Source organism: Actinomycetes bacterium (assembly GCA_036000965.1).
GTDB lineage: Bacteria > Actinomycetota > CALGFH01 > CALGFH01 > CALGFH01 > DASYUT01.
The window spans coordinates 1-57,671 of the sequence record DASYUT010000078.1; the positions used below are offsets into that span (position 1 = coordinate 1).

Consider the following 57,671-nt stretch of genomic DNA (forward strand, 5'->3'; position numbering starts at 1 on the left):
GACCATCGAGCTGTTCTTCGACCTGGTCTTCGTCTTCGCCATCACGCAGCTGACGAGCCTGCTGGCCGGCGACCCGACCGCGGTGGGCCTGGGTCGCGTCGCGCTGATCTTCGGCAACCTGTGGTGGATGTACGGCGGCTACGCGTGGCTCACCAACGCCGTGCCGCCGCGAGCGCTGATGCTGCGGCTGCTGGTGCTGGTGGGCATGGCCGGGTTCCTGGTCGTCGCCCTGGCGATCCCCGACGCCTTCGGCGGCGGCGGCGTCGCCTTCGGACTCGGGTACCTGCTGGTGACGCTGGTGCACACCGGGATGGTCCTGCTGTCCGCACAGGAGCGCGCGGTGCGGGCCATGCGCCGGCCCGGGCCGGCCAACGCCATCACCGCGCTGCTGCTGCTGTTGGCCGGCGTCACCGACGGTGCCGTCCAGTGGGCCCTGTGGACGGCGGCCTTCGGGTTGCACTGGGTCTCGCCGTTCTTCACGGCGGTGTCGGGCTTCCCCATTCGGGCCGCCCATTTCGTGGAGCGCCACGGGCTCATCGTGCTGATCGCGCTCGGCGAGTCGATCGTCGCCGTCGGCATCGGCGTGGCAGGACGCGACCTGCGGGCCGGCACCGTCGTCACGGCGGTACTGGGCCTGGCGCTGGCCGCGGCGCTGTGGTGGCTGTACTTCGACGGCGAGGACGAGCAAGCCGAGCGAGCCTTGGACGCCGCGGCGGTCGACCGCTCCTCGTGGCTGGCGCTGTACGGGTTCGGCTACGCGTTCCTGCCGGTGCTGGGCGGGATCATCGTGTTCGCCGCGGGGGTCAAGAACGCCGTTGTGCAGTACGGCGAACCCGTGACCGCGTCGACCGCGTGGTTCCTCGCCGCGGGCGTTGCCGTGTATGTCGTCGGTCTGGCATGGTTCCGGCAGCTTCTGGGCATCGGGCACATCGGGGTCCGCTTGGTGATCGCCGGCGGCGTCCTACCGACTGGGATGGTCGGCCTGACATTCTCGGCCGAAGCGCAGCTGGGCGTGCTCGCTGCGATGGTCGTAGGCGGCGTCTTGGCCGAATCCGCGGGGCAGCGCCGGAGGCGAGCAGCGGGTGGAAGGTGAAAGCCCGAGCGGTGATCTCTTCGGCGGACTTCGCTTCCACCAGCTCCCGCGCCCGCCAGAAGACCCCGTCGAGCATCGGCTCGGTGAGGCGCCCTCTCGCCGTGTTCTGCTGGGCCCCGCCCGCTGGGGGCAGCTGTGAATTCGCCCCTACAGATCGGGGGATCTCGTTCGGGAAGGTAGCCGCCTCGGCTCCTCCGTCCACTCTGATGACCGTGCCGGTGACAAGGCCCGCAGCCGCGGACGCCAACCACACCGCAGCCGCAGCAATGTCGTCCACGCTGGCCAGCCGGTGAAGCGGGGTGGCGGCGGTCACCTGTGCACGGATCTCGTCGGTCAGTGCGGCCTTCAGGCCGTCGCTCTCGACCACGCCCGGAGCGATCGCGTTGACCCGCACCCGGGGAGCCAGATCCGCCGCCAACAGACGGGTCATGTGCGACAGGGCGGCCTTGACCGTTCCATAGACCAGCAGCCCACGTGCCACCACCCGCGTCCGCGAGATCGCTCGTATCAAGGCGACGCTGAAGCGGGAGATCGCCCGTGGCGAGCACGAGCGCGTCGACCTCGCCGACCTGCTGGCGCCGGCCGCGCGCCGACGGGTGGAGACGCTGCGGCGGCGCGGGGTCGCGACCCTGGTGCTGGACGAGTGCCACCACCTCGCCTCGCTGTGGGGCTATATCGTCCGCGCGGTCGCCTCCCTGCTCGGCGACGTCCATCTCGTCGCCCTCACGGCCACCTCTCCCGATGAGCTGACCGAGGAGGAGGCGGAGCTGTACCAAGGCCTGATCGGGCCGGTCGACTTCACCATCCCGACCCCGAGCGTGGTGCGCGATGGGTTCCTGGCTCCCTACCAGGAACTGGCGTGGCTCACTGAGCCGCTCGAGAGCGAGGCCCGCTCACACTCGGGATCGCGGGGGCAGCCGGCGGCGGGATGCTCGCGATCCTCTCCGGCGAGCCGGCCGCGATCGCCGTCGCCGCCGCGCTGCCCGCCGGGCTCGCATGGGCGGCGGTCCGCCTGGGGCGGCGCAAGGACCGCGCCGAGGCCTTCGCGCGGGCCGGGCGGCGCTGGCTCGGCCCCAGCGAGCTCATCTTCTTCACGCACCGAACCGAGGCGGGTCGCGCAGCGCTCGCCCACGCCGGGGCGCAGTCGATCGACTACGAGACGAGCACCCGCAAGGTCTGGATCTGAGGCCGCCTGCGGTTGTCAGCCTCGACGCTGGTCCGAGCCCAGCAACTCCCGCGCCCGCGGGAACACCCGTCGAGCATCGCCTCGGTCAGCCGGCCGGAGTTCATGTTGTTGGTCGGCTTCGACGAGGCCGTTGCCGTAGCTGTCAACTGGCTGCGGGTGCTTCGGGCGCGCCTCCTCGCTCAGCAAGCACCGCCGAGAAGGGCGCAGGCTGCGTCGCAAGGGCGGTGGCCACGGCGGTGATGACCGCGGCGTTGTTCCGCCAGTCGGTGCGGCCCAGCCGGGTGCAGGCATAGATCCGCCGTGACCCGGCGGCTCCGTCCAGATCGACGTAGCGGACGCCAGGGTGTGTGGGCCCGTCCGCAACCATGAGCCCCACGCCGAGTCCGGCTGCGACAAGCTCGGTGATCAGTCCGAGGCTGTCGATGCGGTGGGCCACGCCTGCGATGGCGCCGTGGACGGCGGTGACCCGGTGGAGCAGTTCGTCGTCGTCGGTGCCTCGAGAGTTCGTGATCCACTCGGCCTGCCGGCTACCGAGGGTTCGCGCTGGCTCCTCGCCGGGGCCGGTGTGCCGGTGCGCTGGGATCACCAGCGCCATCGGCTTCTCGGCGAGCACCGCAGGCGCTGCCACACCTGACCGTGCTCGGCGCGCTGGAGTGCGCGGCCCTGGCCGTGCTGGGGCCGGCGCTACCGTACGCAGCGGAGATGACCGCGTTGCGGATCCTCGAGCCTGCGGTCTTCGGGGTGTGGATGAGCCTCGAACCATCCATCGCTACCGCGGTCGGGCTGCTCGTCCTGCACCAGGTGCCCGACGTCGTGCAACTCGTCGGCGTGTTCCTCGTCGTGGCAGCAAGCGTAGGGGCCGAACGAACCCGCCACATCAGCCCATCCAACGACCAGCCATCACGAAGTCCCACCCAAACTCCACGGCGAGACAGGACCTCGTCGCAATGCACACGCGCGTGACCCTCCGCGGTATCACCGCGGTATCATATCGGCTATGGCCATGACACTCAGACTCAGCGACGAGGAGACGGCCCTGCTGCGCCGCCAAGCCGAGCGCGAAGGGCGCTCCATGCAGGAGGTCGTCCGGCTGGCGATCCAGGAGCGCATCGCCCGCCACGAACACACCGAGCGGGTACGGATCGCCGCTCGTCGCGTGGCGACGCGGCACAGCGAGATCCTTGATCGACTCAAGGACGCCTGACGGACCGGATGGAGCGCCTGACGGTCGAGGACCTACTGATCATCGCGGAAGAAGCCATCGGCGAACCGGCGGTCAGGGACATCGGTCTCCTCGACTCGGCGGCGCACCGGCCGCAGGCGAGCGCCTTCGGCAAGGATGCGTACCCGACCATCGACGAGAAGGCGGCGGCACTGCTGGAAGCGGTCGTCCGCAACCACGCGCTCGTGGACGGCGACAAGCGCCTTGCCTGGTCGGCGGCGGTGGTGCTCTACGACCTGAACGGCTTCGACCTGGATCCACCCACCGTCGACGAGGCAGTGGACCTGGTGATCGAGGTCGCCACCGGTCAGGTGGACCTGCCGAGGCTCACCGAGCGTCTGGCGAGCTGGGCACACCAGCGTTGACCACACCGGGCACCCGGCCCGATGAGGCATGGAGTCGTCGCCTCGCTGCCCAATGTGCGGCTTGAGACCTCGCAACTCGCTGGGGCCATCAGGTCGCCGGCAGCGGTCGAGGGCGTCCCGAGGGTTGCGCCTCCGGATGCCTCCACATCTCGAATGCCAGCGGCCACAGCGCCACGACACCAGCAGCGGCCATCACGTAGGGCGCCACGCTCAGGGGGACGAAGCGGGCGATGGCCGTCACCAGCAGCGCTCCTACGACGAGCCGGGTCAGCCCGGGGCTCAGAACCGCGGTGCGGGCGATCCCCATGGCGAAACCGAAAGCTCCGAGCGCGAAGCTGAGCGCGCCCGTCACCAGGATCGGGACGAACCACAGGAACAGCGCAGCCTGGATTGCCTGGACGTCGCCGCCCGTCTCGGCAGCTGCCGCCAGCGCGACTTCCATGCCCGTCAGGATGACGAACAGCGTGCTGCCCAGGACGATGGGCGGGAGCGCCAGGACGCTCCAGCGTTCCTCGCCCACCTCGCGGAGGTAGCTCCGAATGGCGAGGAAGGCGAGTGTTGCGAGCCCGTACCCGACGGCGATCGTGAGATGCGCGAGCTGCCAGCGCATCGTGTCGGAAGCCGCCGCCGCAGCGACTGCCGCCTCATCGGTGGGGGGAGAGCCATACGGATGGTAGATGAACCCGACCAGGAGCACCGCCGGGGCAACAGCAACGATGGCTATTCGGAATCGCGCTTTCGTCGTCGCGGACATCCGGTGACCTCCTCGGGTCCCGTGACGGGATGCTGGCCAGCAGCCGCTCACGAGGACGCTACGAGCGGCCGGCGGTGCGGGGAATTGGGAGTTCTCCCCATGCCACGAGCCCATGCTCCATCGCGAACAACGTCGCCGCGGCGCGCGTCGAGACCCCGATCTTCCCGTACGCATGTTGGATATGGCGGTCGGCCGTCTTGACCGAGATTCCAAGCGCACGTGCGACCTGCTTGGTCTGCAAGCCGCGCGCCAGTAGCCCGACGACTTCGGCCTCCCGCTCGGTGAGCCCCGCCGGCCGATTGATTCGCGGGACGCGCTGCCCAGAGGCCTCAAGCACCGCGGTGACCGCGTCGGCGTCCACTCGTCCGGCGCGTGCTTCCTGGCTGAGGATCCCGGCGGCCTGCCCTTTCGAGAGCGCCTGACGGTGCGGCCGCGGCTCGGTCATCGCGTGATAGGCATCGGCGGCGGCGAGCAGACGGGCAGGGCGCGTGAGCGTCGCGGCCGCCGCTCCTCGGTGGTAGCCGGAGCCGTCGAGACGCTCGTGATGGAAGGTGGCCACAGGCGCGAGGGTGGCGAGGAACGGCCAAGCAGGTAGGAGACATCAGGAGTCGTGACGGTCGCCTTTGAGTAGTTCCCGCGCCCGCCAGAACACCGCGTCCAGCATCGGCTCGGTGAGCTTGCCGGTGAATGTGTTCTGCTGACTCACATGGAAACAAGCGACCAGGGTGCGGCCGCTGGGGAGGGCAGCCTCGGCACCGTGGCCGAAGCGGGGCTTGGGACCGACCGGGCCGAGATGGCGGAGGGCTACGTCCCAGGCGAAGCTGCCGAGCGCGACGACCACACGCACGTCGAGCAGGGCCAGCTCCGCGGCCAGCCATGGCGCACACGCGGCCCGCTCCTCGGGCAGGGGCTTGTTCGCGGGCGGGGCGCACTTGACCGGCGCGGTGATCCAGCAGTCGGTGAGGGTCAGACCGTCGTCGCGGTGGACCGAGGTGGGCTGGCTGGCGAAGCCGGTGCGGTACAGGCTGGCGAACAGCCAGTCACCGGAGCGGTCGCCGGTGAAGATCCTCCCGGTGCGGTTGCCGCCATGGGCGGCGGGAGCGAGTCCGAGGACGAGCAGGCGGGCGGCCGGGTCGCCGAAGCCGGGGACGGGGCGACCCCAGTAGGTCTCGTGCCGGAACGCGGCCCGCTTCTCCCTGGCCACCTGCTCGCGCCAGGCCACCAGCCGCGGGCAGCGCCGGCACCGCGTCACCTCGTCGGCGAGCCGGTCCAGGTCGCCGCCTGTCGTGCTTGTCGAAGCCATCGCACCTACCCCCACGTCCGCCGGTCCACCGCACGGCAGCACGCTACCAGCGACCCGAGGTCAGCCCTGGCGGGCGGATGCCGCCCGGCGCGGCAGGGATGGCGGCAGGGTCGGCCCAGGCGGTGAGTGCCGGCCGCCGGGACGCCGTACGATCCAGCAGGCGACACGGCACGAGGGGAGACGGGATGAGGTCCGCAGGGGACGACCGCGCCGGCCCCGGGGCGCTGCGCGCCCGGCTCGCCGCGGCCGGGCTCGACGTGCCGCCGGACGCGGCCGAGCTGGAGCGTGCCCTCGCGCTCCACGCCAGACGGCTCCGGGACCTCGAGGCGGTAGCAGACCTCGGCCCCGGCGATGCGCCCTTCCCCACCCGCCCGGCCGCGGAGCCAGCCCCGCCCTCCAGCCCAGCCGGCCCCGGGGGACCCGAGGTTGGGTCAGCCAGCCCCGGGGGACCCGAGGTTGGGTCAGCCGGCCCCGGGGGGCCGGAGGTTCGGTCAGCCAGCCCCGGGGGGCCGGCGGCGTCGACGCGGGTGATCTCCGACCCGGCCTCGGCGGGCGGAGGGGCGGACACGGCGGTACCTGGGCTGGTGGAGGCGGCGGTCCTCGTGCGCGATGGCGACCTGACCAGCGTGGCCCTTGTCGAGCGGGTCCTCGGGCGGATCGAGGCTGCGGACGGCCGGCTGGGGGCCTTCGTCTCGGTGCTCGCCGGCCAGGCCCTCGGCGAGGCGGCCGCCCGCGACGCCGAGCGCGCCCGCGGGCGGCTGCGCGGGCCGCTCCACGGCGTCCCGGTCGCGGTCAAGGACCTGGTCGACGTCACCGGCGCGGTCACCGGCGCCGGCTCGCCGAAGCTGGCTGCCAACCTCGCCGACGCCGACGCCGAGGTCGTGGCGCGCCTCCGCGGGGCCGGCGCGGTGGTGGTCGGCAAGACCCGCACCCATGAGTTCGCCTACGGCGTGCACACGCCGGGCACGACCAACCCCTGGGACCCCGAGCGGATCGCGGGCGGGTCGAGCGGCGGCTCGGCCGCCGCGGTCGCCGCCGGCCTTGTCCCGCTCGCCGTCGGCAGCGACACTGCCGGCTCGATCCGCATCCCGGCCGCCTGCTGCGGCGTGGTCGGGCTGAAGCCGACCCACGGCGCGGTGCCGGCGACCGGCGTCTGGCCGCTGGCCTGAACCAGCAATCCATTGTGGTTCGCGCTGACCAGCAGTTATGCACCGTTGGGAACTGAGCCGTACCGGTAGCCGAACTCGATCCGGTCGCCAGCGGCCACCGTGCTGATGAAGTGCAGCGCGCGCCGTTCCTGGTCAAACGTGCCACCCTTGATGACCAGCACCGGCACACCAGCCGAGAGCTGCAACCGATCCTGCTCATCTGGCGTTGGCATCCTCGGCGCGATGACATCCTCCGAGTACGTCGGCCCGAATGCTTCCCGCAGCCACTTCGGCAACCCACTGACGTTGGGATCTCTGAGCTTCGGCGCCTGCTCAACCACCCACATCGGAAAGTAGCTGGTTGCCAACATCACTGGCGGCGCACCTTCGGCCTGCATCACCCGGTCTCGAATGCTGACTTCGGTGCCAGTGGGCAGCTCAAGCCACTGGGCGACCTCGTCGGTGGCTGGGCCGGTTGTCACGGTGGTTGTTGTCGCTGGTGCCAGGCCGTGCCGACGCGCCATGCTGTACCAGCCGTCATACAGCGCAACGTCAGTTGACAATCTGCGCGGAACCGTCGGTTCTCGCACAAACACGCCACGGCCTTGCTGGCTTGTGACCAACCCTTCGGCCCGGAGCTGGACGAGGGCATCACGAACCGTCCGTTCCGTGACCTTCCATCTCGATCTGAGTTCCTGTGCGCTCGGAAGCTGAGCACCAGGCGGGTAGCGACCGGCCACGATCCCTTCGCGAAGATCATCCGCAATCTTCTGGTAGATCGGCAGTCCTGCACGCTTCACCACGGGTCCACCTTCCCTTGAGGACTTCTGTACATAAGATGCTACTCCCTGTTGACGAGATCCCTTCCCGCTGCTTCACTCCGTCTTCGTGACAGAAGCAACGAAGTAGCGAAGTGGAGCCGTGCTGCCAGTTGCGAATCGGCGCGTTGGCCGTTCGGCTCCATCCACCGTGGGGACGGTGGTTCGTGATGGCCCCCCACACGGCCACCGTTCCCGCCAACGGGGAAGTGGGGGAGTCGTCATGCCGGCAAGAACCGTCCACGGGAACCGGAAGCGTTGCGACTGGCGCCAGTGCGGCCGACGTGCCACATGGATCGTCACGTTCACAGTGCCGAACCTTCTGGCTGGTGAGACTCGGCGCTACTGCGGTCCCCACAGTGACGAGGTCTGCCGCGCTGCGGGTACCAAGCGCCGACCGGTCACTCACAGTCATGGCAGGCGGGAAGCTGGCGCCCGGTGAACTGGAAACCCCTTGAGGCGTTCCTTGCCCAACCGTGCCCGCGCTGTGGTGTGCCACTTGGTGACCACCACAGGCACCGCATCACCACGGACCCGAGGCTGCCTGGTGTCGTCATCATCGAGCCAGTCTGCCCGCCCAATAGCCGACCTCATGGGCGTAGACAACGTGTTCTGCTTCACCGCTCGCATGGGACACGGAGGTCGTGAAGTCGAGCTAATCCTCAACCCACCGGAACTGATCGGGACGGACGCAACCACGTTGCCGCTCCCACCAAAGGTAGCCGTCCTTGCGGGCAAGGGGAAGACGCAAGGGCCGGGAACGTGCACCTACTCGGCTGTGACTTGTAGGTGCACGTTCCCCTTTCCAACCACAAGGGGTGACGTGCAGTCCGACGATGATGCCGAGCTTTGCGCTCGCGTGGAAGCGGAACTCTTCGCGCAAGGTTTGGACGTGCCGATCCGTGACCCGACTGTGCTTGCCGGCATTGCCGCCCGTCTTGGCGCCGTTGATGAACAACAGCGTTCACGTCGGTTGGCTGCCTTACAGCGTGAGCTGTCGGAAATGGAACTTACGATCCCGCTACTCGAACCGGAGGAACTGTGAACGACGCTGTATCCATCCTCGGCTTGGCCTTACTGGTTCTGACTGGCCTTGCGATGGTGCTTGGGCTCGCCATCGTGTGTCTTTGGGAACTGCGTTGGATTGTTCGCCATATCGCCAAGATCGGTGAGCGCGAGCAACCGCCCCTGTTCTTTCCGTCTGTGGATGGCCGGCCCCTCGTGAAATCACCGTTCAAATGGTAATCGCCGCCGTCGTGCTGGTGGTTGTGGCCTTGGTCGCCGCGCTTGTCCTCGAAGCGTGGATCGATGCTGACAACGATCAGACTCGTGTACGCTTGGACCGGCTCCAACAGAAGTGAGGACCAACTGAGAAAAGGCGCGAGGGACAGCGCCGAGGGCGCCAAACCCGACATTCAGGACAAGCTGGTCTCCCCTCAACTGAGGGGAGACCAGAAACCCGACAATCGGGCAAACCTACCCTAGAGTCGGGCGACTCTAGGGTAGGGCCTCCTGCTCATAAACGTAAAGCGAACGCCCAGCTTGGGAAGCTATTTGACGTCGGGGAAGCCACTGTTAACCGCGCATCTGCTGTTGCGGCAGTGACAGCCAAATGAGAAAAGGCGCCATGTGGCGCCTTTTCTCGTGTTCGGTACCCCTCCGCCCCGAACCTTCTACCCCACAGGTGCCACGAGTCGCCTGCTCGCCATCGCCACACATGCTGGTGACACGTCACCAGCGATGAAGTTGCGACCGCACTGCGCTGCCGCGACCGCGGTTGTACCCGTCCCCACAAACGGGTCCACCACGATGCCGCCGAGGTCAGTCGTCAGCGCAATGAGCCACTGTAGCAGTTGCAACGTCTTAACCGTTGGGTGCGGGTATGCCCGGCTGAGTAGTGACGCAGGGTTTTCGCTGCCCGATGGGAACTCGGGGCCAAACCAGCACGACGGGAACCGCCGTTTGTACTCGGGTACTGGGTTGCGGCCAACATTCGGAACGGTGCCAGCGCGCTTGTTGCGAAGCAACTGCGTTTCGCGGAAGACAAACCTGCCCTTGTGCGCGAACAGAATCCAGTCGGCGTTCGACTGGAACGCGCCGTAGAGGTCTGCCGTCCCTGCCGGCCGTTTCTGACAGATCAGCGGTTCTTTCATCTTGAAGCCCGCTGCGGCAACATCGTGAAAATGGCCAGGGTAGCTCTGCCAATCGGTGAATGCCAGAAACGCCGTGTCCGGCTTTAGGACTCGGTAGGCGTGGCGCGCCAGTTCCGCGTAGGAAAATGGCGCGTCATCGCCAATCACCGATGCGTGGCGCGTGTGTGTGTAATGGTTGACGTAGCCGATCCCAAACGGGGGGTCTGTGATGACGGCGTCGACGGACTCGGAGGCAAGTCCAGCGAGCAGATCGCGGTAGTCAGCGACAGTGACCTCGTTCACATGGAGGAAGGCGTTGTGTTGTCGTTACCGCGAAGTCACCGCCATAATCGCGTTGTTGTAGGCTTCCCAAAGATCGGGATACTTCGCCTTGACGCTCTCGATCGCCGACGCTGCATCCATACCAGGCTGCGTCTGCACGCCTCGCACCAGGCGCAAGAACGCCTCGATTGGGTTTTCGCGTGCGCCACTTCGAAGGTTTCCAGTGTCGAGCTGTTGGTAGTTGGCGCTGTCTGGCTGGTCAACGATCCTGTGCTCACCGATGATCCGTGCCATCATCGCGCTGGCAAGCTGGGTTGTTTGCTGCGCCTCACTGCTAAGCGGAATGCTGCCATCGATAAAGCTGGCGTTTCGGTACTGCTCATACAGTGCAGGTTCCTCGACGGAGACAGCTCGCGAGGCTTCGCTGAACGTCATCCCGCCAGCAACTTTGGCATCGACACGCTCGCCAAACTGTTTCACTGCGCTCGCGCCTCCTGTGGTTGGCTCCTGCAACTTGTTCGTAAGGTCATCCAGCTCAGCCATCGTTTTTTCGTGCGCTTCCCGGTCACTGAGGAATCGTTGCAACTTGCTGGCGAGCGTGTCGGTTGGCGCTGAGGGCTTCCACACTGCCTTTCCTTTCGTCGGATCACTCAGCCGGTAGGTACCGTTCCGCAGCTCGTAGACCTTCGCGCCTGCACCGTTGGCGTTCACCGCAAGGCAGAACCGGTCATTTGCATTGATTGTCATTGCTGCATCCTCCATTCCTCCGTTCTGCCGTTGTCGGTGGTGGCTGCGGAAGCGCTTCGCGACGCGACTACTTCCGCAGCACGCCCACCAGCGGGTAGCTGATAGGAGGACAAAAGCACTACCCGCATTCTTGATCATCACGTCAGTCCGAGCTTGATGCCGCCCCAACGTCCTTGCTTGTTTAGCAGTCCTTGATGGATATCATCGACAAGCTGCCTAATTCCTTCCTTGCTACCGTAGACTGGGCCGTGGAATTCCACATGAAGGTGAAAATCACCGCCGCCGTTGGGCGGTGAGACGCGCTCAGGACGGCCTGTGGTGTTCACGGCCAGTGTCGCGCCAGGCATGAGCCAGCCGCCCCGGTCAAACCCTTGAAGCGCGACCCGAGCGGCAGCCAGGTCGCCGCCGATGTCGATACCGGGGAACTTGAGCAACTCCGAGACGGTGCCTGGGGTGAGCTTGCCGACCAACCCACCCTTGGCCATGTGGTAGTGCCGGGCGAACGAGGATACCGCCCTGGCCGCGCCGCCAACAATGATGCCGCTCCTCGTGCTCCGAGCCTCAAAGCCAAGGCCACCGTAGTTTCCCGCCATGTGCCCAATGCCGGGTGTGACACCGATGTTCAGCGTCCCGCCAAACCCAGACTTGAGTCCAGCGACGCCACGGCCAATCGAGCCGGTCGTGAAGTAGCGGCGGCCGTGCCCGGCCCGTGGGTCACCGCGCATCATGCCGTACACCGCACCGACCAACCCCGAACAGTCATATCCGCCTGGCCCGGCACCACCCCAGATGTAGGGCAGCCGGTCGGTGGAGCGAATGAACGCTTTGATACCGGCCGAGCCGCCGAGACTGCTGCCCATCCCGCTGACCGCGCTTGATACCGCACGGGCGACCGACGTTGCCAAGCGTCCCGCGATGCTGATCACGGCACGTTCAACTGTCCGCTGATAGGTGGCAGCGTCTTTGCCTGCCTGCGCCACACCAGAAAATGCCGTGCGCGGTACCACACCGCCGGTGGCAAACCGTTGCGCGTTGATCTCCCGAAGCAGTCCGACATTGCGCCGGGCAGCGGCAGCATTAACGACGAACTCGCCATTGGAAAGCAGCGCCGGGATGGCATCGTCGCGTGGTCCACCCGGGCCACGCACCATCCCGCCTGTGGCGAGCTGGACTCTGCCGCCAAACTGCGTGTTGAGCTTTTTCAGCTTCCTGGTTGCGTCCACGTCGGCAATGGCTTTGACCGTGATTTGCTCGTCGTGCAGTTGGTCAAGCGAGCGGTTCACATCTGCCGCGAACCTGCCGAAGTCTCTTGCTGCGTCCCTGAGCTTTGGCCCGATCCCTGGCATCCACCCAAACGCTTTTGCAGCGCCGGTCAGAATGCTGCCGAAGAAGTCGAGAAGCCGCCGGACCAGGAACTCGCCAGCGCGAACAACGGCACCCAAAATGATGATAACGCCCTTGAACACGTTGATCAGGTTGACCAAGTACAACGTGTACAACTTGATGAGCCACGGAACGACGGTACGGATGATGAAGCCCATCAGCACCAAGAACGCCGCCCACAACAGTTTTAGCTGGTCCTTGTTGCTAACGATGGTGTCTTTGAGGCTCGACAGTGCAGGTCTGACTTTGTCCTGCACCCACTGCCACAGCTCTCGGTACACCGGGAGAACTTTCGTCTTAACCCAGTTCCAAAGGTCTTGCAGCGCAGGAGTCAGCTTGTTCTTGATCCATCCCCAGAGGTCAGCGACCTTTTCTCTGAACTTTTGGGAATGCGTGTAGGCGTAAATCAGTGCGCCAGCGACAAGTCCAACTACTGACAGCCACGGGTTGAATGCGCCGGTTGCAAGTCCTACTGCCACCCGGACGGCAGTAAACCCGCCTGCCACGCCGAACAGCACGTTTTTGAGTCCGCCGTTCTGTGCAATCACGTTTTGGATCTGGCCAAGAACGTCTCTTGCTTTGGAGAGCGCGTCTCGCACCTGGTCAATTCTCTGTTTGGTCTCGGCGCTCATGAACTTGTCAAGCGCCGTGTTAAGCCCACTGGCTTTCACTTCGTCAACAAAGTCAGCGATCTTGGTGAGGACAGCGCCGATCTTTTCGCCGGTCGTCTGTGCCCACTTGATCACCTTGTCGGTGTTCAGCAGGCTCCCAAAACTGAGCGTCAGCCGTTCGAGTGGCTTGAGCGTCGGCGTGCCCATTGCCACTTTCAGGGTGTCCAGCACGGAGCGGAATGCATCCATCGCGCCGTGCAACCCTTCGTTTTTCGCTGCCGCGAGCTTTGCTGCCGCGCCTTGCTTGGTGACAGCAAGCGTCATCGCGTCCCACCGTTTGACACCGCCACCCAAGACAACGTTGGCCGCGCGCATGGCATCTGTGCCAAACACGGTTTGCGTGAATGCCGCGCGCTGGGCGTCGGTCATTCTGGCAAACACTGGCTCAAGGTCTCGGATGATGTCTCGGAGTGGGCGGGTTTTGCCCTGCGCGTCGAAGACGGCGATGCCGTAGTGGTCCATTGCCGCTTTGGCTTTTTTGGTCGGCGCCTCCAAGCGCTGCAACATCACCTTGAGGCTTGTACCGGCATCACTGCCGCGAATGCCCGCGTTGGCCATCAGGGAGATCGCCGTGACCATTGCCTCAACCGGCTGTCTTGCCTGGAAGAAGCTTGTTGCCGCTTGCTGCGCCGCAAGCGCTACATCATGCACTTCGGCTTGTGATGCGTTTGCGGCAGCGGCAAGCAAATCAGCAACTCGTGTTGCCTCTTTGCCTTTCAGGTGAAATGCATTCAGTTGGGACGCTGCAATGCCGGCCGCGTCAGCAACGTCCAGCTCACCAGCGGCAGCAAGCTGCAACACACCTCGGCCAGCGCCGAGCACGTCATTAATGGACAGCCCAGCTTTTGACAGTTCCCGGAATGCGACTGCCGCGTCAACCGCTGAGGTTGCGGGCAGCCTCATATCCGCACCAAGCGCGAGGGCTTTGGCGCTCAGCAGCGCCATTTGCGCCGCATTGGCGCCGGTCACTGCCTTTACCATCTTCATGGCGTCTTGGAAGTCGGCTGCCGCGTGAATGACACTGCCACCGAGCTTGGCAACCCCGACTGCTGCAATTCCGGTGCCAATCAGCGTGACTCGGCCTACAGCCCTTGCCGCAGTCCCGACCGCGCTGAACCGGCGGTGAATCCCGCCAAGATCACGCTCAAGTCGTGCCAGTTCGGCACGCGCCATGTTTCTGGCACGGATAATCATCCAGACTTCAGAACTGCTCACGCTCACGACAATGGCGCCTTTACAGCGAGAACCACACCTCCGAATTCGTGTGTGTGTGTGTGTGTGTGTGTTTTAGCTTCGTCGTCGCGCTCGAACGTCCGCGTGGCTAGGCGGAGGCAACAGTTGCAGCTTAGTGGCGCCGGCGCACTATTAGATTTTCGTGCCTTGATTAGGCGCGTGAACTGCTCATAAGGATCCCGCCCTTATTTTACGCTTCTGGCAGGAACATTCCAGTTCCCGCCGTTGTTATCAGCTATATCATGCGGTGCGCTGCGCCGGGGTATCTGCATACCCGGCACGGTGTATACGAGTCGTAGGAAGAGTATATGAGTGTCGGTTTTCGAGCGCCGTCCCTCTCCCGACCACAGGGGGGGGGGGGGGCTACTCGGACTCGGGACCGAGCTGGATGCCGTACCGGCTCAGCAAGTACGGGATCTCGGCTGCCGGACAGCTTGGCTGGTGGGCGACCACCGGGCCGGTTGCACTTCCACCACAGGAACAGACACCAACGAGCACAGCGGTTCGGTGGACCCGTAGTGCCGCTTTCAAGTCTTCGGGCCACGCGGGGTTGGTGGCGATGACATCCAAGAGCCTGCCGTTTGGCGAGCGCCAGACTTCATAGTGCGAGTCTGTGGGATGCGGTCCCAGGCAGACGGGTTTGGTCCCACTGGTGGTGTTCATTTGTCGGCTTGGGAGTCGAGTCCCGGAATTCCGCACGTGTGCGTACCACCGACGTGGCCCAGACACGGGAACGACGTTAGCTGCCGTTGTTCGTGGGCAGGGCGGCTCCGGTGCGCCTTCAGCTCCTCGACAATGCCGGACTCGGTTCCGCCATCGGCCAGTCTGGCACGGAACCAAGCCGCCAGAACTTCCTTGTGCGTGCGCGCGTGGGTGCCCGGCTCGGCGTTTGCCTCACGGCGCGCCTTCCGGAGTGCGCGCGTCCCTGGCCGTCCACAGGCGGTTGTGTAGGTTTGGTAGTCGGGTGGCCGCAACAATTCCAGTGTCGTGCCGACGCCCGGACCGGCGCTGACCTGGCGGATGCAGCCCATGCCAATTAGTTCTAGTTTCGCATCCCTGCTGTACCGCTCATTCTCGCGCACCTTCCGCACTATAAGCTCATAAAAGCTGCCGCTCCACACGGGGTTTTCGAACCCAGGACGGACCTCTGAGGCGTCCCACATCGCCCACCAGACTTTTACGAGCCGTGTGTAGCCTTTTGGCTCGGGGCCGTTGTTGGTAACCACAGGGGCAGGGGTGGAGGCGGAGGAGTCCGTCTGTGCAGTCATGGAGTCTCTCAGTCCTTTAGTCCTTTAGTCCTCACGCTTGTTGCCGCGTGTGTTGGCGAAGTCGGTGACTTCCTCCATGAACTTCGCCAGCGGGTCGTCGGCGCTCAGTGTTTCCAGCTCGATGACCTTTTCCACGATGAACTGACTCGCCATTTGCCGGATCTTGTCCGACTTGCTGTACAGTGCCAGGTTCGCAAGGGTACGAACCGCGTGCGGAAACGCACGCTTCAAATCGCGCGTCCCAGTGTCGTAGGGCTTTTCATCTGGGTCAGTGTTGCTGGCGAGGATATCTTCTAGCTCGGCATCCAGTGGGTCAGTCATTTTCACGTATCCTTTCTGGCGCCAGCGCCGTAGACCCCAACCACAGGGGCGGAAGGCGATGGGACCCATTCGCGCAGTCTACGAAGGTACTACTTCGTTTTAGAGCCCACTCGCCTTGATCATCAGATCTACCCAAGCGTGAAAGATCCCATTCACTGCTCGCTCGTCATCATCTTGGAGGACTGCAAACGGCCGCGCTGGCATCAAATCAGTCCCAGACTCGTGAAACCTCATGTATGCCGTACTCTTTGGGAACGAGTCACCACGGTACTCCGCCTCGTCCTGAAAAATATTCCATCGAGCCAGACTTGTTGCCGATGCCATCCCGGCTCCTGAGTCAAAGAGGATTCTGTCAGATCCTTTGGCTTCAATCGTGGATTCTTTGAGTCTCTCCCACGGTGGGTTCCCACCAGCTTCGAAGTTCTGTTTTACCGTCTCGATCGCTACACTTCGCACACTGCCTTGAAGCGGCACACGAAACCCACCAGTCCGCGTTGCCAACCTACCAAACCGAGGACCTAGATTCGGCGTTACCGTGACTTCCAACATCTTCAGATACTTTCTAGAACCAAATCTAAAAATATCTACACGAACCCAAATCTAAAAATAGCTACACGGAGAGACGCCCACCGATTTGAACCGGCCACCGTCAATTCAAATTAGTATGGTTAGAATGCAAAAGCATTCTTTTCGTTTTGCCGATCCCGGTCTGCTCACGCGCGAGCCGGTCTCAAGTCAATTCTAGCACCAATTCGATGGCAATACCTAGCTCGATCTCCTCGTCATGATTTCGTTGATATCACGCTCTGTGGCGGAGGTATGTCCGAGTTGTACCCTTCGCCGACCACGAAGCGTCATCATTGCAGCTCACGGCTGTATGCCAATGGTAGATAACGATTCTTATGTCTACCAAGTGAGTGAAGAACTGGCATGTCGAGGATGGCACCATCGCGCCGACACAGAATGCAAACGGCTATTGTTGACGAAATCTAATTCGGCGTCATCGGTTGCGAGTCGAGACCGGGAAGCTCAGCGCTCGAAGTGACGAAATCAATTGTTTCGTCATCTACGGGCTGTGTGGAATTCGCTGAATTCGCCAGTATTTACCGAGACATCGCGGTTAATTCGGTATCGTTGCTGGTCAGGGAGTCGATTCTTATATGATTAGTGAAATCAATTGGTTCGTCATCGGAAGACTGTCGGCGTATTCGCTTAGTGGTGGATCGGACATTCCGGACAAGCGTAACCCGTTCCCGCCTGGGAACGACTTGCCCTAAACCCGCAGGTCAGAGGGCTGCTTTCGTAGTTGTTCCCTAGTACTTGGGCCGGGAACAAGTACCCGGCCCCAGCCCAGGACATTTGAAGTCGTTCCCGGCACGGGAACAGGTTCAATCTGGCCTCTGACCTGCAACGATGCGATCCCGGACGGCTACCTGTTCCTACCCGTTCCCGTCCTTGGGAACGACTTGGCGCCGAGGTCGAGCATCACGACGGTCCAGCTCCGTCGCAGCGAGCAAGCCGTCTTTGATGAGGTGGCAACCAAGCTCTTTGGCGCAGTCGGCATGGAGCAGGAGGACAAAACCACTGCCACGCCAATAGACAATGTTGTCCACGCAGAACAGCTCATGCTCTCCGGGTGGAGCTTTGTACTTCTTGCCATCAACCTCTTGAAGCTCCCCATAGCAGTAGAAACACTCTGTGGTGCTTTCGAATACCATCACCTTCAGGAAGTCGGCTGTATTTATCAACTCCGAGAGCGAGGCTTTCACAATTGCCACGTGCCGTCACCCCTCCTGTGGGTGGGATCGAGCCACCCGGTCTAGTTCTTTCCAACGCAGTGTGGGCATGCTAGGCCGGCAGCCGGGATATGCAGCGTGGCGTCAATTTCCGCCCAGCTCTGTGGTGGCCAGTGGCAGTCGCACTCATCCGGCTCAGTGTCTTCGTCGAACGGTTCACCGATATGGCCACAACCGCAGCACGGGTCGTCACGGCGAGGCATCTTGGTAAAGTCGATCCGGTACTCACTCATCCGCCTGCCCTTTCTTTGGTGGTGTTCAATGGCCTTCCGTGGCAGTGCTTGTATTTGCGGCCTGAGCCACAAAGGCAAAGCATATTGCGTCCGACTGGCACGACTTCATCGGCCGAGTCCCAAGCTAATTGACGATCCTCAGCCGAGCAGCGTGAACAGACGTGCCCATTAAGAAAGATCGTGCCGATGCCAAGCCCGCTTGGAGAAAGGAGTTCTGCGTCAGCACCGCAACGGTCGCATACATGATTCCAGCGGAAGGATTTTGCGGTTATGGTGTCTGCTATCTGTGGGAGACATGTGCGACACACGACAATGGGCGGGTCGCATTGCATGAACAGCGGGCGAGTGGTGTCGTAAACGTGCGCGCAGAGTGGCTCGATTCCAGCCGACTCGGCAGCTAAATACATGCGGGTAAAGGACCGACACTGGTGTTCGGCATTCTTATCATGCTGGGTGCCGTGCGCTTCATACGCCCAACGCATAGCACCACTCGATACGGCATGCCGTAGAAGACTGCCCGTCCAATCCATGCGCTCAGAGTGGGCGGCTTTTGTCTGCTCGCTCAGCCGCTCATCGTTGGGATCGACAAAATGCTCGGCCATCCACGCATCAACTTCGGCATCGGTAGGAAACCTTCGTGTACGTGTCGTCATGTGCGTTCTTTCCCTTCCTTTGGTGCTGGTCCTAGGACATACCGATCACGCCACACGTCTTGTCCGTTCTTATTCGGGAACGGTTGCGACTCAGCATGGATCTTTTGGGATGCCTCCAAGGCTTCAATGGTTTTGAGAGCATCTTCGTACTTACCGCCAGCCGCAGTAGCAAGAGCGGACTTTGTAAACTCGCCAGAGTGCTCGTTCACAAGCTTCAAAATCGTGGATGCAAGTACCGGCTTGAGTGTCGTCGTGCGCGAGACTTCCCAGGTAATATCTCCAACGTGCTCATTGAGCGTCATATCAAACGGGCCGATATCAAGGTTGAGCTTCCAGCTCAGTTCGCCCCAGTCTCGGCTGCCGATCTTGAGGACTAAATCAAAATGGCCATTTGCAACATCCTCCTCTGTGGGTGGAGTGTCATGCTTCACAAGGCACCAGCTACCGACGTGTTCTGTCATCCCGGCGCCGGTAAACCGCCGTAGGTTGAATCCGGAGCCCGTCTGGTTAAAGTGGTCATTGATAGCCAGCACGGCATTTGCTTCTGCGACTGGCGCATACAGGTCGGCCAAGCTTCCGCCCCGACCGACGAGATCGCTCGATTTCACGTTTCTGTCGGCATAAGCATACTGAGGATCAATGTGAACCAGACCAGGCGATTGCTCTAGGTCGTTTCGTAGTGTCTCCATAAATGGCTTGCTCGACTCGGAAACAACTTGGTAGTAAGAAAGGATCGGAAGGTCCTGTAACTCGGCAAGCGAAATCCCCATGCTGCGCGCGATGCGCACAAGCCGTCGCTTATCCGGTATGCGTCCGCCTTCACCAATATGGCGAATAACCGGACGTGCTTTCTGGACTTTAAACTCACCAAAGATTGCAATGCCGGCCGCAACGGAAACATCCAAGAACGCCCCGATATAGGATTTCAGCGTCTTTTCTTCCCCGCCAATCCCTAGAAAGCTAGGGATCGGGCAGAATGCTTCCGCCAGCCACTCGAACTTGTCAGGCTCGGCCAGTAGCTCTCTGACTGTCCATCCACGTAACCGAGGCGTAGTACCGTTGTCGCTGGTGTCTTTGGCATCGCTCGCTGTCTTTGGTGCCTCGTTGCAGTTGGCTTCCTCGCACGTCTGCTCGGGATGGGGATGCTTGCGGTTGGCTTCCTCGAACAGCCGCCGCAGCTCGCCCGGCCACCATGCCGGCCCTTTCTCAGCAATCCGGCCCATCGTCGGCGCGTGGCGTGTTTCGAGGAAGGTGCGTAACTGGCTGTCTGAGAATGCATGTTCTCGGGCGCGGTATGCAGCGTGTTGTGAGAGTTTGTGACGGTCGTATGCATCTGGGTTCTTGGCGAACTTGCCATCATCCGCCTGCTCGATACCAGCCAGCCACGTTGGCAGTGGATCAGGTAGTGGCGCAGGGTCCGGTAGCTCACTGGCGTCCTGGTGCTCACTGTCGTCGTGTGGCAGTTCTGGGTACGCCGTGAAGTCACTGGGCCGGTAGCGGCTCAATGGCCCTGTGAGGTCCGTGCGGACTTCTACGGTGGGCTTGTTTGGGTACTTGTGGTTCGGAGTGCCAGGCACACGCAAGAGCTGTGTGAGGTCCCAACCGCTGACATCGGCACCAACCGCCCTGTGGAAGTAGGCGATGCGCTTGCTGAGCTGTTCGACCTCGTCGGCGTCTTGCGGTTCATCAAACAACCACAGGGTTTGGTACCGGCCCGGACTTGTTTCTAACGCGATCGATGGTTTGACCAACAACTTGTCAGGGTGGCACTCGTCAAGGTCCGCCCATGCTGCCGTGACTTTTTTGGCAACGTTCTCTTTCACACGCCGTTTCTCGCTGAGTAGCTGAGCGCAGTAGTACAAATTGAAGTCTTGCGCATACTCAGCAATATAGTCGAGCGCATCATCCAGCTCTGTGGGACGATACTCAAAGTACTTCTCGTGGAAGTCATCACCGCGCTTCCTGGCAATATACAGATAGTCCGATGCCACCGAGCCGAACAGGTTACGGAAAAACCGTTCCTGTTCGCGCCGAATGTCAAGACTCGAAGGGGCAGTTTCAGTCGTAACCATAGACGCTCCTACTCTCACCAACACGAACAACAACGCACAGAATCGAGAGAAAGTGTGTGTTCGTGTGTCGAGAGAGGAGCGTGAGCGTTTTTTGTACCGGGGCCAGTTCCCTTCAAAACCGGCCGCGCTGTTCATTAGTTGAAGTACGTTACCGTCTCACGGAAGTCGGCGTACCATGCGAGCCGTTCGAAATTGGCTTCGCCACCTTTGGCGAAGAGGTACCAAGCGAGTGAGCAGTTGCACTCGTCTAAAAATGGGTCACCAGTCAGCCGCACAGACCAACAGCTCTCGGTTATGGCTTTCTTTGTGGCGAGCACGGCGATGACGCCCACGATCACCAAGAGTTCCTCACGGTCTGTTGCCGGGCGCCCGTAGAAGCGGTTCGCCACGGCAAGACCGTCGAGCGCGCCGATCCCGCGTCGGCACTCGTGCGAGATTGCAGCATGCAGTAATAAGAGTCTGTCCCACTCCTCCGCACTAAGCGGCCACCAGGTAGTTGCGGACACTGCTACGCTGTGTTTTTTCGCTGGTTGGCCAACCGGACTGCCCGCTCTCGGGCTAACCGAGCCGCGCGCCGCTTCCGTACCCGTTCGTCTCGCTCGGCCTTTGATTTGTCCCACCGTGCGATCATTTCGTCGTAACGGTTGAGTTCACTTCTGCCAAACTTTCCCTTTCCCATCGTTCACGTCCCCTTTCGTGTAGTGGCGCCGTTGGGATCTCAGCTTCCCGCGTACTACAGAGGCGCCGACGTGGTTCCCGCTTCCGCGTCGCTCAGAGGCGCCGTGTCCAACAAATTATCTCTCCGAGGGATGATACATATGCATTACAGCCTGTTGATCTGCTCCATTTTTCCTATCTTTTCTTCCACCCAATTTATGAAGTGCTCGATTTCTTTATATCCTTGACTATCGTAGGAATCAAGCATTTCTCTTAGATCAGATATTGTAATCTCTTCCATCTCTCCCATTCCTTTCTGTTGGTGGCGCCGTTCGACTACGAGCTTCCGAAACGTTTCAGGCGCCGTGTCGTTCTAGTTCATTCCGAGAACGCTAGCACTTCCTTGAGCGCTTCCTCCGCTAACTGAACTTGAGTGTTCGCTAACTGAACTTGAGTGTTGCAAAACTCCTTCAACTCTTCAAACGTCATTCGTAGCTCATCCTTGCAGAACTCGTCAAAGGTGGCCCACTCGAACGTTCCTTCTGTCATCGGCAGACGATACCGACGCCATCGGTCGCCTTTGATAATTTCGATGAGAAGCTCCGAGAATCGTCCGGAACCGCCGTCGAGTCGCACAGCGTTGAAGAGCGATAGGACTTTTTCTCCGTTATCACGCTCGGTATCCATTTCCCCTCCCTGTCGTTGGTGGGCGAGGGCTGCCGGTGGTTCGTCCGCCCCGGAGACTCCGACCGGCAGCCCATCGCCGTCCTGTCATTACTTCGCCGTTGCTGACTTGGTTGTCTCAAGCCAGGCATCAACGTCACGCTTGCGGTAGCGGATTTGCATTCCGACACGCATGAAGGGTGGGCCGAAATTCTTTTCCCGCCATGAGTCAACTGTGCGTGGCGAGACTCGGAGATATTCCGCCAGATCCCACCGCCCCATTAGGCGGTCGTCGTCGTCGGACACAGCCATTTCCACTATGGCCACTCCCTGTGGTCGGCCGAGCACACGGTCTCGGTGCCTTGCGGTCACCCCTAGTGTAGCGTACACTGATGCCAGATGCAAACCTTTGCAACTGCCCAGTTCGCCCGAACCCTTGACATCTATGCGATGGGGCGAAACGGACAAGCCGGCCATATGTTTTGATAATTAAATAGTGAGAGAACTGTATGACTATATGACTGTATGACGAGCCCAGGGAATTAAATTAATTGCAGAATAGAAACCATATGACAGAAAAAATGGAAGGAACATGACAGACGATCACGGCAGGATCCTCCACCCTGTTTCGGATGTTTCGGATGTTTCGGGTGATGGAGGTCCACAGCTCTCCGCCGACGAGGTGGCGCAACTCCTCAAAGATATCCGTGATGTACTACAGCGGTTCATCGTCCTGAAAGATGAGCAGCTCGACACGCTGCCACTATGGGTCGCACATACCTATATCTTCCAAGAGTTCGACGTTACCCCGTACCTCGCTATTATGAGCCCTACGAAACGCTCCGGTAAAACCAACCTACTGACTATCCTTGAGAAAATCTGCTATCAGCCGTTTGTTGTTGTCCATATGAGCACTGCCGCGCTGTACCGCTCAATTGACCAGCTACAGCCGACACTCCTGTTTGACGAACTGGACATGCAGAAAATGTCCAAGGTGTATCGCGGGATTTTGAACTCGGGCTACAAGCAAGGCGCTAACGTGGTGATGAGCCTAAATAGCAAGCCCACTCGGATTAGGACGTACTGCCCGAAGTCGTTTGCCTCCATCGGGCGAGCACTGTCAAGCACGCTAAGCGACCGCTCCATCGAAATCCATATGCGCCGAAAGCTGCGCCATGAGACTGTAGAGGACTTCGGCATCCGTGAACTAGCGGTCGCAACCGGCGGGTTAGAGGATCGTCTAGCGAACTTCGCAGCAGATTTTGTCTACCCCGAGACGAAGCCTAAGATGCCCGATACGCTGAACGACCGCGAGCGCGAACTGTGGCTACCGCTTTTCCATATCGCCACACTGGCCGGAGAGGGTTGGGAAACTCGTGCATGGAATGCTTGTGTGAAGCTGACAACGGAAGCGCGAACCGAAGAGGTAGATGATTCTGTGCTCCTGCTCGCCGACGTGAAAGCCGCCTTTGGAAAGAAGGACCGTTTATTCTCTGAGGACCTGGTTAAGCAAATGCTGAACCTGGAAGAGGCACAGTATGACGGACCTGCCACAGAGAGCAAAAAGGCACTAGCAACCGTTTTGGCACCCTTCCAAATACAACCTAAGGAAATTCGAATCGGCACAAAGACGAAGCGCGGCTACCGCCGGTCGGACTTCGCCGATGCCTTCCAGCGCTACCTAGAGGAGAAGTGACACAACCGAAACAACCGAAACACAGGGACGGGTGGGCGAGTGCTCACCCGTTCCTGTACCAACCACAGGAGGAGGCAGCCAATGAGCGTTACGGATACTAGGACTGAAGGATATGACTCGGCTGCAATCCGTAACGGCCGCCAAACCCACAGGTCAGATGCCGTTACAGTTAGGCAGTCCGAAGCTAATACAACGGCACCGAAAGCCGTAACGTGCCAGAAGTGCAGGGCTACCATCCCACCGGACAAGCCCGTTGTAATTGTTGACCGTCGCGGGCTTTCGTCTGGACTTCGGAACGGCCATCCGGTCTGTATCGACTGCGCGACCGCGAGCGCCTATCGCCTTCTCATTCCGTGGGCACGGACTCACCGCCCACGGACTGACTATGAGCATTACTGCCTACGGTGCCGCCGCGTTTTCTATGGGAGCGTCCATCGGCGCTACTGCTCGGACGAATGCGGCGAGTTAGAACGGCGAATGCGGCGAACTCCGAATCAGCCAAAGCCTGAACCTCGGCCGTGTGTTGGTTGCGGCGAGGGATTTGTCCCGTCCCGTTCGGATGCCGTCTACTGCTCGAACGCATGCCGACAGCGTGCCTACCGGCAGCGCAAGGGGTAACGGCACTACGCCAGCCAACCACGGTGCGAGGTAGGATCACGGCCACCGATGGACACGAAGAGAGGATGACCACGAATGTCAAAACCGGCCACCAACGCTGTTGTGGCGCTCGTAGCAATTGTGTTGATTGTGCTTGGGGTCAGAAGTGCAGCGAGCACACTGCATTGGTATGCGTGTACGCACAGTGGAGTTAGCGCCGTCCTGTTGTCGATCGACCATTTAGGCGCACCGCCATCGGTGGATGACTGCATCGCCTATAGACTCGCCAGTCCACCACCGACCACAGAAGACGTGCTGTGTGATGAGCCGGGCGAGTGTGGCACGGAGCCAGATCCAACGGCGACGTGGCCGTACCCAACCAGCACTGGACCCGACTACGGGAAGGTGTCATGTGCGGAGGGTGGGTGCGACAGTTCCGGCCCGTGCCACGGTCAACCGCCAGCGTCACACTTCACCTGCACTGATGAGCCGTAAAGGGTAACGGGAAGAAAGAATTGATGGAATTGCTGAGGATGCAGCGGTTGTCCGAATTCAAGAATTTAATTCGGACAAACGGTGCGACACCAGCCGATGACCGGATTGTCCCAAAAGACTGTTTCGAGGGTTAGTCAGGAGCGCCAGTTGGCGCTGCTGACTAACGGACAAGACGGACAACCCGGCCAGGAGACCCACCGCTCCGAGGCGGTGGGCTGAGCTGGGCGCTGACGCGCAGCTCGCGATGGTAGCTGTCCGATTTCGATACGTTTGGTCAGAAATGTCCGATAAGAATTCATCTCAGTGGACAAGGGACGCAATCGCGACACAGTTCTCAGTTTCGAGCCGTTTTGGCCGGTTTGACCAAGTTGGTGGGGTAACCTTCGACAGATCGGTCAGATCGGTCACTCGCACACCACCACGTCGCCGCGCCTCAGCGCGTGCCTCAAGCCCCTCGGCTTGGTCCTGATCGAGGTCTCGGCGCAGGGCGGCTTGGACCTGAAAGTGGCCGGGTCCCGGCCAAATCTTGGACGGTCATCCTCGACAGACTGTTTCGGATTGGGCACTGGCAGCAGAGGTATATAAGGCTATAACTCACCGGCCGGCCGGTAAGTTATCACTTACTATATCATAACCCACCCTGGCGACGAACATACGTTCGTTCGAAATCGAACACCTGAACCGGACCAGAAGCCAAAGCCCCAGGTCGCACCTGCAATGGTGGCCTTGCGCCAGCCCGCCTAGGGACTGAGACCTCCGGAGCTACCTCCCTACCCCCGACCCCTCGACGGGGCTCCTAGACCCTAGCCGCGGCCGGCGCAACGGCATGGTTGAGATCGCGGGCTTGCCACTCATTGGCCGGTTTGTCCGGTTGGTCACCGATTGGTGACCACTCGGTCAACTCGGACAACCAGAGTTCGAGCTGCGCGTCGGCGTGCAGCTCGACGTTCGGATTTGGCCCTCGGGGCCATTTCCAAACACCAGTTCGGATTTAGGTCACGCGACCGAAATCCAAACACCAGTTCGGAAAATCTTCACGTGAAGACAATTCGAACACCAGTTCGGAAATGTTTGGCGCCGAAGCTTTTCCAAACGTACGTTCGCTTGACCTGCTCTGACCTGCGGAACGACAAGTTACTGACGAGTAGCGCCATTCTGCGGGCGAGGTGGCGCCCAGGTCCTAGACCATGCGACCGCACCTGTGCGAGCCGCCACGGCGCTCCTGGGGGCCACGCTGGAACCGGGCAACGCATGAAAATGCAGCAATCGTCGCAACGCGCGGTGCCGGCCAATCCGGGCAGAACCTCAGCAGATTCTGCTGAGATTCTGCCCGATTTGTCTCGTACGGACCGTCAGACCCGTGCTCAGGCTGCCAAGGCGACCGGCTACAGGTACTCAGAGGTCGAGCCCACCGAGGGCGTCGGACATGGCCTCAGTCTGTAGCTGCGCGAGTTCTTTCAGGGCCATCTCGATCCGGTGCTGTACATTGTCAAGCTCGGCTCATTCTGCCTCCGCCCACCCTTGCAGTTGTGGAACGCGACTCGGGTCAAAGGTTCTGCCTGGCTTCGTGGACGGCATGACCACGATAGTCCCGAACATCATCTTCACGATGTTGCGTTGAGCGGTTCGGGCGGTTGCAACATCCGAAAGCGAGCGCTACCCTGCGCAAGGCGCAGGGCCGACCACAGGGGTAGCCCGCTCGACAGGTAATGGATACGAGACCCCATATTGGTTTCGTACGTGGAGTTTCCATGCCTGTTGCTGACGAAGATACCGCGCTTGCCGAGCGTGTGCGCGCTGAATGTGCCGAGCAGGGTATTCCCGAAAAAGTTGAAGACCCTGCCATCCTTGCCAACGTCTGGACGCTCGCGTTTGCTGGCTCAGAGTAAAGCGTCGAGGGTGTCGGTGATCTCGTCTCGGGCGCGCTCAATTGCTTCTGTGACCTCGGCCCACTGCTCACCACGCTCGCGTTGTGCGTCACCACGCTCGGACTCATCTTCGATGGCCTGAAGCTTCTCAGCGAATGTGTTGGCTTCGTTCTGTAGAAGTGCGAGTTCCTTGAGTGTGATGCGAAGCGAGTTCCTTAGTCGGCGCTCATCCCAAATGGTCATGCCTGCACTCCTGGCTTGTCACGGTACGTGATCTTGATGAGGTCCGGATTCGACTGTCCGGAACCAACCGGGCCGGACGGGTGAATGTCAACTCGCTCAATGAGCGCTGCCAGGATCGCCCGCTTGCGATCTAAGCTCAAGTCAGGCCAAACAGTCGGCAGGTTCGGCGGAATCCTCGTGAGCACGCGCGTCCCCTGCACCGTGCCAAGCTTGCCTCTCACGCGCTCCTGCGAACGTTCATACTCGCCACGCTTGCGCTTGGCCGTTGGTGGCGAGATCAACTCGTCGGCAATTTTGTCTTCAAGTCGGTCAATGAGTCCCTGTAGCCGCGCGAGTTCCGCATAGAGCGCGCTTGTTGGGTCGGCTGGTGTCTGGGCACCATTAGCAGCCTGCTCCGATGCCGTAGAATCCAACCGATAGAAGATGCGCTTCTCGACTTCGGTGTCAACAAAGCTGACCAGTCGCGTGAGTCGCGGCAGTCTGGCGTCCGGTGCCCAATTGTCACAGCGGTAGTACTTGGCATCGTCGCCGCCGTGGTAGTAGGCGCGCATCCTGTGGCCGCACACACCACAGTAGATGAGTCCCGTCAGCAAATACGCTGGGCCACGGCCACGGGTGACGACTCGTGAGGGATCAGTCAGCAGTCCAACAACTGCCTTCCAGTCGTCAACGTCAACGACTGGCTTCCATGTGGCCAGGTAGGTGTCGCCGTTGTGGACTCGTCGGCCGACAAGGGCCGGCGACATGACAACTCGGCGCAGTGATGCTCTTGTCCACTCGTCACCGGTTGCCGTTTTGATCTTGCGTGTATTCCAGTCTTGTACGATGCCGCGCACCGTGTCACCAGCGAGCAGGCGCCGGATCGCCTCACGGATCTGTTCTTGTTCCTCAAGGACTCGGCGCATTGGGACGGCGTTACCTGCAACGATGCTGCCGTCTTTGGCCTTCACCCACTTCTGAAAGCCGAAGTGTCGTGGGCTGCCCACGTGCGGTTGCCCGTTCTGTGCTGCCTGCAACCGCTGGCGCCGAAGACGCTTGGACATCTTCTCAACTTCCGCCTCCGCAAAGCGCACTTTGAAGTACCACATGGTGAGCTGGTCCGGATCGTCCAAGTCGTACTCGGCGTTGGGCGTGGCAACCCTGACGTTGTGCTCTCGGCAGATCTCGATAAACTCGGCAAGTTCAAGGATCTGCCGGTGCGCACGGTCTTCCATCCAACACACAACGATCTTTGGGCCGTCCGGCTTTTGGACGGCGTCAAGCAAGTCAGAATAGCCCTTGCGTTCTTTCTTGCTGAACCGGGATGCGGAAACCTTGTCAGTGAAGATGTCCTCGGGCGCCACCGTGCCGCCCATCCGATCAGCGATCTTCCTCCCGTCGTCGGCTTGGCGTTCCTGCCAGTCGTCGGTGTCCTTGCCCTTCGACATCCGACGGTAGATTGCTGCCCTGGTCATACCATCACCTTCCGGTTGCCGTTCGTCCTGGTCAGCACTGTAGCACAATGGCACGCTGGCCTGGTCCTGCGACCACGTCGGGCCGATCACCAGGGACGTGGCCGACGCCGCTGTGGCGTTCGCGGTGCTGGCTGGCCGGTCTCTGCCGCCGCCTGGCGGCCGGCGCGACGTGGCCGGGCTCCGCCTCGGCTGGCTGGTTGGGGAGGGGGTCGAGGCGGTCGACCCTGGGGTCGCGAGGGTCATGGGCGAGGTGCGCGCGCGCCTGGCCGCGGCCGGCGCCATGGTCGACGAGGTGCGGCTGCCGCTGCGCGCGGCCCGGGCCGCGGTCGGTGCAATCGTCCTTCCCGAGCTGGCCGCCGCCCATGCGCGCCTGCTCGCCGAGACCGGCGAGGAGGGCTATGGCCCGCCCGTGCTGGCCGCCATCCGGCTCGGCCAGGCCGCGCTGGCCAGCGAGTACCTCGCCGGCCTGCGCTACCGGGGCCGTTTCTCCGCCCTGGTCGAGGAGGCGCTGTCCGGACGCGACGCTCTGGTCCTGCCGACCGTCCCGGTCCCGGCTCCCCGTCACGAGGAGCACACGGTCGTGCTCGGTGGAGTGCGCGCCGGCGTCCAGGCCGCCCTCACCGCGCTGCCCGGCTCGTTCAACTGCTCCGGGTCCCCGGTGGTGTCGCTGCCCGCCGGTCTGGCCTCGCGCGCTGCAGACGAGGTGGCCGGCGGGATGCCGGTCGGCGTCTCCCTGGTCGGGCGGCTCGGCCGGGACGGCGAGCTGCTCGAGACGGCCGCCTCGGTCGAGGCGGTCCTGCCCGCGCTCGGCCTCCCGCCCGCTTGGGCGTAACTGCCCAGCCCGTTGCTGGTCTGGTTCAATGCGATCCATCGACGGCGGGCGGCGCGGGAGGGCGACGTGACGAACGACGGGGACGCGGACCAGACCGAGCCGGTCGAGGACCGGGACGAGAGCACCGAGGTCGTAGAGGTGGTGGAGGAGCGGCCGGTCCCGCGCACGTCGGCCCGTGGCCCGGTGGCGCCGGTCTCCTGGGCCCGGACGCCGCCGGCCAGGGCGGTCAGGAGCATCGTGCAGCGGGGCGTGCTGGTCCCGGTCCTTCGCTTCGTCGCGCCGTTCACGGTGATCGGCAAGCGGAACCTCGCGCAGCTCAAGGGGCCGGCGGTGTTCGTGGCCAACCACCAGAGCCACTTCGACGCCCCGGTCTGCCTGGCCGCGCTTGGCGGCCGGATCCGCCGCCGCCTGGTGATCGCGGCCGCGGCCGACTACTTCTACAGCTCGGCGGTGAAGGGCGCGGCTGCCTCGCTGGCGCTTGGCACGGTGCCCTTCATCCGCACCGGCGGCGGCAGCCGAGAATCCCTGTCGATGCTCAAGGACCTGGTCGGCAAGGGGTGGTCGGTGCTGATCTTCCCGTCGGGGACCCGGGGCACGGGCGCCAGCGGCTTCAAGAAGGGATTCGCCTACATCGCGGTCGACGCCCAGGTGCCGGTCGTCCCGCTCTACCTCCACGGGCTCGACCGGATCATGCCGAAGGGGTCCTTCGTGCCCCTGCCCGGCGGGGTCGCGGTCGGCATCGGCCCGCCCATCCCCCCTGGCGACGACTACGCCGAGCTGGTCCGTAAGGCCGAGGCGGGCGTGGCCGAGGCACAGGCGGTCGTCAAGCGCTGGGAAGGGGCGTAACCCGCCCGATGCCCCGCAACCCGTTCGACAACCCCCTGTTCGTCCCCGTCTTCCTCCGGGTCGTCCTGCTGATCGTCATCGGCCTGGCCGGCGTCCTGCTCGCCCAGCGCCGCTCGTTCACGGTGCTGCGCCGGTCCACCTTCTTCACCCGCACCCGCACCTGGTTCTGGATCGGCCCGCTGTTCCTGATCTGCGTGTACACCGGCGGGTTCGTGGCCTTCGTGCTGGCCACCTTCGTGGTCATCCAGGGCTTGTCCGAGTTCGTGCGCATGGCGGGCGTCGACCGCCGCTACGCGCTGCTGCTCATGCTCTGGTCGGAGGTCGGCCTGCTGGTGGCCGCCCTCGCGCGTGATTACTTCCTGCTGCTCCCGTTCCTGTTCTTCGTGCTGCTCACCCTGCTGCCGGTCATCACCGGCGAGATCACCGACGCCCGCCGGCAGCTCGGTGACACCCTGTTCGGCTACATCTGGATCGGGCTGCCCATGGCCTACATCGCGTTCGTCAAAGCGGCCCAGCCGTGGGGGCTCGACTTCCTCGTCATCGTGGCGGTGTCGGTGGCCACGTCCGACATCGCCGCCTACGCGGTCGGGGCGGCCCTCAAGGGACCCAAGATGATCCCGAGCATCAACCCGACCAAGACGTGGTCGGGGGCGCTCGGCAACCTGCTCGGAGCGACCGTCGGGGTCGCCCTGCTCGCCATCGCGATCCCCGACGAGTGGACCGTCGCCGGCGTGGTTGCGCTCGTCCTCACGATCGCGGTGGGCTGCGCCTGGGGCGACGTCACCGAGAGCTTCGTCAAGCGCACGTTCCGGGCGGAGAGCTCCAGCATGATGTTCGGCTTCGGGGGCATCCTGGACCGGGTCGACTCGCTGCTCATCGCCCTCCCCTTGTCCTATTACGCCCTCATCCTGGCCAACCAGGTATTCGGGTGAGCGCTTGCCGGGGAAGGCGGGCGCTGCCGGGGAAGGCGGGCGCTTGCCGGGGACGCGAGCCGATCCCGGGTGGGCACTTGACCTGCTGGCTACGAGCGGGCAGATTCGTCGCGGGAGCCCGCCGGCCGGGCGGGTCCTGACGGGAGCGCCACCGCTTGGCGGCGCTCGTGCCGGCCAGAGCGTCGGCTGGGTCCAGATGGGGTGGCGCCGTGCATCATCCGCGCAGGCCGTCCGCGCGCTGCCTGGGCCTGACCGTCCTGCTGGCCGTCCTACTGGCGGCCTGCGCCCAGCGGGTGGGCCCGGCCGCCGAGGGCCGGACCCCGGTGCGGGGAGGCGCCAGCGCGTCCCGGGACCCGTCGTGCGTGTCGACCCTCCGCTTCGACCAGGCCGGCACGGCCAGGTCGAGCGCGAGGCTCCCAGGGGCCGCGTGGCGGGTCAACGGCGAGCTGCCGGTGACCATCCCGGTGACCTCGGAGGGGGCCGTCTACGGCGGCACCAGCGGGATCCTGCCCGACCAGGGCTGCGTCTTCGCGGCCGACGCGCACACGGGCCGGCTGCGGTGGTCCACCGGGGGCGGGATCAGCCCCGGGACCTGGCCGCTGGTCGCCGGCGACCGGGTCATCGCCGCGCTGGAAGGCGGCGACCTGGTCGCGCTCGACGCCCGGACCGGCGCCGTCCGCTGGATCATCGAGACCGGCGGCCTCTGGGAGGTCGGGCCCCTCCTGGCGGGCGGCCTGCTGTACGCGGCGCCCAGCGCGGGGGTGCTGGCTGTCGATCCGGCCTCCGGGCGGCCACGCTGGCAGATGCGCGGCCCGGTCGGGGCGATGATCGCTGACCGGGACGGCGTGCTGGTGAGCTGGCTCGGGTCCTCCGGGTCGGTGACCAGCTCCCTCGACCCGGTCACCGGCCGGGAGCGCTGGCGCGCCCCGCTCGACCGGGCCGGCACGAAGGTGGTCGCCCGGGCGTCCGGTACGGTCGTGCTCCGTGGCCAGCCCAACGTGCTGTACGGCCTGGAGTCGGGGACCGGGCGCCGGTTGTGGCGGCTGGACGTGCCCGGCGGCGGCTCGACGCCGGTGGCCGCCGCCCGCGGCCGGGTGCTGCTCCGCTCCGACGACGGCAACGCCTACGCCGTGGACGCAAGGACCGGGCGGGTGGCGTGGCGGACGGCGGTCGGGTTCGGCGACGACCAGGAGCCCCCCGTGGTGGACGGCACAACCGTCTACCTCGGCGGCTCCTCCGCGATCACGAGCTATCTCTGGGCCCTCGACGTCGACACCGGCCGGGTGCGGTGGCGCCTGGACACCGAGGCGCCGGTCGGGACCCGGCCGCTGGTGTACGGCGAGCTGGTGCTGGCCGGTGACGCCGCCACCTGGGTGTACGCGGTTGACCGGCGCACGGGCCGGCTGCGCCACCAGTATGCCGCCGGCGGTGTCGTGGACCAGCGGCTCACCGTCGACCAGGGCTGGCTGTTCGCCCGCGTAGACGGCAAGGGGCTCACCGGCATCCCGATGTAGGGCGGCCCGCGGCCCGCCGCCCGCCGCCCGCCGACCGGCAGCCCGCGCGCGCTGGTACGATCGCGCCGCCCGTTCGGCAGGACCCGCACTTCCCCGCAGCCGGAGGCGACCATGAAGAGCGTCGAGCTCGAGGTCGAGAGCAGGGGCAGGCATGTGCTCGATCTGACCGACCGGGTGGCCGCGTTCGCCGCCGACGTGGGCGGGGACGGGTTGCTGCACGTGTTCGTTCCCCACGCCACCGCCGGTCTGGTCGTGATGGAGACCGGGGCGGGCTCAGAGGAGGACCTTGAGGAGGCGCTCGGCCGCCTGCTGCCCAGGGACGACCGTTACGTCCACCGGCACGGCAGCCGCGGGCACGGCGCCGACCATCTGCTCCCGCTGCTGGCCGGCCCCTCGCTGGGCGTGCCGGTGCAGGGCGGCCGGCTCACCCTGGGCACCTGGCAACGGATCTGCCTGCTCGACCTCAACGACGACAACCCGAGGCGCAGGGTACGGCTGTCCTTCCTGGCTGGGTAGCCGGCCCGGGCTTCGGGGTAGCCGGGCCCGGGAGCCGCGTCGCATGGCCGTGCGATACTTCCCCCGCCGTGGGCCGGTCCCGGCCTCGGCGTCGACAGCGCGGAAAGGATCGCGGCGATGACCGCTCCCGAGCAGCACGAGATGATCTTGGAGGAGCGCCAGGCGTCCGGCGCCGAGGTGTGGTGGTGTCCGACCTGCGGCCGGCGCATGGTCCTGCGCTGGTTGCCCACGTACGAGAAGCTGGTCCTGTCCAGAGGCCACGAGCACGCCCTGCACGTCGGTGGCACCGGCGGCCTCTCCATGCGCGGGGTCGTGGCAGCCCCCGCGTAGTGGCGACCCGGCAAGGCCTTGCCGGTCGGCGCCGGGCTCCCATGTGGCGACCCGGCAAGGCCTGCCCGGTTGGCGCGGGCTCCCGTGGCATCCCGGGCCGGGGTTTGTGCCCGAGGATGTATCAGCGCAAGCCCTACGCGGCTCTGATGGGGTGCCGCCGCGCTGACCAACCGACTGGGCCCGTCGACTGGAGCGCGGCCCGGTGGCCACCGAGCGCCACCGGGGACCAGCGTCCGGCACAGCGCAAGTCGAAAGGAGCTGCGCATTGGCTGACACAGCCTTCGAGGTCCCGGACCCGGCGCACCTGAGCGGGAAGATGACCGTCGAGGTCTTCGACCCCGAGGACCCGAACACGCCGGTCAACATCATCGAGACCGACGACCCCTGGTACATCCTGGTCAAGTGGGAGCTGGACGGGATCGTGGCTCCCTACGTGGGGGGCACCTTCCACGTGCGTGCGTTCCTGGACGACGCGGACGGCGTGGCTGCCTCCTCCGGTCAGGTCGGCGCCACCCAGGACGTCCCTGCGGGCCCGTTCGTGCTGCCACTTCCCCGCCGGTATCAGGCCAGGATCGACGTCGCCGCCGGCGCCGTGCAGCCCGGCCTCTACCAGCTCGTCACATCCATCAACTACGACAACGGCCAGAAGCTGTCGCTGGCAGCCTTCGCTGAGACCGGCATCATGCAGTTCTACGTGAAGGACGACGCCTGAGCAGCAGCTCCGAAGTCCTGCTCGTACCTTGACGGGGAGGCCTTGGTCGCTGACCTCGGTTACGAGCGGAACTTCTGGTGACGTGCCCGGCCGGGACACGGCCCGGCCGACGCCATCCGAGTCTGGCCTCACTCGACCCTGGCCCCCGCCGGCCCGCCGGCGGGGGCCAGCACGCGTCCGTACCATCTGCGCATGACCACCAACCCGATCGAGCTGGCGCGCGGTCGCCGGTCAGAGTCGCGCGACGAGATGCCCGAGCCCCTCCGGCGGGACGTGGGGCTGCTCGGCCGCCTGCTCGGGCGCGTCCTCGAAGAGGCGGGCGGCCCCGGCTTGCTGGCCGACGTCGAGGCGCTGCGCCGGGCCACGATCGCGCTGCGGGTGGCCGGGGACGCCACCGAGACGCGCCGGGACCGCCAGCGCGTGGTCGACCTGGTCGCCGGCTTCGACCTGGCCCGGGCCGAGTCGGTGGCGCGCGCCTTCACGGTCTACTTCCAGCTGGTGAACCTGGCCGAGGAGCGGCAGCGCGTCCGCACCCTGCGCGAGCGCAGCCGGGGAGCCGGCGCGGTGTCGGAGTCGTTTGCGGCCGCGGTCGAGGAGGTCCGCGCCGCCGAGGGCGAGGAGGGGCTGGCGGCGCTGCTCGACCGGCTCGAGGTGGCGCCCGTGCTGACCGCCCACCCGACCGAGGCGCGGCGCCGGGCCGTGGTGGATGCCCTGCTGCGGATCGGTACCCAGGTCGACCGGCTGGACGACCCGAGGCTGTCAGCCTCCGAGCTGGCCGACGTGGAGCGCCGGCTGCTCGAGGAGATCACCATCCTGTGGCGCACCGACCAGCTCCGGCGCGAACCGCCAACCCCGCTCGACGAGGTGCGCACGGTGATGGCGGTGTTCGACCAGACACTGTTCCGCCTGGTGCCCGCCGTGTACCGGGAGCTGGAGCGGGCGCTGGCCGGGGACGCGACCGGCACCGGCCCGCCCGCCTTCCGCCCCTTCCTGCGCTGGGGGAGCTGGGTCGGCGGCGACCGGGACGGCAACCCCAACGTCACCGCCGAGGTGACCAGCGCGGTCATGGCCGTCCAGGCCGACCACGTCCTGCGCGGCCTCGAAGCGGTGGCGCGCCGCGTCGGCCGCTCGCTCACCGTCGCGGCCGGGTCGACCCCTGCGTCGGCGGAGCTGGCCGCCTCCCTCGCCCGCGACGAGGCCGCCTTCCCGGAGCTGGCCGCGGCCGCCCGCGAGCGCTCGCCGGAGGAGCCGCACCGGCGCAAGCTCCTGCTGGTGGCCGAGCGGCTGGCCGCGACCCGGCTCGCGCTCGCCGGGGAGCGCGCCGCCGGCGGCTACCCGGACCCGGGCCACCTCCTCGCCGACCTGCGCCGCGTCCAGGGCTCGCTGGCCGCAGCCGGCGCCCGTCGGCTCGCCTTCGGCGAGCTCCAGCACCTGGTCTGGCAGGCGGAGACGTTCGGGTTCCACCTGGCCGCCCTGGAGGTCCGCCAGCACGCGTCGGTGCACGCCGAGGTGCTCGAAGGGCTCCTTCCCGGCTCGAGCGGCGACCCGGTCCTGCTCGACCAGCTCGCCACCGGGGACTGGCCGGCAGGCAGGCCGGCCGGTTCCCCGGCGGCCGCCGAGACGCTCGCCACGCTGCGGGCGGTCGCCGCGATCCAGGCCCGCTACGGCGCCGACGCCTGCCGGCGCTACGTGGTCAGCTTCAGCCGGTCAGCCGCCGACCTGGTGGCGGTGCGCGCCCTTGCCCGGCTGGCGGTCCCCGACGGGTCGCTCGAGCTCGACGTCGTCCCGCTGTTCGAGTCCCGCGCCGACCTGGAGGCGGCCCCCTCGGTGCTGGACGCCTGGGTCGCGCTGCCGGGGACCTCGGCGTGGTTGGAGGGCCGGGACCGGCGCCTCGAGGTCATGCTCGGCTACTCCGACTCGGCCAAGGACGCCGGCTTCCTCGCCGCCAACCTGGCCCTGTACCAGGCCCAGGCCGCGCTCACGGCGTGGGCGGCCCGGAACCGGGTCGATCTCACCCTGTTCCACGGCCGGGGCGGGGCGCTCGGACGCGGCGGCGGCCCGGCCAGCCGGGCCGTGCGCGGGCAGGCGCCGGGGTCGGTGGCCGGACGGTTCAAGGTCACCGAGCAGGGCGAGGTGATCTTCGCCCGCTACGGCACCCCGGCGATCGGGCGCCGCCACCTCGAGCAGGTGACCAACGCGGTCATGGTCGCCTCGACCCCGCGGGCCGAGGCGGCGCTGCGCGAGCGCGAGGAGCGCTTCGCCCCGGCGGCGGCGCGCATGGCCCGCGCGGCCGAGGCGGCATACCGGGACCTGGTCGAACGGGAGGGCTTCGCGGAGTTCTTCGCCAGGGTCAGCCCGGTCGAGGAGCTGAGCGGCCTGCGCATCGGCTCGCGCCCGGCCCGGCGCGACGCCCGGCGCGACCTCGCGTCGCTGCGCGCGATCCCGTGGGCGTTCGCCTGGAGCCAGAACCGCTGCAACCTGCCCGGCTGGTACGGCCTGGGCGCGGGCCTGGACGCGGTCGCCGCCGAGCCGGGCGGCCCGGAGACGCTCGCCGCGATGTATGCCGGCTGGCCGTTCTTCACCTCGCTGATCGAGAACGCCGAGATGAGCCTGGCCAAGGCCGACCCGCTGATCGCCGAGCTGTACCTCGCGCTCGGGGAGCGTCCCGACCTGGCCGCCGCGATCCGCCAGGAGCTCCAGCGCACCCGCGCGCTGGTCGCGCGGGTCACCGGTCACGACCGCCTGCTCGGCAACCGGCCGGTGCTGCGCCGCGCCGTGGACCTGCGCAACCCCTACGTCGATGCGCTCTCGTTCATCCAGGTTCGCTTCCTGGCCGAGCTGCGCGCGGGCCCGGCGCCCGCCGACCGTGACCGGATCGCGAGTCTGGTCCTGCTCACGGTGAACGGCGTTGCGGCCGGGCTGCAGAACACGGGTTGACCGGCACGACTGCCGCCGCCCCTGCCTGACCTGATCCCACCGCATTTTCCATAGCCCTGCTCGGCAGATATACGTATAAAAAGATCGCGAGCGTTCGGGACGGGTTTTGCCCCCCATCCAGCCGCACGCTCGCACAATGCCCACTGTCCTTGCGATTTGCATTTTCATATCGTTTTGGGCAAAGCTTGGCGTACGCCAACGGAAGTCTCCCCCCCCCGGGCGGTCCTCCCAGTCGCCTGGAGACCGAAGGAGGCGTATGAGCTGCACCGTGTCCTCCCAGGTGCGGAGTCACCCGGCGCTGCACGCTATATTTCGGTCCGCCGCTCCCCCCGGCGGCGGACCGAAATGGCGACCACGGGAGCGCAACATCGGAAAGGGAATCAGCAACATGACGTACGGATCGACGGCGACCAACCGGTCCGAATCGACCACCTGGTCGTAGCGGGCCGGGGCGGCCCGGCGCCCGGTGTGATGTCCCGGCGTCGGTCGCCAGACCACGAGCCGCCCAGGCTCGCGGCTCTCCGGCTTCCCCTGGAAGAGGCGGCGCGTCACGGCCGCCTCTTCCTCGTTGCCGGGAAGCCAGCCGGCCGGTCAAGCATCCCGTTTCGGGGGGATTGCGTGGTCGCCGGGGTCGCCACTAGGTCCACGACCGGACCGCCGGTAGCATGCCGGTGATCGGTCGGGACGAGGAGGTCGCGATGGCGCAGCTGTGGAAGGGCGAGACCGAAAAGGCGATCCGGAACTTCCCCATCTCCGGCGAGCGCGTCCCCATCCAGGTCATCCACATGCTCGCCCGGGTCAAGGCCGAGGCGGCCCGGGTCAACGCCGAGCTGGGCGCGCTCGACGCCGCGCGGGCCGAGCGGATCGCCGCCGCCGCCGAGTCGGTCGCAGGCGGCGAGCACGACGACCAGTTCCCGGTCGACGTGTTCCAGACAGGCTCAGGCACCTCGACCAACATGAACGTCAACGAGGTGGTGGCCAGCTTGGCCGGCGAGGACGTGCATCCCAACGACCACGTCAACCTGGGCCAGTCGTCCAACGACACCTTCCCGACCGCCGTGCACCTGGCCGCGCTCCACGCCGCCCGCAACGACCTCCTGCCCGCCCTGCGCACCCTGCAGCGGTCGCTCGAGCGCAAGGCAGCCGAGCTGGCCGGCGTGGTCAAGCCCGGGCGCACCCACCTGATGGACGCCGTCCCGGTCACCCTCGGCCAGGAGCTGGCCGGGTATGCCGCCCAGATCAGCGAGGGCGCCGCCCGGGTCGAGGACGCGCTGCCCCGGGTCGGCAAGCTGCCTCTGGGCGGCACGGCCGTCGGCACCGGCCTGAACGCCCATCCAGAGTTCGCCGCCCGCGTCCGCGACCGCGTGGCTGCCGTGCTGGACCTGCGGCTCGCGCCCCCGGCCCACCCGTTCGAGGCCCAGGGCGCCCGTGACGCGCTCGTCGAGCTGAGCGGAGCGCTCAAGACGGTCGCGGTCAGCTGCACCAAGATCGCCAACGACATCCGCTGGATGGGCTCGGGACCCCGGGCCGGGCTGGGCGAGCTGTTCCTGCCCGAGCTGCAGAAGGGCTCCTCGATCATGCCGGGCAAGGTGAACCCGGTCCTCTGCGAGGTCCTGACCCAGGTGTCGGCCCAGGTGATCGGGAACGACGCCGCGATCACCGTCGGCGGGCTGTCCGGGGCCTTCGAGCTCAACGTCTACGTCCCGCTCATGGCCCGGAACCTGCTCCAGTCGATCACCTACCTGGCCACCGCCTGCCGGGAGTTCGCCACCAGGTGCATCGACGGCATCGAGGCCAACCGGGAACGCACCCAGGAGCTGGTCGAGTCCACCCTGGTCCCCGTGACCGCCCTGAACCCGGTGGTGGGCTACGACGAGGCGGCCGCGATCGCCAAGGAGGCGGCCGCCTCGGGCCGGTCTCTGCGCGAGGTCGCGCTCACCCGCGGCGTCGACGAGCAGACCCTGGACAAGGCCCTGGACCTGCGGGCCATGGCCCGCGGGAACGGCTTCGCCGGCTAGGGTGTGGCCGCTGGATGTCGCCGGCAGCTCATCAGCCGGCGATCCTCGGTCGAGGTGGGGGAACTCGCTCTGGCGTGGTGTGCCCGACCGGCGGTCCTCTGTCGATGTGGGGGGGAGCTCGCTCCCCCCACGGCCCCCCAACGGCGCCTGTGCCATGGCCCGGGGGATCCCGAAGGGCGCCGATGCCGTGGCCGGGTGGATCCCGCCGCCACGGCCCCCCAAGAGCGCCTGTGCCATGGCCCGAGGGATCCCCAGAGCGGGCAAGGTGCGGCCATGGAGATCCCGGGCAGGGTGCGGCCATGGAGATCCTGGTCACCGGGCCGCTGCCCGGAGCCCGGCACGCGCCCAACCGCTCAGGCGCCGACCTTGGTCCTGATGGCCGCGGCGGCCCTGTTGATGTTTCGCAGGTTGTGGGGGTGCGAGCCACCGTCGTTGGTGCCGGGGTCCCCCTCGATCATGATGCTCAGGGCGTTCTGGAGCTCCTCGCGGAGGACCTCGCGCACCGCCGTCTTGAGCTCGTCCTTGGTTGCCATCTCATCCCAACCTTTCCGCACGACGGGGTCGACTGAGCCGATGAGGACGGTCGCCGGTGGGCCGCCGAGCCAGGACCCGGTGTCGGTCTCCGCCGCGCGCGAGTGCATGATCGAAACGTGCAGGTGGTGGTTGTGCGGGTTCTGGCCGTTGTACCTGCGCCATCGCCATGGGCTCGGCCCGCCGCTCCCGCTCATGATGCGACGGTTCCAGATGACGTAGGAGACCCGCGGGTCGTGGCTTGCCTGGAGCTTCCCGGCCAGCCAGTTGCAGTCAAGCCCGCCGGCTGGGTCGTGGGTCAAGTCAACCGCCCGGACCACCCCACCCGCGCCCCAGTCCGGGTTGTGATCGGACTTGCGGCGCTTGTGGCTGCTGTCGCCGACGGTGCCGTCGCTCTGCTTGCGGCGGCCGGGTGCGGCACGGTTGACCTCGGCGAACAGCGCGCGCAGGGAGGGAGCGAGGTACCAGTTCGCCACGGCTCATCCCTCCTCGTCGGGAAGCTCCGCGCCAGCCTGCCCCTCGGGGTCGTCGTCCTCGGCCGCCCCCTTGGCGACCGGCTGCGGGTTGTCGTCCCGGTCGGTCTCGGTCGGCCCGTCGTAGGGGGTGATCCGGTCGTCGTCGGTCATGACATTCCCGCCTCCACCATGAGCGTTGAGCGTTCGTGGCTCTTGAGCGTCAGAGCAGGATGCAGCCCCGCGTGATACGCCGGTCTGCCCGTGATACGCCGATCTCTGCCGGAGCTGTGCCGCCTGCTACTCGCGGTTGCCGGAGCGGAACCAGGCGGTGGCCGGGGCGGCCCACTCGGCGTGGCGGCGGCGGAACACTTCGCTGGCCTCGACCCCGCGCCAGCCAGCTGGCAGGAACCGCTCGGGCAGGCCAGGATCCAGGAACGGGAACTTCCGCCACTCGTGGACCAGGCGGGTCTGGGCGACGAACGCGTCCTCGGCGCACGGGCCCAGCTGCCGGCGGCCGAACGCGTCGGCGAACGCCCCGTAGTGGCGCTCCAGCCGGTCGAGCCTGCCCCAGGCGCTCGCTACCAGCTCACGTTCCTCGCCGATGCTGCCGTGGCGGGCCACGAACGAGGCGGCCTGGACCCCGGGGCCGAGGTCCTCGACGGCCAGCAGCGCCTCCCGCTCCCGCCCCAGGTGCGGGGTGATCCAGGTCCCCTGGCCCAGGGAGCCGAACCCGGCCCAGGCCAGCCGGGTCCGGACCCGGTGCCGGTCGTCGCGCCGGCCTTCGGGGACGCTCACCATCACCAGCAGCCAGCGGCCGTCCCAGTCGGTGGTGATGCCCTGGAAGCCGTAGATGCGCTCCCGGCCCCGGATCAGCAGGTCGCGGGTTGGCGGGGTGAGCAGCCAGCGGGTCCGGCGGCCGACCCGGTCCCGGGCCAGCCACCCCTCGGCGGCGCTGCGGGTGACCGCCTGGCGGGCGGCCGGGCCGCCCACGCCGAGGGCGGCCAGCCCGCGCAGCAGCGCCCCGGTCCAGACCGGCTCGCCCAGGTCGAGCATGTACTCCCCGAGGACGGTGAGCAGCAGCGAGCGGGCGGCCGGCTCCCCGACCGACCGCCGCCGCAACAGGGGGTCCGGGGGGCTCAGGCCTGGCCTCCCGGTGGGATCGGGGGGTCCGGGGGGCCCAAGGCTGGCCCTCCGGAGGGACCGGGGGTCTGGGGGGGCCAGCTCGCGCCTTGCCGCAGGGTCCGGGGCCTTCCGGTCGGGTTCATGCATCGGCGGTCCAGACCCGTTGCGGGTCGAGCCACCGGAGGGCGACGAGCGCCTGGGGAGTGGGTGGCTCGGTCTCGGGCACCGCGTCCGGGCCGGTCTCTGGCCAGGTCCAGGGCGTGGCCGCGACGACTCCGTCCCGGGTCTCCCCTGGGTGGACGGAGACGAGCTGGAACGCGCCGCTGTCTCCGGTCGCCCGCAGCACCGCCCGGGTCGTGATCAGGGTCACCGACTCGCAAGCCGGCAGGCCGACCCGCTCCCGCCAGCCCGGCCCGTCGCCGTAGCCGGGGCTGGTCAGGTGGTCCACCCGAGCGACGAAGCGCCTGGGCTCGTGGGCCATGACCACGAGCAGGCGCCGGGCCGCCGAAGCGATGTCACAGCCGCCGCCGCTGCCGGGCAGCCGCAGGCAGGGAGTCGCGCCGCCCGAGGACCCGGCCGGGCCGATCCTGGTCGTGTTCAGGTTGGCGTGCCGGTCGATCTGGGCGCCGCCGATGAAGCCGGCGTCGACCCGGCCGGCGGCCAGCCACACCATCACGGTCCGCATCGGGCCCGTCCACAGCGCTCCGTCGAGGTTGGCAGGGTCGCTCATGGTGACCACCGTGCCCGTGGGCGGGGTGTCGCGCACCACTCCGTTCTCGAACAGCCCCAGCGCGCCGGGCGCGTGCGTGGCCTTGGCCAGCGCGAACGCGAGCAGCGGCAGCCGCATGCCGACGAAGACGACGTCGCCGTCGTGGAGCTCCCGGGCCGCGCAGGCGACCATCAGCTCCCGGGTCGTCCAGCGGTCAGGCATCGCCGCCCTCCTCGCGGAGCAGGGCCAGGTAGCCGCGCCGGTCACCGACGCCGAGCACCCAGCGCTCGAGCCAGGCCTGGAAGTCCTCCTCGGTCGCACTCGCCTGGGCGTAGGCCTCGGTAGGCGGCCGCGTCGTGCCCGCGAACGCCCTGCAGCGGGGCCGGGTGGGTCCCGCCCGGCTCGTGCACCACGGCCGTGACCAGGGCGCCGGGCACCAGGGTGTGCCAGGGCGCGGCGCGGATCGTGGCGGTGTCGACCAGCTCCTCGGCGACCACCACGACCGCCCGGGCTGCGCCGAGGGCCTCCAGGGTCACGCCGAGGTTGCCCCAGGCTTGGGCGTTGCCGTGCCGGTCGGCCCGCTGCACGTGCGCGACGGCCACGTCGGGGGCGACCGCGCGGACCGCGAGCAGCGGCGCCCCGGTGAACGGGCAGGCGATCGGCTGGAACCCGTCGTGGTCGCTGGCAATGGCCGAGCCGAGCGCGGTGCGGGTGGGCAGGAACCCGACCCCGGACGCCTGGGCCTGGAGCGCGAGCGAGATCGTCAGGTTGGTGTGTTGCCGGACGGTGAGCGGCGCCGGCCGCCCGTGCTCGACCGCGCGCCGGAAGCAGTAGCCGGAGCCGGTGGTCACGTTCCCGACCCAGGCGGCTTCCACCGTGGCCACGCAGCCGGCCCCGATGAGCTGGTCGAACACGGCGTCGGCGATCGGCCCGACCAGGTGCAGCCCGCGCCGGTCCTGGCGGATGACCTCGTGGGTGAAGGCGAACGGGATGGCCGCCTCCAGGGCAAGGCCACAGGCGAGCCGGGCACCCGGGGACACCAGGCGGGCGACCGCCTCGCGCATGGTGACGAGCTTGCCCGCCGGTCCCCGGTCTGCCCCGTCGGGTCCCGGGTCTGCCCTGTCGGGTCCCGGCTCCGCCGCGTCGGGTCCCGGGTCTGCCCCGTCAGGGGGCATCGCGTAGCTTGAAGCGCTGGATCTTGCCGGTCGCGGTCTTGGGCAGCTCGTCGACGAACAGCACCTGGCGTGGCCGCTTGAACGAGGCGAGCCGCTCCCGGCAGAAGTCGACCAGCTCGTCGGCCTTTGGCGTGCGGCCAGGCAGGAGGACCACGTACGCGGCCGGCTCCGGCACCCCGTCGGCGCTGCGCCTGGCCACCACCGCCGCCTCGAGCACGTCGTCGTGCTGGACCAGGGTGGCCTCGACCTCGGCCGGGGAGACCCAGATGCCGCCCGCCTTGATCATGTCGTCGGACCGGCCGGCATAGGTGAACAGGCCGTCCTCGGTGCAGGTGTACACGTCGCCGGTGCGCAGCCACTCGCCCTGGAAGGTTCGCCGGCTCACCGCGGTCCGGCACCAGTAGCCGGTCGCCACAGACTCCCCGGACACCAGCAGGTGGCCGTTCTCACCCGGCGGGACGGGAGCGCCCTCGTCGTCGACCAGCCTGGCCTGGTAGCCGGGGACCACCTGGCCGGAGGTGCCCGGGCGGATGTCGCCCGGCCGGTTGGAGATGAAGATGTGCAGCGCCTCGGTGGTACCGATGCCGTCGAGGATCTCGACGCCGAAGCGGTCGGAGAACCGGTGGTACAGCCAGGCCGGGAGTGGTTCCCCGGCCGAGACGGCCAGCCGCACCGACGCGAACGTGTCAGGGGGCAGCTCGGCCGCGAGCAGCGCCGCGTAGAAGGTGGGCACCGCGAAGAACAGCGTCGGGCGGGCCCCGCGCACCGCCGCGGCCACCCCCTGCGGGGTCGGCCGGGCCGGGTCGAGGACGGTGGTGGCCCCGACCGACAGCGGGAAGGTCAGCGAGTTGCCCAGCCCGTAGGCGAAGAACAGCTTGGCCACCGAGTAGCAGCGGTCGTCCGGGGTGATCCCGAGCACCTGCCGGCCGTAGGTCTCGGCGGTGAAGGGCAGGTCGGCGTGGCGGTGCATGGCCGCCTTGGGCCGCCCGGTGGTGCCCGAGGTGTAGAGCCAGAAGGCGGGGGAGTCCGGCCAGGTCGGGTAGGCGGTGGTGGACGCTCCCGCGCCCGCCAGCAGCTCGGCCAGGCGGTGGCGGCGCGTCCCCGCCGGCGTCTCGACCGCGCCGTCGCCGGCCACGACCAGGTCGGTCAGCTCCTCGGACGCCAGGCCGGCCATCTCGCCCACCGTCGGCGCCAGCGCGGCCGAGGCGACCGCCACCCGGGCGCGCGCGTCGCTGCACTGGAAGGCCAGCTCGGGCCCGGTCAGCATGGTGGACAGGGGCACCGGCACCGCGCCCAGGCGCAGCGCGCCGAGAAACGCGGCCACGAAGTCGGGCCCGTCCTCGAGCACCAGGGGCACCCGCTCCTCGGGCCGCACCCCGAGCCCGGCCAGCGCGGCCGCGGTGCGAGCGACCCGGCCGGCCAGGTCGGCGTAGGTGATGCGCTCCCCGCCGCACTCGACCGCGACCCGGTCGCCGTCCCCGGCCTCGACCCGCCGGTCGAGCAGCCACTCGCTGGCGTTCAGCCTGCCGGCCGTCTGCCCACGGGCGTCCAGCCTGTCGGCCATCTGCCCACCACCTCCCGTCGCTGCGCGGTCACCGACCCGCGCGTCAGCCGCGGCCGTGGAACTTCACATACTCGTAGCCCACCGGCTTGTCGTTGATGCCGGTGGCCGGGGGGGCGATCCAGTTGGCCATCTTCCCAGGCTCGGTGACCGGGTGCATGAGCGAGGCGACGTACTCGCGGTCGGCGTCGGTCGGCAGCCACTCGCCGACCCGCTGGTCCCACTCCTCCTGGCTCACGGGCCGGCCCTCCGGGGAGATCCGGGTGCCGGCGAACACGCCGACCTGCCGGTTGAAGCCGCGGTGGGGCAGGTTGATCCGGAAGTCGGGCCCGGCCTTGGCGATGATCTTGTTCCAGCTGTTGACCCCGCGCTGGCAGTCGTCGACGTAGTCGTCGCGCAGGCACTCGTTCATGGCGTTCCGCGCGGGCGCCTCGACCGTGCCGATGCGCCCGCCGTCGAACTCGGGAACCGGGTAGGTGGCGCCGAGCAGGCGGTGGTCGTCGTTGCGCCTGGTCTCCTGGAAGCGGCCCTTCAGGCCGGCGGTGAAGTAGCTGGCCGCGTTGCTGGACAGCTCGTTGCCGAACAGGTCCAGCGAGACGCTGAAGTGCAGGTTCACGTACTTCTGGACCAAGGGCAGGTCGATGCCGCCGTGGCGGCGGACGTCGTCGGTCGCACCCGCCTCGCGGGCCAGCTCGCAGGCGCGCTGGATCACCCGGGCGATGCCGGTGGTGCCGATGAACATGTGGTGCGCCTCCTCCCGCAGCATGAACTGCACCGTGCGGGAGAGCGGGTCGAAGGCGCTCTCGGCCAGGGAGGCGAGCTGGTACTTGCCGTCCCGGTCGGTGAAGAAGGTGAACATGAAGAACGACAGCCAGTCGGGGGTCGGCTCGTTGAACGCACCCAGGATCCGCGGCTTGTCGGCGTCCCCGGAGCTCCGCTCGAGCAGCGCCTCGGCCTCGTCGCGGCCGTCCCGCCCGAAGTAGGCGTCGAGCAGGTAGACCATGGCCCACAGGTGCCTGCCCTCCTCGACGTTGACCTGGAAGATGTTGCGCAGGTCGTACAGGCTCGGGCAGGTGTGCCCGAGGTGGCGCTGCTGCTCGACCGAGGCGGGCTCGGTGTCGCCCTGGACGACGATCAGGCGGCGCAGCGGGTTGCGGAACTCGCCCGGCACCTCCTGCCAGACCGGCTGGTCCTTGAACTCGCCGTGGCTGATGCGGCGGTCAGGGTCGGGGTCGGTGAGGAAGATGCCCCAGCGGTAGTCGGGCAGCTTCACGTACCCCCAGGCCGACTCGCGCTTGATGTCGGTGGAGATGGCGGTGCGCAGGTAGACGTCGTCGCCCTGGAACCCGACCGGTCCCATCTCGTGCCACCACTGCATGTACTTCGGCTGCCACGACTCGAGGGCGCGGAGCAGGCGGCGGTTGTCGGAGAGGCTGACGTTGTTCGGGATCTGCTGCTGGTAGTCGATCCGCGACACGCCGATCACACCCTTCTCGGGTCGAAGTTGGGGCGCGTGCCGGTGCCGAAGCGGCGCAGCGCCCCTTCCTCGCCGGCCGCGTTGGGGCGCTGGAACACCCAGTTCTGCCAGGCCGACAGGCGGCCGAAGACCTTGGTCTCGATGGTCTCGGGGCCGCCGAAGCGCAGGGACGCCTCCATGCCGGTGAGCGCGTCCGGGGAGAGGCTGGCCCGCTCCTCGAGTGCGAGGCGGACCTCGTCGGCCCAGTCGATGTCGTCGTAGGTGAAGGTGACCAGCCCGAGCGCGTCGGCCTCGGCCGCCTCCAGCGGCTCGCCGAGCCGGGCGCTGGCCGCCTCCAGCTCGTCGGGGCGGTCCAGGAAGCGGTTCTCGAGCCGGGACAGCCCGTTGGCCGCCGGCAGGGGGCCGAGGTTCATCCCGGTGAGCGACAGGGTCGCTGGAGGGGTGTCGGCCCGATCCTCCGGGGCACCCCCTCGCCCCACCCGGGCACCCGTGCCGGGTCCCCCGGGCCCCTCCGGATCGAAGCTCCCTTCCAGCATGAAGGTGCGGTCGGCGGCCAGGGCCAGCTCGAGAAGCGTGCCGGTGAAGCAGCTCCCCGGCTCGACCAGCGCGACCAGGCTGCGGGAGGTGAGGTCCAGGCGCTTGAGCGTCCGCTTGAGGTGCAGGACGACCTCGCGCACGAACCAGTCGCCGTCGTGGGTGAGCAGCGCCTGGTCCACGGCCGCGACCGCGGCTGGGTCGCCCTCGGTGCGCAGCACCCAGGTGCCGAGCTCCAGCTCGTTGAAGCGGAGGAGCAGGATCGCGTCGTCGAGCTCGCGGGCGACCGCCAGCGGCCACCAGGCCGCGCCGGCCGCGTGGATGCCGTCGAGATGGGCCGGCTGGGGTTCGCGGGGCCCGCGCACGGTAAAGGTGGCCAGCCGCGCGCCACGGTCCAGCTCGACGGTGACGTTCGGCCAGGCCAGGCGGGTGCCGTCCAGGTTGCGTTCCAGGGGCGGCAGGGGCACCCCAGCCGCGTCGGCGGGCCGGTCGGAGCGGGCGGCCAGCTCCTCGGCGCGGGCGCGGACCGCCTCGGCCAGGCGGCTCCGGGGCGCCAGCTCGTCGACCAGCCGCCACGCCACGGCCCGGGCGCCGCGCACGCCCTCGGCGACCGTGCAGACGAAGTCGGCGTGGTCGCGCCGCACCCCGCGCTTGTCCACGATGCGGGTCAGCCCGCCGGTGCCGGGCAGCACGCCGAGCAGCGGGACCTCGGGCAGGGACACGGCGCTGGCGCCGTCGTCGACGAGCAGGATGTGCTCGCAGGCCAGGGCCAGCTCGTAGCCGCCCCCGGAGGCAGTGCCGTTGACCGCGCACAGCCAGACCTGGCCGGAATGGACGCTGGCATCCTCGATGGCGTTGCGGGTCTCGTTGGTGAACTTGCAGAAGTTGACCTTGAAGGGGTGGGGAGCCTGGGCGAGCATGCGGATGTTGGCCCCGGCACAGAAGACCCCGTCCTTGCCGCTGGTGAGCACGACCGCGCGCACCTCGGGATGCTCGAAGCGCAGGCGCTGGACGGCGTCGTGCAGCTCGATGTCGACACCGAGGTCGTAGGAGTTCAGCTTCAGGGTGTAGCCGGGGTGCAGCCCCCCGTCCTCCTGGGTGGCCAGGGCGAGGGTGGCCACGGGCCCGTCGACGGCGAGAGTCCAGTGGCGGTAGCGGCTGGGATCGGTGTCGAAGCTGACCCAGGGGGCGCCGTCCGGACCGGCGACCGGCGCTGCCGTCTCAGCGAGGCGCATGGCTTGCCCTCTTCCAGCTCGTCGCGTCTCACTATTGTGCTACATCCGCGCGGCTGCCGTAAAGAGACTGTCGTATATTTCTCGGTGCTCAGGCGGCGCAGGCGCCGGTCGGGACCGCCCCGGCGCGGCTCCCGGCGGCGGCCAGGGTGGCCCGCAGCTCCGCGTTGGTCAGCGCGAACCCCTCCTGGTCGTCGAGCTTGGAGGCCGCGAACACCACGCCGAGGGCCCGGCCGTTCCTGTCCACCACCGGGCCGCCGCTGTCGCCCCTGCGGACCACGGCCCGCAGCACGTAGATCTGCCGCGTCACCAGGGAGCGGGAGTAGATGTCACGGCCCCTCGCCACCGTCTTGGAGTACACCTGGGCGCCCACCACCTGCTGGCGCCCGCCGCCCGGGTAGCCGATGACCGCTCCGGGCACCGGCGGGGTCACGTCGGCCAGGGTCAACGGCCGCAGCTTGAGCCCCGGCACCCGCAGCAGGGCCAGGTCGCGCTTGGAGTCGAACCAGACGACCCTGGCCGCGAACCGCTGCCTGCCGTTGCTCAGGCGGACATGGTGGTCGCGGGTGCCGGCGACCACGTGGGCGTTGGTGACGACGTAGTTGCCGGGCACCGGGAAGCCGCTGCCGAACAGCAGGCCGCCACAGCCCTCGCCCTCGATCCGCAGCGTCACGGCGGAGGCGCGCGTGATCCCGGGCGTCTTCGCCGCCAGGGGCGGATCCCCGGAGGTCTGCGGCGGACGCAGGCTGGCGAACGCGTCCGGGAACGGCGAGCGGGCCAGGATGCCGCGCAGCTCGGCCAGGGCGGCGGGCGGGCGGGGCGCGTGCTGGTCGATGGTGGTGAGGATCACCGAGTTGGCCACCGCCTTCGACACCTGCGGCACCGAGCCGGACAGCGTCAGGCCGACGAACCAGAGCGCGATCGCGGCCACGGCGGCGGCCACCACCGCCCCGCCCACGGAGTCCAGGCGGGAGGTGAGCTGGCCGTCCAGGGCGTCGCGGGCGATCTTGCCCAGGCGGATCGCGACGGTGTGGCAGACGGCCGCGACCGTGAAGAACACGGCGACACCGATGAAGATGCGGCGCAGCGAGTCCTCGCTGGAGATCACCAGCCCGACCCGGGTCGCGGCCCAGGCGCCGAGGGCGAGCCCGACGAGCAGCCCGGCATAGCCGAGCACGACGACGGTGAAGCCCCGCCGCCAGCCGCTCAGCGCGGCCAGGATCAGGACGATGCCGAGCAGGACGTCGAGAGGATGCGAGCGTAGGAGCATTGGTGGCGCTGACCTTCGTCGAGGCGTGGCCGCACGGCCACCGAACGGGAGGAGCTGGCGAGCGGGACATAGTGGACCAGAACCGGACCCTCCAAGGCGAGCCCCCTGCTCGTCGCCTGGGATCCGCGGATGCCTAATCCGGCCCGGTGGCCCTGCCGATTGAGGGGTTGATCAAGCCCCCGGCTCGGGAACCGTGAACGTGATGAGCGCATCGGGAGAGAACCCACGTCCCCTGTTGTCCCTGGCCGCGGCCCGGGCGCTGTTCCGCACCCCACAGCCCGAGGACACCTGCTGGGCCGACGTGCACATGCCGGACGGGACGGTGCGCGCCTGCGGCCGCCAGGAAGCGACCTCGCTGGGGCTGTGCGCCGACCACCGCGTCGAGCTGTTCGGCTCCGGGGCGTCGTGACGCGGGAGGCGTTCACCGGCAGTCCCGCAGGGTGTCCTCGATCCGCTCGCTGAGCTTGCGCACCGAGATGAGCACCGGGTCCCAGACCGGCGCGAAGGGCGGTGCGTAGGACAGGTCGAGGTGGACCATGTCGTCGACGGTCATGCGGTTCCACAGTGCGGTGGCGAACACGTCGATCCGCTTGGCGGCGCCCTCCCGGCCGACGATCTGGGCGCCGAGGAGCCGGCCGGAGCGCCGCTCGGCGATCACCTTGGTCCGGATCGGGGCCGCGCCCGGGAAGTAACCGGCCCGGGTGGTCGAGTCGACCGAAACGGTCTCGTACTCAAGCCCGAGCGGGGCCAGCTCGGCCTCTGACAGCCCGGTCCGGGCCACCTCGACCGGCCAGATCTGGGTCACCGCGGTCCCCAGTGCGCCCGGGAAGGTGGCGTACCCGCCGCCCAGGTTGATGCCGCAGACCCGGCCCTGCTTGTTGGCGATCGTGCCCAGGTGGTAGTTGACCGGCGCGCCGGAGACCAGGTGGCGCGTTTCCACGCAGTCCCCGGCCGCCCAGACGCCCTCCTGCGGCGTCTGCATGCGGGGCCCGACCACGATCGCGCCGGTCTGGCCGATGGCGATGCCGGCCTCGTGGGCCAGGCGGGTGGCGGGCCGCGTGCCGAGGCCGAGCACGACGAGGTCGGCGGGCAGGGTCCGGGCGGCGGTGCGCACCGCGCGCACCCGGCTGCCGCCCTCGACCGCCTCGACCTTCTCGTCGGTGAAGACCTCCACGCCGGCCTCGCGCAGGGCCTCGCCGACCAGCGCCCCCATGTCCGGGTCGACGCTGCTCATCACCTCGGGGCCCTGCTCGACCAGGGAGGTGGGCACGCCCCGGTAGACGAGCGCCTCGGCCACCTCGAGCCCGATGTAGCCGCCGCCGATGACGACCGCCCGGTCCGGCTTGGCGTCCACTGCCCGGCGCAGGTCGATGCCGTCCTGGAGGATCGAGAGGCCGTGGACGCCTGGCAGGTCGATGCCGGGCAGCGGCGGCCGGATCGGCTCCGAGCCGGTGGCGACCACCAGCACGTCCCACGGTTCGTCGAAGGTCCTCCCGCCGGCCAGCTCGCGCACGCGCACCCGCCCGGCCACCAGGTCGACCTCCTCGACCAGGTGGCCGGTGCGGGCGTCGATGCCCTGCTCGGCGAACTGGGCCGGGTTCCGGGTGATCAGCTCGTTCCAGTCCGCGACCACGCCGCCGGCGTAGTAGGGCAGCCCGCAGGCCGAGTAGGAGGTGTGTGGCCCCCGCTCGAACGCCACGATCTCGAGGTCAGAGGCGGGCCGGCGCCGGCGCGCCTGCGATGCCGCACTCATGCCGGCGGCGTCCCCGCCGACCACGACCATCCGGGTGCGCGCCATGGCCCTGCTCCTTGGGAAGGCTCGACCGCTTCTCACTAGTCTGCCCGATTCCGGTGACGGCGGTGCCCCGGTGAACCTGAACCCGCCCGGATAGGATCAGCGCCGTGCGCTACGTGGTGAAGCAGTCGCTGCTGGCCCGGGCGAGCGACTACTCGATCAGGGACGAGGCGGGCCGGGACGCCTTCGTGGTCCATGGCCGGGCGTCCCTGCTCGGCCGCAGGCTCTCGGTCAAGGACGCGACCGGCATCGAGGTCGCGGTCGTGCGCCAGCGCAAGATGGCGCTGCGGCCCCGGTACGAGGTGGTGCGCGGCGGCCGGGTGGCCGCGGTGGTCAAGGCGGTGCCGTTCACCTCGGGGCGGCGGTTCACGGTCGACACCCCGGGCCAGGCCGGCTTCCGGGTCACCGGCAACTTCTTCGCCAACGACTACCTGCTCTCGCGCGGGGACCGCCGGGTGGCCAGGGTCTCCAAGGAGCTGTTCACGATGACCGACACCTACGCCGTGGACGTCGTCGAGGGCGAGGACCAGGTCGTGGTGCTCGCCACCGCCGTGGTCATCGACCTGGTCTGCCACCAGCCGGGGAGCGGCCCCCAGTCGCGGTAGGAAAGGAGCCAGACATGGCCAAGCTGCTCTTCCACTGCACCCACGGCGCCGACGACCCGGAGCGCGCCATCGTCCCGTTCATCGCCGCCAGCGTGGCCGCCGCCTCCGGCCAGGAGGCGGTCGTGCTGCTGACCGCCGAGGGCGCCTGGCTCTGCCAGCGGGGGTACGCCGACACGGTCCGCCTCGACGGCTACCCGGACCTCGGGCCCCTCCTGGCCGACTTCGTGGCCGCCGGCGGGGCGATCTGGGGGTGCAGCGCGTGCACCACCCCCCGCGGCATCACCGCCGACCAACTCGTGCCCGGGGCGACCATCGTCGGTGCCGCCGCCATCGTCGAGGCGGTGGTCCAGGGCGCGACCCCGGTCGCGCTCGGCTGACCGGGGAGCCGCTTCCGCGAACCACCCCGGAGCGACAAAGCACCGCCCGGAGAGCCAACCGGGAATTCTCTGCCTGCAGGCAGAGGAGGATGTCAGAACGGGGCGGTCTGGCCGACCGGTTCCTCGAGGCACCGGGCCAGCAGGTCGGCGACCTCCTGGGCGGGCGTGGCCAGGGGCGGGTCGGCCTCGGCGTCCTCGGGGCCGAAGAATGTGAGCACGGCGGTCACCTCCCCCCCGGCGACCACCGGTACCGCCAGCCCCACTCGCAGGCCCGCCTTGCGGGCCGCGGTCGGCCGGCAGAACTCGGGGTCGACGGTGACGTCGGGCACGAGCACGAGCTGCCGCGTGTGCGCGGCCCGGCCCGGCAGGCCGGTGCCCGGCGTGAACGCCAGCGCCTCGGTCGGCGGCCGGAAGTGCCTGGCGCAGGCCTGGTTGCCATACCAGGCCTGGTGGAGCCCGAGCCCGTCGCCGTCGGGATCGGGCACCCAGATCTCGGCGTAGCTCCAACGGGCGCGCTCGCACGTCTCGCGCAGGATGCGGGGAAGATCGAGGCCATCCAGCGGCCCCGGCAGGCTGGGAGTGGGAGATGGGCGTGGCGGGCGGACCTGTCGGGCCCGGTGGGGTGCGGGATGCATGGCGTCCCCTTATCAGCAGGGCTGACGTCGAAAGACCGGTTCGAAGTTGGGGGACCCTGTGACCATGATCGTAGGATACGAACGGTGGAACGACCAGGTCGTTCCGAACGGTTCTTATCCAACGCTCAGCTGTACAGGCCGGGGATGGGGGATGGGCCGGACCCGGTCCTATCCAGAAGAGCATACGACAGAAATATCCCAAGAGACCAGAGCAGACCGAATGCTTCTTCTGGCCTTGCCGCCTCAGGGAGGCCGCTGGCCTTGGCGCCTCAGGGGAGGCCGCGCAGGTCCAGCTCGGTGGAGGAGACGGCGGCCCCGCAGCGGGAGCAGGACGACCGCGTGAGCACCCGCCCTCCGCAGCCGGCATGGGTGGCAAGAGCGGAGGACGGCTCTCCGTAGTGCCGCATGCCCCAGGCGGCCAGGCTGGCCAGGACCGGGGCCAGGTCGCGGCCCTTGGCGGTCAGCCGGTAGCCCCGGTCGCCGGGGGCGCGCACGGCGACGCCCTCGTCCTCCAGCAGGCGCAGCCGCTCCGCGAGCAGGTTCGAGGGGATCCCGGGCAGCGCCCGCTCCAGCTCGGCGTAGCGGGCAGTGCCCAGCAGGAGCTCGCGGATGACGAGCAGCGTCCACCGGTCCCCGACCGTCTCGAGGGAGCGGGCGACCGGTCCGGGCAACGGGTAGCGCTTCGTCACGATCGGCACCGTAGCAGAGGAGCTTTCACTTGACTTTCTGAAGCGGTCCCTCGACGCTGCTGGCATGTCGAAGCATGCCGTGACCCCAGCCACCCCCGCCGCCGAGCTCCTGGCCGAGGCGCGGCGCATCCGCGACCGCCGCTTCGGGTCCAGGGTGACCTACTCGCCCAAGGTCTTCATCCCCCTGACCATGCTCTGCCGCGACCACTGCGGCTACTGCACCTTTGCCAAGCCTCCAGCCCGCCTGGACGCCGGCCCCTACCTCACCGTCGAGCATGTCCTGGAGATCGCCCGGGCCGGCCAGGCCCACGGCTGCCACGAGGCCCTGTTCACCCTGGGCGAGCGGCCCGAGGAGCGCTACCCGGCGGCCCGGGCCGGGCTGGCCGCCCTCGGCCACGCCTCGACCGTCGACTACCTGGCCGAGGCGTGCCGCCAGGTGGTGGCCGAGACCGGCCTGCTGCCCCACGCCAACGCGGGCGCGCTGCACCCGGACGAGCTGGCCCAGCTCCGGCCGGTCACCGCCAGCCAGGGCATGATGCTCGAGTCGCTGTCCGAGCGGCTGCACGAGCCGGGCGGCCCCCACGCCCGCTGCCGGACCAAGCTGCCGGCCCGCCGGCTGGCCACCCTCGAGGCCGCCGGCGCCCTGGCCGTCCCGTTCACCACCGGGATCCTGGTCGGCATCGGCGAGACCAGAGCCGAGCGGCTCGAGGCGCTGGCCGCGATCGACGCCAGCCACCGGCGTCACGGGCACGTCCAGGAGGTCATCGTCCAGAACTTCCGCCCGAAGCCGGGCACGGCCATGGCCGACACGCCAGCGCCGTCGCTCGACGAGTACCTGTGGACGGTCGCGGCCGCCCGAGTCCTGCTCGACCCTTCCATCCACCTGCAGGCCCCCCCCAACCTGACCGAGGACTTCGGGGTGCTGCTCGAGGCCGGCATCAACGACTGGGGTGGGGTGAGCCCGGTCACCGCCGACCACGTCAACCCGGAGCGGCCCTGGCCCGCCCTTGACCGGCTCCGGCAGGTCACCGAGGCGGCCGGCATGGTGCTGGCCCCCCGCCTCACGGTCTACCCGGAGTTCGCCGCCGACCCGGGCCGCTGGCTCGACCCGGCGATGGTCTTCCCGGTCCTGGACCGCGCCGACGCCGAGTGGCTCGGGCGCGACGACCGCTGGGCAGCCGGCGATATCGAGCCGCCACCGGTGCTCGTCGAGCCGGCCGCGGTGCTCGTCGAGCCGGCCGGGGCCGGCCGGGGCCGGCCGGGGCGGCGCGGGCGGGTGGCCGAGGTGCTCGACGGCGTCGCGGTCGGGCAGGAGGTCGGCGAGGACGAGATCGTGGCGCTGTTCGCCGCCCGCGGGCCGGAGGTCCGGGCCGTCGCCGAGCTGGCCGACGGGCTGCGCCGGCGCGACGCCGGCGAGGTCGTCACCTTCGTGCGCAACCGCAACATCAACTACACCAACGTCTGCACCTTCCGGTGCCGGTTCTGCGCCTTCTCCAAGGGCCCACTCAGCCTGAACCTGCGCGGTGCGCCCTACCTGCTCGGCCTGGACGAGATCGCCGGCCGGGTGGTCGAGGCCGAGGCGCTCGGGGCCACCGAGGTGACCCTGCAGGGCGGCATCCACCCCAGCTTCGACGGCGACTACTACGTGGAGGTGGCCAGGGCGGTCCACCAGGCCGCGCCAGGCATCCACATTCATGGGTTCACCGCCCTCGAGGTCCACGAGGGCGCCCGCCGGCTCGGCGAGCCCCTGCGCGACTACCTCCTGCGGCTCAAGGCGGCCGGCCTGGCCACGCTGCCCGGGACCGCCGCGGAGATCCTCGACGACGAGGTCCGCGCGGTCATCTGCCCCGACAAGGTGAACACCGAGGAGTGGCTCGAGGTGCACCGCACGGCCCACTCGGTCGGGCTGCGCTCCAACATCACCATCATGTTCGGCCACGTCGAGCAGCCCAGGAGCTGGGCCAGGCACATGCTGCGGACGCGGGCGCTGCAGGAGGAGACCGGCGGGTTCACCGAGTTCGTGCCCCTGCCCTTCGTCCACATGGCCGCGCCCATCTACCGCAAGCGGCTGTCTCGGCCCGGCCCGACGTTCCGCGAGGCGCTGCTGATGCACGCGGTCGCCCGCATCGCCTACGCCGGCCACATCCCCAACATCCAGGTCTCCTGGGTGAAGATGGGGCCCGACGGGGTGCGCCAGGCGCTCCTGGGCGGGGTCAACGACCTCGGTGGCACGCTGATGGACGAGAACATCAGCCGGGCCGCCGGCGCCAGCCACGGCCAGATGATGGAGGCCGAGGACTTCGCCCGCATCGTCGAGCCGCTCGGCCGGCGCCTCGAGCAGCGCACCACCACCTACGGCCGCGTCCGGACCGAGCCAGGGCCGGTCGCAGCGGCCTGAATCGGCCGGGAACCTGCGCCCGCCCGCCGTCCTAGACTCCAACCGCCGGGTGCGAGGAGATGGTGGGACTCGCCTGGCTCCTGGTGGATGAGCACCTTGGTGCCCACCGGCACCCGTGAGACGAACACTCGCCTGGCTAGCGGTGGATCAGCACCCTGGTGCCCACAGGGACCCGCGGATAGAGGTCTTCGGCGTCCCACAGGCGCATCCGGATGCAGCCGTGGGAGGCGTAGGTCCCGATGGACCAGGTCGAGTAGGTGCCGTGGATGAGGATGCCGGTGGCGTCCAGGGCCAGCGCCCTTGTCCCGAGCGGGTTGCCCGGGCCGGGCGGGATGACGAGTGGCATGTCCGCGCCCCAGGTGTCCGGGGCCGGGTTGTGCCAGGTCGGGTTGACCATCTTCCGCATGACCTGCCAGGTGCCGCTCGGGGTGGAGAAGCCGCGCATGGCCGTGGCCACCCCGTAGGTCTTCACGACCTTGGTTCCTTTGAACAGCCTGAGGCGGTTCTTCGCCTTGTCGATGACGATCGTCGTGCCGAGCTGGTCGTCGGTCACCTTCGGCGTCACCGGCGACAGGGCCAGCCGCGCCTCCTTGTGGCCCGACTCGCCGAGCACCTTGAGCAGACCCTTGGTGGCGGCCTTGACGTCGAGGGCGCGGCCGGCGCGGGCGCGCTCGATCACGGGCTTGCCGTCCACCAGCTCGATGCGCGCGTCGACCGGCGCGACCGCGACGCGCTGGGCGATCCGGCCCACGAACGCGGCCACCCGCTGGTCGTCGGTGGTGGTGTTCAGGTCGACCGACATGGTGACCGGCCGCTTGATGGCCTTGTGCCAGATACGGCCGAAGAACGAGAGCCGCGGGCCGGCCAGCGCCTCGCTGACGGCCTGCTCGATCGTTGCGCCCCGGCCCACCCCGGCCGGGGTCATGCGGAACCGCTTGTCGCCGACCAGGACCATGATCGGGCGATGCAGGGACTTGGCAGCGTGGCCCTCTACGGCCTTGGCGGCCTCGGCCCGGGTCATCCCGCCGACGTCCACCCCGCTGATCGTCACCCCGGCCAAGATCTTGCCGGGCGGGCCCCCGGCACGGGCAGCCGCCGCCACCGTGCCGACCGCGAGCAGCAGCGCGGCCAGCACGACCGCCGCGGCCACCCGCTGCCAACCCGACAGCGGCAACTTCCCGACGAGCCCGCTCATGTGCCTTCTGCCCTTGAGGATGAGCCCGCTCATGTGCCTTCTGCCTCTGAGGATGAGCCCGCTCATGTGTCTCCTGCCTCTGAGGATGAGCCCGCTCATGTGCCTCCTGCCTCTGAGGATGAGCCCGCTCATGTGTCTCCTGCCTCTGAGGATGAGCCCCACCCCGGCCGGCAAGCGGGACGAGGGTGGACCGGCGTTGTGCTCGGCACGAATTGTCGGCTGCGGGCCCCCCCACCTATAGCTCGACTTACCGAGTGGCTACGTTCTAGGTCAAAGCAGACAGCTTCGCAACCAGGCTCCGGGGTTCTTCGGCGATTCGTTACGCCGCCGTGTCCGAGCCGGTCAACCATGGGCCGGCTCGGCCCCGACGACCCTTGTCAGCCGGTCGAGCATGTCGTCGTAGATGGCGTGCAACCCTTGGGGGCGAAGGTGCGCTCGAAGAAGCCGCCCACGCCGCCGCTCCCCTCCCAGATGGTCGACACCCTGAGGTCGATGCCGGTCCCGCTCGCACGCACGGCTTCGACGCGCCCGCCCGCATCTGGGGCACCATGGCGCCGCCGCCGGGCGGTCCACACGGCCGGGCGGGGCACACGGCCGGGCGGGGCACACGGCCAGGGAGGTGAGCGCGGTGACGCCGGTCGAGGCGCTGCGGCGCATCGCGTTCCTGCTCGAGCGCGCGCTCGAGCCCACCTACCGGGTACGGGCGTTCCGGCGCGCCGCTGCCGTGGTCGAGGAGATCGAGCCCGACGAGCTGGCCCGGCTCGCGGCCGGTCCCGGCCTGCGCGCCCTGCCCGGCGTCGGCGAGGTGACCGAGCGGGTGATCCGCGAGGCGCTGGCCGGCGAGGTGCCGGTGTACCTGCGCCGCCTGGAGGCGACCGAGGGCCGCCCGGTGGCCGAGGGCGCCGCCGAGTTGCGCGCCGC

General features: G+C 67.6%; 53 protein-coding genes and 2 pseudogenes (1 of these 55 running past the window's edge). 23 read left to right on the forward strand and 32 right to left on the reverse strand.

Features of this window, described 5'->3' with window-relative positions:
* A partial coding sequence (locus tag VG276_06090; GenBank protein ID HEV8648973.1) for a low temperature requirement protein A occupies positions 1-1,093 on the forward strand: 1,093 nt, incomplete at its 5' end.
* 199 nt (positions 1,094-1,292) lie between these two features.
* Here VG276_06090 and VG276_06095 read toward each other — a convergent pair.
* Positions 1,293-1,604: pseudogene (locus VG276_06095) on the reverse strand (SDR family oxidoreductase).
* Positions 1,605-2,021: 417 nt separating this feature from the next.
* On the opposite strand from VG276_06095, the gene VG276_06100 reads away from it, so the two are divergent.
* A complete protein-coding gene (locus VG276_06100) occupies positions 2,022-2,279 on the forward strand; it encodes a hypothetical protein (protein HEV8648974.1) in 258 nt (85 codons plus the stop codon).
* 142 nt (positions 2,280-2,421) lie between these two features.
* Here VG276_06100 and VG276_06105 read toward each other — a convergent pair whose 3' ends face one another.
* Positions 2,422-2,907: a LysR family transcriptional regulator substrate-binding protein gene (locus tag VG276_06105; protein HEV8648975.1), complete on the reverse strand. Its 486-nt coding sequence runs from the start codon at positions 2,905-2,907 to the stop codon at positions 2,422-2,424.
* 8 nt (positions 2,908-2,915) lie between these two features.
* Here VG276_06105 and VG276_06110 point away from each other — a divergent pair, with 8 nt between their 5' ends.
* The 3 genes from VG276_06110 to VG276_06120 are packed head-to-tail and all read left to right on the forward strand — an operon-like array spanning position 2,916 to position 3,866.
* Positions 2,916-3,242: an EamA family transporter gene (locus VG276_06110; GenBank protein HEV8648976.1), complete on the forward strand. Its 327-nt coding sequence runs from the start codon at positions 2,916-2,918 to the stop codon at positions 3,240-3,242.
* Positions 3,243-3,282: 40 nt separating this feature from the next.
* Complete coding sequence (locus VG276_06115) at positions 3,283-3,483, forward strand: ribbon-helix-helix protein, CopG family (protein ID HEV8648977.1); 201 nt, start codon at positions 3,283-3,285, stop codon at positions 3,481-3,483.
* 8 nt (positions 3,484-3,491) lie between these two features.
* Positions 3,492-3,866 (forward strand): type II toxin-antitoxin system death-on-curing family toxin, encoded by a 375-nt coding sequence (locus VG276_06120; protein HEV8648978.1) that lies wholly within the window; start codon positions 3,492-3,494, stop codon positions 3,864-3,866.
* 88 nt (positions 3,867-3,954) lie between these two features.
* On the opposite strand, the gene VG276_06125 is transcribed toward VG276_06120, so the two are convergent.
* The 4 genes and pseudogenes from VG276_06125 to VG276_06140 all read right to left on the reverse strand — a co-directional run bounded on the left by VG276_06125 (position 3,955) and on the right by VG276_06140 (position 5,923).
* Positions 3,955-4,620, reverse strand: coding sequence for a hypothetical protein (locus VG276_06125; GenBank protein ID HEV8648979.1), 666 nt, complete (start codon positions 4,618-4,620; stop codon positions 3,955-3,957).
* Between the two features lie 58 nt (positions 4,621-4,678).
* Complete coding sequence (locus VG276_06130) at positions 4,679-4,981, reverse strand: LuxR C-terminal-related transcriptional regulator (protein HEV8648980.1); 303 nt, start codon at positions 4,979-4,981, stop codon at positions 4,679-4,681.
* A gap of 3 nt (positions 4,982-4,984) precedes the next feature.
* A pseudogene (locus VG276_06135) lies at positions 4,985-5,203 on the reverse strand (HD domain-containing phosphohydrolase).
* A gap of 18 nt (positions 5,204-5,221) precedes the next feature.
* Positions 5,222-5,923: a uracil-DNA glycosylase gene (locus VG276_06140; GenBank protein ID HEV8648981.1), complete on the reverse strand. Its 702-nt coding sequence runs from the start codon at positions 5,921-5,923 to the stop codon at positions 5,222-5,224.
* A gap of 185 nt (positions 5,924-6,108) precedes the next feature.
* Here VG276_06140 and VG276_06145 point away from each other — a divergent pair, with 185 nt between their 5' ends.
* Positions 6,109-7,092 carry an amidase gene (locus VG276_06145; protein HEV8648982.1) on the forward strand — a complete coding sequence of 328 codons (984 nt, stop codon included), beginning with the start codon at positions 6,109-6,111 and terminating at the stop codon, positions 7,090-7,092.
* A gap of 35 nt (positions 7,093-7,127) precedes the next feature.
* On the opposite strand, the gene VG276_06150 is transcribed toward VG276_06145, so the two are convergent.
* Positions 7,128-7,874 carry a GntR family transcriptional regulator gene (locus VG276_06150; GenBank protein HEV8648983.1) on the reverse strand — a complete coding sequence of 249 codons (747 nt, stop codon included), beginning with the start codon at positions 7,872-7,874 and terminating at the stop codon, positions 7,128-7,130.
* Positions 7,875-8,712: 838 nt separating this feature from the next.
* Here VG276_06150 and VG276_06155 point away from each other — a divergent pair.
* Complete coding sequence (locus VG276_06155; GenBank protein HEV8648984.1) at positions 8,713-8,934, forward strand: hypothetical protein; 222 nt, start codon at positions 8,713-8,715, stop codon at positions 8,932-8,934.
* Between the two features lie 628 nt (positions 8,935-9,562).
* Here VG276_06155 and VG276_06160 read toward each other — a convergent pair.
* From VG276_06160 to VG276_06205, 10 genes are all read right to left on the reverse strand, one after another.
* Positions 9,563-10,324 (reverse strand): site-specific DNA-methyltransferase, encoded by a 762-nt coding sequence (locus VG276_06160; protein HEV8648985.1) that lies wholly within the window; start codon positions 10,322-10,324, stop codon positions 9,563-9,565.
* 24 nt (positions 10,325-10,348) lie between these two features.
* The gene (locus VG276_06165; GenBank protein HEV8648986.1) at positions 10,349-11,050 is read right to left on the reverse strand and encodes a hypothetical protein; all 702 of its coding nucleotides are present in this window, start codon (positions 11,048-11,050) and stop codon (positions 10,349-10,351) included.
* 137 nt (positions 11,051-11,187) lie between these two features.
* Entirely contained in the window at positions 11,188-14,325 is a 3,138-nt protein-coding gene (locus VG276_06170; GenBank protein ID HEV8648987.1) for a phage tail tape measure protein, read from the reverse strand.
* 1,304 nt (positions 14,326-15,629) lie between these two features.
* Positions 15,630-15,926 (reverse strand): hypothetical protein, encoded by a 297-nt coding sequence (locus VG276_06175; protein ID HEV8648988.1) that lies wholly within the window; start codon positions 15,924-15,926, stop codon positions 15,630-15,632.
* Positions 15,927-17,365: 1,439 nt separating this feature from the next.
* Positions 17,366-17,704 (reverse strand): hypothetical protein, encoded by a 339-nt coding sequence (locus tag VG276_06180; protein ID HEV8648989.1) that lies wholly within the window; start codon positions 17,702-17,704, stop codon positions 17,366-17,368.
* A 247-nt stretch (positions 17,705-17,951) separates the two neighbouring features.
* Positions 17,952-18,608 (reverse strand): SEC-C metal-binding domain-containing protein, encoded by a 657-nt coding sequence (locus tag VG276_06185; GenBank protein ID HEV8648990.1) that lies wholly within the window; start codon positions 18,606-18,608, stop codon positions 17,952-17,954.
* On the reverse strand, positions 18,605-20,680 hold the full coding sequence (locus VG276_06190) for a DNA-primase RepB domain-containing protein (GenBank protein ID HEV8648991.1): 2,076 nt from the start codon (positions 20,678-20,680) through the stop codon (positions 18,605-18,607). Before VG276_06190 ends, VG276_06185 begins: the two co-directional genes overlap by 4 nt.
* Before the next feature lie 134 nt (positions 20,681-20,814).
* Entirely contained in the window at positions 20,815-21,069 is a 255-nt protein-coding gene (locus VG276_06195; GenBank protein HEV8648992.1) for a hypothetical protein, read from the reverse strand.
* A 646-nt stretch (positions 21,070-21,715) separates the two neighbouring features.
* Positions 21,716-22,024, reverse strand: coding sequence for a hypothetical protein (locus VG276_06200; GenBank protein HEV8648993.1), 309 nt, complete (start codon positions 22,022-22,024; stop codon positions 21,716-21,718).
* An 87-nt stretch (positions 22,025-22,111) separates the two neighbouring features.
* Complete coding sequence (locus tag VG276_06205; protein HEV8648994.1) at positions 22,112-22,477, reverse strand: helix-turn-helix domain-containing protein; 366 nt, start codon at positions 22,475-22,477, stop codon at positions 22,112-22,114.
* 115 nt (positions 22,478-22,592) lie between these two features.
* Here VG276_06205 and VG276_06210 point away from each other — a divergent pair, with 115 nt between their 5' ends.
* Together VG276_06210 and VG276_06215 are read left to right on the forward strand one after the other, a co-directional pair.
* Positions 22,593-23,696, forward strand: a complete 1,104-nt coding sequence (locus tag VG276_06210; protein HEV8648995.1) for a DUF3631 domain-containing protein — start codon at positions 22,593-22,595, stop codon at positions 23,694-23,696.
* 2,843 nt (positions 23,697-26,539) lie between these two features.
* Entirely contained in the window at positions 26,540-26,677 is a 138-nt protein-coding gene (locus VG276_06215) for a hypothetical protein (GenBank protein HEV8648996.1), read from the forward strand.
* Here VG276_06215 and VG276_06220 read toward each other — a convergent pair.
* Complete coding sequence (locus tag VG276_06220; GenBank protein ID HEV8648997.1) at positions 26,669-26,899, reverse strand: hypothetical protein; 231 nt, start codon at positions 26,897-26,899, stop codon at positions 26,669-26,671. The genes VG276_06215 and VG276_06220 overlap by 9 nt on opposite strands.
* Positions 26,896-28,353: a recombinase family protein gene (locus VG276_06225; protein ID HEV8648998.1), complete on the reverse strand. Its 1,458-nt coding sequence runs from the start codon at positions 28,351-28,353 to the stop codon at positions 26,896-26,898. Before VG276_06225 ends, VG276_06220 begins: the two co-directional genes overlap by 4 nt.
* A gap of 55 nt (positions 28,354-28,408) precedes the next feature.
* Here VG276_06225 and VG276_06230 point away from each other — a divergent pair, with 55 nt between their 5' ends.
* The 9 genes from VG276_06230 (at position 28,409) to VG276_06270 (ending at position 38,990) form a co-directional block, all read left to right on the forward strand.
* On the forward strand, positions 28,409-29,185 hold the full coding sequence (locus tag VG276_06230) for an amidase family protein (GenBank protein HEV8648999.1): 777 nt from the start codon (positions 28,409-28,411) through the stop codon (positions 29,183-29,185).
* A gap of 66 nt (positions 29,186-29,251) precedes the next feature.
* The gene (locus tag VG276_06235) at positions 29,252-30,031 is read left to right on the forward strand and encodes a lysophospholipid acyltransferase family protein (protein ID HEV8649000.1); all 780 of its coding nucleotides are present in this window, start codon (positions 29,252-29,254) and stop codon (positions 30,029-30,031) included.
* 8 nt (positions 30,032-30,039) lie between these two features.
* The gene (locus VG276_06240) at positions 30,040-30,963 is read left to right on the forward strand and encodes a CDP-archaeol synthase (GenBank protein HEV8649001.1); all 924 of its coding nucleotides are present in this window, start codon (positions 30,040-30,042) and stop codon (positions 30,961-30,963) included.
* A gap of 209 nt (positions 30,964-31,172) precedes the next feature.
* On the forward strand, positions 31,173-32,477 hold the full coding sequence (locus tag VG276_06245; GenBank protein HEV8649002.1) for a PQQ-binding-like beta-propeller repeat protein: 1,305 nt from the start codon (positions 31,173-31,175) through the stop codon (positions 32,475-32,477).
* Between the two features lie 111 nt (positions 32,478-32,588).
* Entirely contained in the window at positions 32,589-32,993 is a 405-nt protein-coding gene (locus VG276_06250; GenBank protein ID HEV8649003.1) for a secondary thiamine-phosphate synthase enzyme YjbQ, read from the forward strand.
* Positions 32,994-33,110: 117 nt separating this feature from the next.
* Entirely contained in the window at positions 33,111-33,323 is a 213-nt protein-coding gene (locus VG276_06255) for a hypothetical protein (GenBank protein HEV8649004.1), read from the forward strand.
* Positions 33,324-33,588: 265 nt separating this feature from the next.
* On the forward strand, positions 33,589-34,035 hold the full coding sequence (locus VG276_06260; GenBank protein ID HEV8649005.1) for a hypothetical protein: 447 nt from the start codon (positions 33,589-33,591) through the stop codon (positions 34,033-34,035).
* Positions 34,036-34,227: 192 nt separating this feature from the next.
* Complete coding sequence (locus VG276_06265; GenBank protein HEV8649006.1) at positions 34,228-36,972, forward strand: phosphoenolpyruvate carboxylase; 2,745 nt, start codon at positions 34,228-34,230, stop codon at positions 36,970-36,972.
* A 698-nt stretch (positions 36,973-37,670) separates the two neighbouring features.
* Complete coding sequence (locus VG276_06270; GenBank protein HEV8649007.1) at positions 37,671-38,990, forward strand: class II fumarate hydratase; 1,320 nt, start codon at positions 37,671-37,673, stop codon at positions 38,988-38,990.
* Between the two features lie 353 nt (positions 38,991-39,343).
* Here the strand turns inward: VG276_06270 and VG276_06275 are convergent, their stop codons facing one another.
* From VG276_06275 to VG276_06315, 9 genes are all read right to left on the reverse strand, one after another.
* Complete coding sequence (locus VG276_06275; GenBank protein ID HEV8649008.1) at positions 39,344-39,997, reverse strand: hypothetical protein; 654 nt, start codon at positions 39,995-39,997, stop codon at positions 39,344-39,346.
* A gap of 3 nt (positions 39,998-40,000) precedes the next feature.
* Entirely contained in the window at positions 40,001-40,147 is a 147-nt protein-coding gene (locus VG276_06280; GenBank protein HEV8649009.1) for a hypothetical protein, read from the reverse strand.
* A 126-nt stretch (positions 40,148-40,273) separates the two neighbouring features.
* Positions 40,274-41,095: a PaaX family transcriptional regulator C-terminal domain-containing protein gene (locus VG276_06285; GenBank protein HEV8649010.1), complete on the reverse strand. Its 822-nt coding sequence runs from the start codon at positions 41,093-41,095 to the stop codon at positions 40,274-40,276.
* Between the two features lie 142 nt (positions 41,096-41,237).
* Positions 41,238-42,029, reverse strand: a complete 792-nt coding sequence (locus tag VG276_06290) for a CoA-transferase (GenBank protein ID HEV8649011.1) — start codon at positions 42,027-42,029, stop codon at positions 41,238-41,240.
* A 41-nt stretch (positions 42,030-42,070) separates the two neighbouring features.
* Positions 42,071-42,871 (reverse strand): CoA-transferase, encoded by an 801-nt coding sequence (locus VG276_06295; protein HEV8649012.1) that lies wholly within the window; start codon positions 42,869-42,871, stop codon positions 42,071-42,073.
* 100 nt (positions 42,872-42,971) lie between these two features.
* Positions 42,972-44,546, reverse strand: a complete 1,575-nt coding sequence (locus tag VG276_06300; protein ID HEV8649013.1) for a benzoate-CoA ligase family protein — start codon at positions 44,544-44,546, stop codon at positions 42,972-42,974.
* Between the two features lie 43 nt (positions 44,547-44,589).
* Positions 44,590-46,020, reverse strand: coding sequence for a benzoyl-CoA 2,3-epoxidase subunit BoxB (boxB, locus tag VG276_06305; protein HEV8649014.1), 1,431 nt, complete (start codon positions 46,018-46,020; stop codon positions 44,590-44,592).
* 5 nt (positions 46,021-46,025) lie between these two features.
* The gene (locus VG276_06310) at positions 46,026-47,789 is read right to left on the reverse strand and encodes an enoyl-CoA hydratase-related protein (GenBank protein ID HEV8649015.1); all 1,764 of its coding nucleotides are present in this window, start codon (positions 47,787-47,789) and stop codon (positions 46,026-46,028) included.
* Between the two features lie 88 nt (positions 47,790-47,877).
* Entirely contained in the window at positions 47,878-49,056 is a 1,179-nt protein-coding gene (locus VG276_06315) for a MarP family serine protease (protein HEV8649016.1), read from the reverse strand.
* Positions 49,057-49,258: 202 nt separating this feature from the next.
* On the opposite strand from VG276_06315, the gene VG276_06320 reads away from it, so the two are divergent.
* Complete coding sequence (locus VG276_06320) at positions 49,259-49,465, forward strand: hypothetical protein (GenBank protein ID HEV8649017.1); 207 nt, start codon at positions 49,259-49,261, stop codon at positions 49,463-49,465.
* A 12-nt stretch (positions 49,466-49,477) separates the two neighbouring features.
* Here the strand turns inward: VG276_06320 and VG276_06325 are convergent, their stop codons facing one another.
* Positions 49,478-50,854: an FAD-dependent oxidoreductase gene (locus VG276_06325; protein HEV8649018.1), complete on the reverse strand. Its 1,377-nt coding sequence runs from the start codon at positions 50,852-50,854 to the stop codon at positions 49,478-49,480.
* Between the two features lie 104 nt (positions 50,855-50,958).
* On the opposite strand from VG276_06325, the gene VG276_06330 reads away from it, so the two are divergent.
* On the forward strand, positions 50,959-51,456 hold the full coding sequence (locus VG276_06330; protein ID HEV8649019.1) for an LURP-one-related family protein: 498 nt from the start codon (positions 50,959-50,961) through the stop codon (positions 51,454-51,456).
* Positions 51,457-51,470: 14 nt separating this feature from the next.
* Entirely contained in the window at positions 51,471-51,833 is a 363-nt protein-coding gene (locus tag VG276_06335) for a DsrE family protein (protein ID HEV8649020.1), read from the forward strand.
* Between the two features lie 92 nt (positions 51,834-51,925).
* On the opposite strand, the gene VG276_06340 is transcribed toward VG276_06335, so the two are convergent.
* Together VG276_06340 and VG276_06345 are read right to left on the reverse strand one after the other, a co-directional pair.
* Complete coding sequence (locus VG276_06340; GenBank protein ID HEV8649021.1) at positions 51,926-52,468, reverse strand: GAF domain-containing protein; 543 nt, start codon at positions 52,466-52,468, stop codon at positions 51,926-51,928.
* Positions 52,469-52,737: 269 nt separating this feature from the next.
* Positions 52,738-53,157: a helix-turn-helix domain-containing protein gene (locus VG276_06345; GenBank protein ID HEV8649022.1), complete on the reverse strand. Its 420-nt coding sequence runs from the start codon at positions 53,155-53,157 to the stop codon at positions 52,738-52,740.
* A 64-nt stretch (positions 53,158-53,221) separates the two neighbouring features.
* Between VG276_06345 and cofH the strand changes: the two genes are divergently transcribed.
* Positions 53,222-55,555 (forward strand): 5-amino-6-(D-ribitylamino)uracil--L-tyrosine 4-hydroxyphenyl transferase CofH, encoded by a 2,334-nt coding sequence (gene cofH, locus VG276_06350; GenBank protein HEV8649023.1) that lies wholly within the window; start codon positions 53,222-53,224, stop codon positions 55,553-55,555.
* Positions 55,556-55,691: 136 nt separating this feature from the next.
* On the opposite strand, the gene VG276_06355 is transcribed toward cofH, so the two are convergent.
* On the reverse strand, positions 55,692-56,783 hold the full coding sequence (locus VG276_06355) for a L,D-transpeptidase/peptidoglycan binding protein (GenBank protein HEV8649024.1): 1,092 nt from the start codon (positions 56,781-56,783) through the stop codon (positions 55,692-55,694).
* A 595-nt stretch (positions 56,784-57,378) separates the two neighbouring features.
* Here VG276_06355 and VG276_06360 point away from each other — a divergent pair.
* Positions 57,379-57,671, forward strand: partial view of a PHP domain-containing protein gene (locus tag VG276_06360; protein ID HEV8649025.1) — the start only. The gene runs 754 nt beyond the window's last position; 293 of the gene's 1,047 nt are visible here — the first part of the coding sequence; its start codon is at positions 57,379-57,381; its stop codon lies beyond the right edge, outside the window.

Bases quoted from the DNA above. Each gene is read 5' to 3' on its own strand.
- VG276_06200 (HEV8648993.1), bottom strand. From the start codon at position 22,024: ATGGATACCGAGCGTGATAACGGAGAAAAAGTCCTATCGCTCTTCAAC.
- VG276_06255 (HEV8649004.1), top strand. From the start codon at position 33,111: ATGACCGCTCCCGAGCAGCACGAGATGATCTTGGAGGAGCGCCAGGCG.
- VG276_06340 (HEV8649021.1), bottom strand. From the start codon at position 52,468: ATGCATCCCGCACCCCACCGGGCCCGACAGGTCCGCCCGCCACGCCCA.
- VG276_06300 (HEV8649013.1), bottom strand. From the start codon at position 44,546: ATGGCCGACAGGCTGGACGCCCGTGGGCAGACGGCCGGCAGGCTGAAC.
- VG276_06250 (HEV8649003.1), top strand. From the start codon at position 32,589: ATGAAGAGCGTCGAGCTCGAGGTCGAGAGCAGGGGCAGGCATGTGCTC.
- VG276_06220 (HEV8648997.1), bottom strand. From the start codon at position 26,899: ATGACCATTTGGGATGAGCGCCGACTAAGGAACTCGCTTCGCATCACA.
- VG276_06140 (HEV8648981.1), bottom strand. From the start codon at position 5,923: ATGGCTTCGACAAGCACGACAGGCGGCGACCTGGACCGGCTCGCCGAC.
- VG276_06355 (HEV8649024.1), bottom strand. From the start codon at position 56,783: ATGAGCGGGCTCATCCTCAAGGGCAGAAGGCACATGAGCGGGCTCGTC.
- VG276_06190 (HEV8648991.1), bottom strand. From the start codon at position 20,680: ATGGTTACGACTGAAACTGCCCCTTCGAGTCTTGACATTCGGCGCGAA.
- VG276_06265 (HEV8649006.1), top strand. From the start codon at position 34,228: ATGACCACCAACCCGATCGAGCTGGCGCGCGGTCGCCGGTCAGAGTCG.
- VG276_06240 (HEV8649001.1), top strand. From the start codon at position 30,040: ATGCCCCGCAACCCGTTCGACAACCCCCTGTTCGTCCCCGTCTTCCTC.
- VG276_06175 (HEV8648988.1), bottom strand. From the start codon at position 15,926: ATGACTGACCCACTGGATGCCGAGCTAGAAGATATCCTCGCCAGCAAC.
- cofH (HEV8649023.1), top strand. From the start codon at position 53,222: ATGTCGAAGCATGCCGTGACCCCAGCCACCCCCGCCGCCGAGCTCCTG.
- VG276_06100 (HEV8648974.1), top strand. From the start codon at position 2,022: ATGCTCGCGATCCTCTCCGGCGAGCCGGCCGCGATCGCCGTCGCCGCC.
- VG276_06325 (HEV8649018.1), bottom strand. From the start codon at position 50,854: ATGGCGCGCACCCGGATGGTCGTGGTCGGCGGGGACGCCGCCGGCATG.
- VG276_06310 (HEV8649015.1), bottom strand. From the start codon at position 47,789: ATGCGCCTCGCTGAGACGGCAGCGCCGGTCGCCGGTCCGGACGGCGCC.
- VG276_06165 (HEV8648986.1), bottom strand. From the start codon at position 11,050: ATGACAATCAATGCAAATGACCGGTTCTGCCTTGCGGTGAACGCCAAC.
- VG276_06145 (HEV8648982.1), top strand. From the start codon at position 6,109: ATGAGGTCCGCAGGGGACGACCGCGCCGGCCCCGGGGCGCTGCGCGCC.
- VG276_06185 (HEV8648990.1), bottom strand. From the start codon at position 18,608: ATGACGACACGTACACGAAGGTTTCCTACCGATGCCGAAGTTGATGCG.
- VG276_06205 (HEV8648994.1), bottom strand. From the start codon at position 22,477: ATGGCCGGCTTGTCCGTTTCGCCCCATCGCATAGATGTCAAGGGTTCG.
- VG276_06315 (HEV8649016.1), bottom strand. From the start codon at position 49,056: ATGCTCCTACGCTCGCATCCTCTCGACGTCCTGCTCGGCATCGTCCTG.
- VG276_06290 (HEV8649011.1), bottom strand. From the start codon at position 42,029: ATGCCTGACCGCTGGACGACCCGGGAGCTGATGGTCGCCTGCGCGGCC.
- VG276_06120 (HEV8648978.1), top strand. From the start codon at position 3,492: ATGGAGCGCCTGACGGTCGAGGACCTACTGATCATCGCGGAAGAAGCC.
- VG276_06320 (HEV8649017.1), top strand. From the start codon at position 49,259: ATGAGCGCATCGGGAGAGAACCCACGTCCCCTGTTGTCCCTGGCCGCG.
- VG276_06335 (HEV8649020.1), top strand. From the start codon at position 51,471: ATGGCCAAGCTGCTCTTCCACTGCACCCACGGCGCCGACGACCCGGAG.
- VG276_06280 (HEV8649009.1), bottom strand. From the start codon at position 40,147: ATGACCGACGACGACCGGATCACCCCCTACGACGGGCCGACCGAGACC.
- VG276_06270 (HEV8649007.1), top strand. From the start codon at position 37,671: ATGGCGCAGCTGTGGAAGGGCGAGACCGAAAAGGCGATCCGGAACTTC.
- VG276_06225 (HEV8648998.1), bottom strand. From the start codon at position 28,353: ATGACCAGGGCAGCAATCTACCGTCGGATGTCGAAGGGCAAGGACACC.
- VG276_06295 (HEV8649012.1), bottom strand. From the start codon at position 42,871: ATGCGCGAGGCGGTCGCCCGCCTGGTGTCCCCGGGTGCCCGGCTCGCC.
- VG276_06215 (HEV8648996.1), top strand. From the start codon at position 26,540: ATGCCTGTTGCTGACGAAGATACCGCGCTTGCCGAGCGTGTGCGCGCT.
- VG276_06210 (HEV8648995.1), top strand. From the start codon at position 22,593: ATGACAGACGATCACGGCAGGATCCTCCACCCTGTTTCGGATGTTTCG.
- VG276_06115 (HEV8648977.1), top strand. From the start codon at position 3,283: ATGACACTCAGACTCAGCGACGAGGAGACGGCCCTGCTGCGCCGCCAA.
- VG276_06125 (HEV8648979.1), bottom strand. From the start codon at position 4,620: ATGTCCGCGACGACGAAAGCGCGATTCCGAATAGCCATCGTTGCTGTT.